The 57,671-nt window shown below is 47.3% G+C and carries 45 protein-coding genes, 2 rRNA genes and 1 riboswitch (1 of these 48 running past the window's edge); of the genes, 15 read left to right on the top strand and 32 right to left on the bottom strand.

Annotated features, from left to right (window positions below):
- The 4 genes from CXK86_RS23325 to CXK86_RS23310 form a co-directional block, all read right to left on the bottom strand.
- Positions 1 to 647 carry the 5' portion of a LysR family transcriptional regulator gene (locus tag CXK86_RS23325; protein ID WP_101314722.1) on the bottom strand. It extends 232 nt beyond the left edge of the window, so only the first 647 of its 879 coding nucleotides appear in the window; the start codon lies at positions 645 to 647; its stop codon lies off the left edge, out of view.
- Positions 648 to 678: 31 nt separating this feature from the next.
- Positions 679 to 1,149, bottom strand: a complete 471-nt coding sequence (locus tag CXK86_RS23320) for an SMI1/KNR4 family protein (RefSeq protein ID WP_101314614.1) — start codon at positions 1,147 to 1,149, stop codon at positions 679 to 681.
- 113 nt (positions 1,150 to 1,262) lie between these two features.
- Positions 1,263 to 2,363 carry a threonine aldolase family protein gene (locus CXK86_RS23315; RefSeq protein ID WP_101314613.1) on the bottom strand — a complete coding sequence of 367 codons (1,101 nt, stop codon included), beginning with the start codon at positions 2,361 to 2,363 and terminating at the stop codon, positions 1,263 to 1,265.
- 53 nt (positions 2,364 to 2,416) lie between these two features.
- On the bottom strand, positions 2,417 to 3,277 hold the full coding sequence (locus CXK86_RS23310; protein ID WP_101314612.1) for a LysR family transcriptional regulator: 861 nt from the start codon (positions 3,275 to 3,277) through the stop codon (positions 2,417 to 2,419).
- A gap of 181 nt (positions 3,278 to 3,458) precedes the next feature.
- Here CXK86_RS23310 and CXK86_RS23305 point away from each other — a divergent pair, with 181 nt between their 5' ends.
- The 4 genes from CXK86_RS23305 to CXK86_RS23290 all read left to right on the top strand — a co-directional run bounded on the left by CXK86_RS23305 (position 3,459) and on the right by CXK86_RS23290 (position 6,392).
- Positions 3,459 to 4,448, top strand: a complete 990-nt coding sequence (locus tag CXK86_RS23305; RefSeq protein WP_101314611.1) for a quinone oxidoreductase family protein — start codon at positions 3,459 to 3,461, stop codon at positions 4,446 to 4,448.
- A gap of 394 nt (positions 4,449 to 4,842) precedes the next feature.
- Positions 4,843 to 5,061 carry a bacteriocin immunity protein gene (locus CXK86_RS23300; protein ID WP_101314610.1) on the top strand — a complete coding sequence of 73 codons (219 nt, stop codon included), beginning with the start codon at positions 4,843 to 4,845 and terminating at the stop codon, positions 5,059 to 5,061.
- 113 nt (positions 5,062 to 5,174) lie between these two features.
- Positions 5,175 to 5,528, top strand: coding sequence for a hydrogenase expression/formation protein (locus tag CXK86_RS23295; protein ID WP_144029830.1), 354 nt, complete (start codon positions 5,175 to 5,177; stop codon positions 5,526 to 5,528).
- Between the two features lie 75 nt (positions 5,529 to 5,603).
- The gene (locus tag CXK86_RS23290) at positions 5,604 to 6,392 is read left to right on the top strand and encodes a formate/nitrite transporter family protein (RefSeq protein ID WP_036606169.1); all 789 of its coding nucleotides are present in this window, start codon (positions 5,604 to 5,606) and stop codon (positions 6,390 to 6,392) included.
- Between the two features lie 264 nt (positions 6,393 to 6,656).
- Here CXK86_RS23290 and CXK86_RS23285 read toward each other — a convergent pair whose 3' ends face one another.
- From CXK86_RS23285 to nirB, 8 genes are all read right to left on the bottom strand, one after another.
- Positions 6,657 to 7,643, bottom strand: a complete 987-nt coding sequence (locus CXK86_RS23285) for a WXG100 family type VII secretion target (RefSeq protein WP_036606168.1) — start codon at positions 7,641 to 7,643, stop codon at positions 6,657 to 6,659.
- Entirely contained in the window at positions 7,640 to 7,765 is a 126-nt protein-coding gene (locus CXK86_RS32755; RefSeq protein ID WP_257468092.1) for a hypothetical protein, read from the bottom strand. Before CXK86_RS32755 ends, CXK86_RS23285 begins: the two co-directional genes overlap by 4 nt.
- 154 nt (positions 7,766 to 7,919) lie before the next feature.
- A complete protein-coding gene (locus CXK86_RS23280) occupies positions 7,920 to 9,491 on the bottom strand; it encodes a glycoside hydrolase family 30 protein (RefSeq protein ID WP_101314608.1) in 1,572 nt (523 codons plus the stop codon).
- Between the two features lie 142 nt (positions 9,492 to 9,633).
- Positions 9,634 to 12,345, bottom strand: coding sequence for a beta-glucosidase (locus tag CXK86_RS23275; protein WP_101314607.1), 2,712 nt, complete (start codon positions 12,343 to 12,345; stop codon positions 9,634 to 9,636).
- A gap of 662 nt (positions 12,346 to 13,007) precedes the next feature.
- Positions 13,008 to 17,978, bottom strand: a complete 4,971-nt coding sequence (locus CXK86_RS23270; protein WP_101314606.1) for a DUF4132 domain-containing protein — start codon at positions 17,976 to 17,978, stop codon at positions 13,008 to 13,010.
- Positions 17,979 to 18,002: 24 nt separating this feature from the next.
- A complete protein-coding gene (locus CXK86_RS23265) occupies positions 18,003 to 18,422 on the bottom strand; it encodes a hypothetical protein (protein WP_101314605.1) in 420 nt (139 codons plus the stop codon).
- A gap of 342 nt (positions 18,423 to 18,764) precedes the next feature.
- Entirely contained in the window at positions 18,765 to 20,897 is a 2,133-nt protein-coding gene (gene nasC, locus CXK86_RS23260; protein WP_101314721.1) for an assimilatory nitrate reductase catalytic subunit NasC, read from the bottom strand.
- A 21-nt stretch (positions 20,898 to 20,918) separates the two neighbouring features.
- Positions 20,919 to 23,033, bottom strand: coding sequence for a nitrite reductase large subunit NirB (gene nirB, locus CXK86_RS23255; RefSeq protein WP_101314604.1), 2,115 nt, complete (start codon positions 23,031 to 23,033; stop codon positions 20,919 to 20,921).
- A gap of 426 nt (positions 23,034 to 23,459) precedes the next feature.
- On the opposite strand from nirB, the gene CXK86_RS23250 reads away from it, so the two are divergent.
- A complete protein-coding gene (locus CXK86_RS23250; RefSeq protein WP_047844097.1) occupies positions 23,460 to 24,689 on the top strand; it encodes a nitrate/nitrite transporter in 1,230 nt (409 codons plus the stop codon).
- A 123-nt stretch (positions 24,690 to 24,812) separates the two neighbouring features.
- Here CXK86_RS23250 and fabF read toward each other — a convergent pair whose 3' ends face one another.
- Positions 24,813 to 26,051: a beta-ketoacyl-ACP synthase II gene (fabF, locus tag CXK86_RS23245; RefSeq protein WP_047841710.1), complete on the bottom strand. Its 1,239-nt coding sequence runs from the start codon at positions 26,049 to 26,051 to the stop codon at positions 24,813 to 24,815.
- 138 nt (positions 26,052 to 26,189) lie between these two features.
- Here fabF and CXK86_RS23240 point away from each other — a divergent pair, with 138 nt between their 5' ends.
- Together CXK86_RS23240 and CXK86_RS23235 are read left to right on the top strand one after the other, a co-directional pair.
- Positions 26,190 to 27,053: a helix-turn-helix transcriptional regulator gene (locus CXK86_RS23240; RefSeq protein ID WP_101314720.1), complete on the top strand. Its 864-nt coding sequence runs from the start codon at positions 26,190 to 26,192 to the stop codon at positions 27,051 to 27,053.
- 134 nt (positions 27,054 to 27,187) lie between these two features.
- Entirely contained in the window at positions 27,188 to 27,862 is a 675-nt protein-coding gene (locus tag CXK86_RS23235; protein WP_047841709.1) for a response regulator transcription factor, read from the top strand.
- Between the two features lie 21 nt (positions 27,863 to 27,883).
- On the opposite strand, the gene CXK86_RS23230 is transcribed toward CXK86_RS23235, so the two are convergent.
- From CXK86_RS23230 to CXK86_RS23185, 10 genes are all read right to left on the bottom strand, one after another.
- The gene (locus tag CXK86_RS23230; protein ID WP_180361852.1) at positions 27,884 to 31,045 is read right to left on the bottom strand and encodes a hybrid sensor histidine kinase/response regulator; all 3,162 of its coding nucleotides are present in this window, start codon (positions 31,043 to 31,045) and stop codon (positions 27,884 to 27,886) included.
- Positions 31,046 to 31,304: 259 nt separating this feature from the next.
- Positions 31,305 to 31,610 carry a PAS domain-containing protein gene (locus CXK86_RS23225; protein ID WP_036672654.1) on the bottom strand — a complete coding sequence of 102 codons (306 nt, stop codon included), beginning with the start codon at positions 31,608 to 31,610 and terminating at the stop codon, positions 31,305 to 31,307.
- A gap of 71 nt (positions 31,611 to 31,681) precedes the next feature.
- Entirely contained in the window at positions 31,682 to 33,679 is a 1,998-nt protein-coding gene (locus CXK86_RS23220) for a methyl-accepting chemotaxis protein (RefSeq protein WP_101314603.1), read from the bottom strand.
- Between the two features lie 423 nt (positions 33,680 to 34,102).
- Entirely contained in the window at positions 34,103 to 34,942 is an 840-nt protein-coding gene (locus tag CXK86_RS23215; RefSeq protein ID WP_047841708.1) for a MetQ/NlpA family ABC transporter substrate-binding protein, read from the bottom strand.
- 64 nt (positions 34,943 to 35,006) lie between these two features.
- Positions 35,007 to 35,678, bottom strand: coding sequence for a methionine ABC transporter permease (locus tag CXK86_RS23210; protein WP_047841707.1), 672 nt, complete (start codon positions 35,676 to 35,678; stop codon positions 35,007 to 35,009).
- Positions 35,675 to 36,484 (bottom strand): methionine ABC transporter ATP-binding protein, encoded by an 810-nt coding sequence (locus CXK86_RS23205; RefSeq protein WP_053061448.1) that lies wholly within the window; start codon positions 36,482 to 36,484, stop codon positions 35,675 to 35,677. The genes CXK86_RS23210 and CXK86_RS23205 overlap by 4 nt, the downstream gene beginning before the upstream one ends.
- A gap of 131 nt (positions 36,485 to 36,615) precedes the next feature.
- Positions 36,616 to 38,919, bottom strand: a complete 2,304-nt coding sequence (locus CXK86_RS23200) for an outer membrane protein assembly factor BamB family protein (RefSeq protein ID WP_101314602.1) — start codon at positions 38,917 to 38,919, stop codon at positions 36,616 to 36,618.
- 101 nt (positions 38,920 to 39,020) lie between these two features.
- On the bottom strand, positions 39,021 to 39,815 hold the full coding sequence (locus CXK86_RS23195; protein WP_101314601.1) for an energy-coupling factor transporter transmembrane component T family protein: 795 nt from the start codon (positions 39,813 to 39,815) through the stop codon (positions 39,021 to 39,023).
- Positions 39,790 to 41,361, bottom strand: coding sequence for an ABC transporter ATP-binding protein (locus tag CXK86_RS23190; protein ID WP_101314600.1), 1,572 nt, complete (start codon positions 41,359 to 41,361; stop codon positions 39,790 to 39,792). Before CXK86_RS23190 ends, CXK86_RS23195 begins: the two co-directional genes overlap by 26 nt.
- Positions 41,362 to 41,955: an ECF transporter S component gene (locus CXK86_RS23185; RefSeq protein ID WP_036672660.1), complete on the bottom strand. Its 594-nt coding sequence runs from the start codon at positions 41,953 to 41,955 to the stop codon at positions 41,362 to 41,364.
- A gap of 506 nt (positions 41,956 to 42,461) precedes the next feature.
- Between CXK86_RS23185 and CXK86_RS23180 the strand changes: the two genes are divergently transcribed.
- Positions 42,462 to 43,415 carry a copper amine oxidase N-terminal domain-containing protein gene (locus CXK86_RS23180; RefSeq protein ID WP_101314599.1) on the top strand — a complete coding sequence of 318 codons (954 nt, stop codon included), beginning with the start codon at positions 42,462 to 42,464 and terminating at the stop codon, positions 43,413 to 43,415.
- 175 nt (positions 43,416 to 43,590) lie between these two features.
- On the opposite strand, the gene CXK86_RS23175 is transcribed toward CXK86_RS23180, so the two are convergent.
- Together CXK86_RS23175 and CXK86_RS23170 are read right to left on the bottom strand one after the other, a co-directional pair.
- Positions 43,591 to 44,259 carry a pectate lyase gene (locus CXK86_RS23175; RefSeq protein ID WP_036606151.1) on the bottom strand — a complete coding sequence of 223 codons (669 nt, stop codon included), beginning with the start codon at positions 44,257 to 44,259 and terminating at the stop codon, positions 43,591 to 43,593.
- 348 nt (positions 44,260 to 44,607) lie between these two features.
- Positions 44,608 to 45,483 carry a radical SAM/SPASM domain-containing protein gene (locus CXK86_RS23170; RefSeq protein ID WP_101314598.1) on the bottom strand — a complete coding sequence of 292 codons (876 nt, stop codon included), beginning with the start codon at positions 45,481 to 45,483 and terminating at the stop codon, positions 44,608 to 44,610.
- Between the two features lie 217 nt (positions 45,484 to 45,700).
- A riboswitch (TPP riboswitch) is annotated at positions 45,701 to 45,803 on the top strand.
- Positions 45,804 to 45,960: 157 nt separating this feature from the next.
- Between CXK86_RS23170 and CXK86_RS23165 the strand changes: the two genes are divergently transcribed.
- From CXK86_RS23165 to CXK86_RS23155, 3 genes are all read left to right on the top strand, one after another.
- Positions 45,961 to 46,728, top strand: a complete 768-nt coding sequence (locus CXK86_RS23165; RefSeq protein ID WP_101314597.1) for an ABC transporter ATP-binding protein — start codon at positions 45,961 to 45,963, stop codon at positions 46,726 to 46,728.
- The gene (locus tag CXK86_RS23160; protein WP_101314596.1) at positions 46,715 to 47,545 is read left to right on the top strand and encodes an ABC transporter permease; all 831 of its coding nucleotides are present in this window, start codon (positions 46,715 to 46,717) and stop codon (positions 47,543 to 47,545) included. The genes CXK86_RS23165 and CXK86_RS23160 overlap by 14 nt, the downstream gene beginning before the upstream one ends.
- 167 nt (positions 47,546 to 47,712) lie before the next feature.
- On the top strand, positions 47,713 to 48,786 hold the full coding sequence (locus tag CXK86_RS23155) for an ABC transporter substrate-binding protein (protein WP_101314595.1): 1,074 nt from the start codon (positions 47,713 to 47,715) through the stop codon (positions 48,784 to 48,786).
- A gap of 391 nt (positions 48,787 to 49,177) precedes the next feature.
- Here the strand turns inward: CXK86_RS23155 and CXK86_RS23150 are convergent, their stop codons facing one another.
- A complete protein-coding gene (locus CXK86_RS23150; RefSeq protein WP_144029829.1) occupies positions 49,178 to 50,041 on the bottom strand; it encodes an IS3 family transposase in 864 nt (287 codons plus the stop codon).
- Positions 50,042 to 50,052: 11 nt separating this feature from the next.
- Positions 50,053 to 50,370 carry a transposase gene (locus CXK86_RS23145; protein ID WP_036673079.1) on the bottom strand — a complete coding sequence of 106 codons (318 nt, stop codon included), beginning with the start codon at positions 50,368 to 50,370 and terminating at the stop codon, positions 50,053 to 50,055.
- 629 nt (positions 50,371 to 50,999) lie between these two features.
- On the opposite strand from CXK86_RS23145, the gene thiM reads away from it, so the two are divergent.
- From thiM to CXK86_RS23125, 4 genes are all read left to right on the top strand, one after another.
- Positions 51,000 to 51,812 carry a hydroxyethylthiazole kinase gene (gene thiM / locus CXK86_RS23140; RefSeq protein ID WP_036672665.1) on the top strand — a complete coding sequence of 271 codons (813 nt, stop codon included), beginning with the start codon at positions 51,000 to 51,002 and terminating at the stop codon, positions 51,810 to 51,812.
- The gene (gene thiD / locus CXK86_RS23135; RefSeq protein ID WP_101314593.1) at positions 51,809 to 52,621 is read left to right on the top strand and encodes a bifunctional hydroxymethylpyrimidine kinase/phosphomethylpyrimidine kinase; all 813 of its coding nucleotides are present in this window, start codon (positions 51,809 to 51,811) and stop codon (positions 52,619 to 52,621) included. Before thiM ends, thiD begins: the two co-directional genes overlap by 4 nt.
- Positions 52,621 to 53,286, top strand: coding sequence for a thiamine phosphate synthase (gene thiE / locus CXK86_RS23130; protein ID WP_101314592.1), 666 nt, complete (start codon positions 52,621 to 52,623; stop codon positions 53,284 to 53,286). Before thiD ends, thiE begins: the two co-directional genes overlap by 1 nt.
- Before the next feature lie 504 nt (positions 53,287 to 53,790).
- Positions 53,791 to 54,534 (top strand): MerR family transcriptional regulator, encoded by a 744-nt coding sequence (locus tag CXK86_RS23125; RefSeq protein WP_101314591.1) that lies wholly within the window; start codon positions 53,791 to 53,793, stop codon positions 54,532 to 54,534.
- 561 nt (positions 54,535 to 55,095) lie between these two features.
- Here CXK86_RS23125 and CXK86_RS23120 read toward each other — a convergent pair.
- The 5 genes from CXK86_RS23120 to CXK86_RS23100 all read right to left on the bottom strand — a co-directional run.
- Complete coding sequence (locus CXK86_RS23120; protein WP_053061447.1) at positions 55,096 to 55,578, bottom strand: hypothetical protein; 483 nt, start codon at positions 55,576 to 55,578, stop codon at positions 55,096 to 55,098.
- Between the two features lie 325 nt (positions 55,579 to 55,903).
- A complete protein-coding gene (locus CXK86_RS23115) occupies positions 55,904 to 56,560 on the bottom strand; it encodes a deoxynucleoside kinase (RefSeq protein WP_101314590.1) in 657 nt (218 codons plus the stop codon).
- Positions 56,557 to 57,180, bottom strand: coding sequence for a deoxynucleoside kinase (locus CXK86_RS23110; RefSeq protein WP_076253494.1), 624 nt, complete (start codon positions 57,178 to 57,180; stop codon positions 56,557 to 56,559). Before CXK86_RS23110 ends, CXK86_RS23115 begins: the two co-directional genes overlap by 4 nt.
- 185 nt (positions 57,181 to 57,365) lie before the next feature.
- Positions 57,366 to 57,482, bottom strand: a 5S ribosomal RNA gene (gene rrf, locus CXK86_RS23105).
- Positions 57,483 to 57,561: 79 nt separating this feature from the next.
- Positions 57,562 to 57,671: ribosomal RNA gene (locus tag CXK86_RS23100) — 23S ribosomal RNA — on the bottom strand; the annotation flags it as partial.

Raw genomic sequence — 57,671 nt, 5'->3', positions numbered from 1 at the left:
TCTACGCCATGCTCCCTGCAATAATCCAGAACGAGACGATGGAACGGAGAACCCAGATGCCTTGGGAATAAAATAAAATCTTCATCCGCCAGTTCTCGAATTGAAACTTGAGTCTGAGAAGCCAACGGGTGATGATCTGGCAATACGGCAATCAACGTTTCCATCTGACAGGGGCGGAACGAGACATGACGAGTATCTTCCTGATATCGCAAAAATCCAATATGGATCTGTCCGTCTTCCAGTGCCTGCAATTGTTGGGATGAGGTCATCTCACGCAGCGTCAATTCAATCTGAGGATACGCAGCGCGAAATTTCCTAAGAACATCCACCATAATGCTCCCCGAAGCCGAATCCACAAAGGCTATGGTTATATGCCCGATGATGCCCTGATCTGCTTTTTGCGTAAGCTGAATGGATCGTTCGAGCTGGGCCATGATTAGCCTGGCCTGTTCCAGAAATACCGCACCTGCCGGGGTGAGACGAACCATTTTTCTGGTGCGCTCCAACAGCTTCACGCCAAGCTCATCCTCTAAATTCTGAATCTGCTGGCTCAGCGGTGGTTGCGTCATATTTAATTTTTCCGCTGCACGGTGAAAATGAAGTTCTTCTGCCACCGTGATAAAGTATCTTAACTTTCGAATATCCATAAGCCGATTGCGCATCCTTCCGTCTACCTTGTTAATTCATCTGTTCCTGAACCCAGATTGCCGACTCAGCCAGCATCATCATCAATTCATTAAAGTCCACAGCAATCTCCCGCAGAGGAGTTTCCCCTGCATCGTGGATCAACATCAGCACCTTGCCTGAATTTTGATCCAGTATAGCCATACTTCCTTCACCAAATCCACCAATCGGGAAAGGCTGGAGGTCAGCTGGCAGCTCGTATTCTTTCTCATATTCACGGTATACTTCCAAAAAATCTGGATAAGCCCAGCTCAGTTCTTTCACCGAATACAAGGCAGGGTCGCCGAAGTTACATGCACCGAACTCAAGTAAAAGTGCGCGATACGCTGCGGGCAGTTTTACATTATGCTTTTGCTCAAAATCCTCAATGCTCTGTTGTTTCTCAGGAGTACACCCATCTCCCATTGTTGTATCGTAAGCCTTCACCAAAAGATCACGAATCGGTTCCAATTCTATTGACGTCATTTAAACTCCCCCTTAAGGTACCTTTCCCCACTGATCAGCCGTTGTGAATTCAATAGTTCTCCTTGAAGCGCAACACCTTACCCAAACAAGAGTCGAGCATTAAAATCAACTTCTTATCTCACCTGTTTACGCAACTCTTGATCCAGCCATTCCAGTGCTGCACGCAGCTTGTCCTGAGGAACTTTCTCATAACGATCACCCGTAGACAATTCAAAGGCACAGCTGTTCCCACTTGTTTTGTTCAGATATGAAGTCATTCCTATGCCATACTGCTGAGCCATTTGCACAAGAATTGGTTCAACTTCGGCAGCAGCGAGCGCAAAGTGCACATGGAACATATTGGATACCGGCACCTCGGGTAAGGTTTGTATTCCGTGACACGCATTCAGTAAGAAGGCTAGTTCTTGAGCCTGCTCGTAATACAACTCCATTTTGCCAATCCGTTCATTGAAATAATACTGAGAACTCAGAATATACGGATACAGGCCGATCAGATCTCCGCCGTGCCGACGTTTCCATACTTTCGATTCTTGCATCACATCCGGATCACCCGCCAATATAGCCCCCGCAATACCTCCAATGCCTTTATAAAAGGATACATACACCGTATCAAACAAACTGCAAATCTCCGCAGACGTTTTCTGATAATAGGGAGTAATCTCAAACAGGCGTGCCCCGTCCAGATGCAGCTTAATCCCGCGTTCACGGCAATAGGCCGAGATCGCTTCCAGTTCTTCATACGCCGGTAATTGCCCACCAATCTCGCGTTGCGGAAGTTCCAACAGCAGACAGGCAATGTCCTGATCAAGCGCTTGTACATCTTGCAAACGAATCAAACGATCCTTGTCCGCCAGCAAAATCGATTCAATCTGGTGTAACTCTTTCAATCCGTCTTCCTCATGGATTTCCAGATGACACAGAGGGTGGTAAGCTACTCGCTTTATCCCTTTACGATCACACCAGATCCGTAATGCAATCTGCTGTGCCATCGTTCCACTTGGGAAAAACACTGCCGATTCCTTGCCGAGAACGTCAGCCATCTGTTGCTGAAATTCTTCAATAAGGGGGCCGTTGCCGTAGTGGTCACTGAACACCTCGCCATCGATCTGGTCCAGTACGTTCTGAAGTACCTTCACTTGGCGACTGCCATGACCACCTACAATAAAGTCTGCCTGATTAAATGCATCACCCAACGTTAACGCAGTTTCTTTCAAGATCACTCACTCCTTTATAGTGCATGTTCATAAACGGACTTTTGAACAACCTCTTATAGGTCTGGTTCTGTAATAATCTCAACCAAAGCGCTGAGTGCACTAGATATATGTTCACCACGGGAATACACAAATCCTACTTCCAACCGACAATAGGGATCAGGCAAAGACATCACCGCGATCTCACCTCTTAATTCTGCTTTGGTAACCGAAGAACGTGGCAGCAATGATACGCCGAGCCCGGCAGATACACCATTCAGAATCGTGTCCAGTGTTCCATATTCCATGATGTTAAGCGTGTGGATACCCTGATCGTTCAAAAAGGATTCCGCCTGAGTGCGATGAGTGCATCCGATCTCAAAAAACAACATCGGCCTGGACAATAACGTGTACATCTCATGTACTCCAGGTTCAGCGATCAACACCAATTCCTCGTCATACATCTTCATATAATTCAGCTCAGGATGATCAATCGGGCCATATATTAAGGCTCCATGCAATTCATGTTGGATGACCTTCTGGTTCAGTTCATGGGTCCCACCCGTGACAAGCGAATGCTGTACTTCCGGGTAGCATGAAGTATATTCAGCCAAGAGCGGCGTCAGAAAAGTAGAAGCTGCTGTCTCTATGGCACCTAGACGAAGCATGCCAGCTGGTGGGTTACCCACTTGCGTGGCCTGCTCTGCTTCATATAATAATTCTAATATTCTATCCGCATACCCAAGCAGGTTCTCGCCTGCTGGTGTAAGCGACATCCCCCGATTGGAACGATGAAATAGCGGTACTTGCAGTTGGGTCTCCAACTGTTTAATCCGTGCTGTTACATTGGACTGCACATAATTAAGTGAGAGCGCAGCTTTACTGATACTACCTTCGCGGGCAACCGCCTGAAATATTTTCAAATCACCTGCATCCATACCCTGATCACCTGCTCGTCGTTATATCAGCATTCTGCATCATCCGATTCATGCAAAGTGCTTATCTATTATTTTTAATGATACTGACAATCATTTTTGTTCATTTTACGTGAATCTGCTCCGTCTGTACAATGAGGCTCAGTAGTGAAATCTAGCTACACAGACAGGAGGAATATTGAACATGAAAGCTATTGTCCATTCGGCCCAGAGCAGCCTTGCAGGTCTTCAATATACAGAGTCAATCTCTCGGGCACCAGAAGCCGGGGAAGTGCAGATTCAATTAAAATCCGCTGGAATCAACCATCGGGATCTATTCATCATGGCAGGACGCGGCCCTCAGGACATCCCACTCGTTCCTGGTTCCGATGGAGCAGGTATTGTCGTAGCGATTGGCGAAAGCGTAAGAGGGTTCGCGATAGGAGATGAAGTCATTATCCATCCTACACTCGGTTGGGAACATGCATCTGAAGTGCCGACCGTACCCAATATTGTTGGTGGCCCTACGGATGGAACACTGGCTCAATATATAACGTTGCCTGCTGAAAATGCCCTGCCTAAGCCAGCCCACCTATCCTGGGAGGAAGCAGGCGTATTGCCCCTTTCAGCGCTGACGGCCTATCGCGCCTTATTCACTCGCGTTGTATTGAAGAAAGGTGAACATGTGCTCATTCCCGGTATTGGCGGTGGTGTTGCAACCTATGCCCTGCTCATGGCAGTAGCGGCTGGTGCCACGGTGACCGTCACCTCCAGAAGTGAAGCCAAAAGAAATGAGGCACTGCGCTTGGGTGCTACCCATGCATTGGATAGTCATGCCGATTGGAGTACGCAGAACGATCTGGAACCTGTGGACATCATCTTGGATAGCATCGGACAAGCCATGTTCCCAAAATATTTTGATATAATCAGACCAGGTGGACGTATCGTGATGTATGGTGCAAGCTCGGGGGATGATCTGACCCTACCGATTCGCTCTATCTTCTTCCCGCAGATCAGTCTGATCGGCACCTCTATGGGCAGCCGTGAGGAGTTTATCCAGATGCTGCAATTCGTGGAGCAACATGACATACATCCTGTAATTGATGGCGTATATCCGTTACAGGACGCAGCGAAAGCGTTCGAACGTATGGAAAAAGGCGAGCAATTTGGTAATCTGGCTATCCTTATGGAGTGATATCTATTTTGAGATGGGCCTTCATGAATTGTTGAAAATTGATTTACGATAATGGGGTGAATCCATCTGACCCGTCTCGCTAAACGTATACTAATTGTTCTTATTACTATTATCATTGTGGCCCAAATTCCTATGTTAAAAGAAACCTTAGCCCGAGGAGTTACTACGTTATATGTAAAGATAAAGTATCCCGAACATTCCTTTCAATTCCAAGACTTCATCTACGAGTCTCATTTCGGAAACTATATCATTTCTTATACTGATCAAGACGAACAACGCATTAGTCTGATGCTTGAGCCCAATTTTTTTCCGGCGCTCATTACGTATGATCCATTGAATCAACCCATGAAATGACTAGTTTGTTCACACTATGAATCATTCAGGAGGTATCGATATGGACAATAGATTACATTTGGTAGAATTGGTTCGCAAACTGATGGACTCTGAAGGAACGGAAGCCGAGTTGGATGACATGTTAACGGAGCTACAGCAGCAGATTCCACATGCGGAGATCAGTAATCTGATTTTCTGGGATGATCGAGACCTGAAACCTGAACAGATTGTGGAAGAAGCCTTGGCTGCCCGTCCCATCATTCTCCCGCCCAAGCCATAATATTCTTCAGGAGGTGAACGGTAGGATATGTCTGACATGTCTGATATGAATCATAATACGAACTACCGATAATCACCTGACTCAGCAAGTTCTCGCTATTGGCATGGATACACATGAAGAGGATCTCATCCGTATCGAAGCATGGCGGGCTCCTCTGCTCTTTGGGCGAAATCCTTCATGCTGCCGCGCAACTTGTTCGTGACTCAGAAGAAGATGAGGATGTACAGAATTACGTCTTGCAAACTCTCACTCTACTGCCCATCACAGAAGCCGAGATCCAATTGGCTCAGGAAGTTCTGGAGGGAAATGCCTACATATTAGTCAGAGGAGCGGCCTTTGCTATTCTTGTTGCACATCAACAAGTTAATGGTGCAGCATCCGCGTTAGAATCGCTTCAATCCGATCCTGATTTTGGCTCTTCTGCAATACGGGTACTGCAATCGAAACAAGGAAGTAATAATCAATAAACCAAGTTTACCCTCCCCAATTTCCATAATTTCGTTATAATGGTAAGCAAGACACCATGCTATTGGAGGAAAATTATGGAAACGGAAGCTTTACGCAACGTGGAACAACTAGCTCTGAAGAAACACAAGATTTACAAACAAAGTTTAATCAGGTACCTCGCACGCTCCATGCTGGCCAGTATGTTTATCGGATTCGGCGTCATCGTGGCGTTTAAGACAGGTAACTTCTTTTATATGGAGCAGTCCCCGTTTACCTATCCGATGGCGGCAATTACGTTTGGCGCGGCCATCATTCTGATCGCCTATGGCGGGGGTGACCTGTTCACGGGCAATACGTTTTATTACACGTATGCGGCGTTGCGCAAGAAACTGCGCTGGTTCGAAGTGATCAAGCTGTGGATTGCGAGTTATAGCGGTAACCTGATGGGCGCAGCTGTGTTTGCCCTGTTAATCTACCTGACCGGATTGTTCGACTCGTCTCAGGTGAATGGTTTTCTGTTAAGCGTGGTAGAACACAAAATGGAAGTTCCAACCATGCAACTCTTTTTCCGCGGAATTCTGTGTAACTGGCTTGTATGTATGGCGTTCTTTGTCCCGATGTTCATGAAGGAGAATGGAGCCAAAATGTTTGCCATGATGCTCTTTGTGTTCTGCTTCTTCATCTCGGGATACGAGCACAGCATCGCCAATATGTGTACGTTCGCGATTGCACTCGTGCTGAACCATCCGGGGACGATCTCAATTGAAGGTGTGATTCACAACCTGGTTCCCGTGACATTGGGTAATCTGGTGGGTGGTGTGCTGCTGATGGGCTTTATGTATTATGCGGTGAACAAACCGTTTCTGGATGAAGAGACACATTAATCTCTGGCAAAAAAATCCATCCTTCCGGCCCGGTCCTTCGACCGTGGCGAATCGGTAAGAAGAATCCAAAACACCCCGGCATCCTTTCCATCTCAGGGAAAAGGTTGCCGGGGTGTCTCTCTATAGGCAGGCTCACGGATAAGCCGCCTGCCCTCCACACGCATAGCCATGTGATACACAATCACATGGCTCCATGCAGTGGGTTGGCAAGCAGGCAGCAATCAGGTTGCCGTGTGTTGCCCGCTTGCCAACCCCATCCGTGGCTTAGAAGTACTCCCGCCACGGAGTATATTCAATATCGTTGTCGCCGCGCGTGACCACGATCATATTCTCTATTTTGCCCGTGTCCTTATTGGTACGGTAGATCATCGTACGTGTCTCGCCTTCTTCCGGCACAGAGAACAGGAACTTGTCCGCAACGAAGGAAGAACCAAGTCCAGTGGCATGTTCTGTAAAGGCAGAGCCCGTCTTGCTTGTGAGCAGCAGACCAATCCCGTAGGCTGTAGCGGTTTGTGCTGCTTTGCCAAAGAGATGCTCGCCTTGACTGGTCGTGTGCGTTTGCTCCGAATACCTATACTTTTCCGTATCCTTGCTATAGTCCACCACATTGCCCTGTTTATCCAGACTGATGGTAGTCGTTTCGCCCTTGTCGCTTTTCACCTGATACGTACCTACGATGGAATCCTCGGTTATTTTTACCGTCTTGCCAGTATTGGGGTCAGTCTGATAGATTACATCTTCATACTGAAGCCGAATGATGTTCATGCTGGCCTGAATCTGCTGCGCCAGTTCTTCGTCACCCATCTCTTTGGCTTTCTTCAGCATTTCCTCATAGTTCTGGTATTTCTCGGCATCCTTCTCATCCCATTCATCCATGTTCTTTGGTGGACCTGGCGTTTTGTCCAGATCATCGCCTTTATTTTTGCCCATGGTTGATAGCGCCCGCGCTGCGGTCAGCGCCGTCATGATTGCCTGGCTCACCGCCTCTTCATCTGTCGTGCGGAAACGCTCGGCAATCTTCTTAAGCTCCGACTGAATGGACAGAACCAGTTCCAGAACAGATTTCATCGTGCCTTGAGCCGTTGAATAATCGTTATAAAAACGCTCACGCTCCATGCCATCCCAGTTGCTGCGCATGACACTCATCTTGCCGTCCAATGTGGACATGAAGCCCGATAATTGCTGATGTGCCTGAGCGAACTGCCCACTGACCGTCTCCAGTTGTTCCGGTGTCACCTTGATCTGTGTCATCCTGCACACTCCTCTTCGTGGTCATTATATCCCGTGGTTAACCAATGTGTTGCCCGAACAGCACTCTCCCAGATCTCGACCAACTTGTCATGATCCTGTTCCCGATATGCAGCGACTAACATGTCCGACGTATGCTCCTTTTCTATTAAAAGTAAAAGGTTATGTAAAAGCCCGATCCTGGGATCGGACTTGTTTAATACATCAAATTTGAAATAACTCTACGTTTATTTTACCATGTCCATCATTCAATCTGTACCCATAATTTCCAATCTTGAGTCAACGTTCTACCTCCGTTTTTGGCTTCCAACGGAAGGTTGCTGCCGATTGGGAAGGCAGTATATATCGAAACGAATCTCCATCTATGACTACATCAAAGGAAACTTCTTCCTCACCCGTGTTAGCTGCAACGAGCACCATCGTTCCATCCGGATTGCGGAAGGTTACGTTCTCGATCTTGCCCTGTTCTTGCGTGGAATCAACTCTCACAGCTCCTGGACGTACATAACGGCTGATGTGGCCTAACGCATAATACTCCACATTTCTAGTGATTTCATCACTGTCGGGGTCAATCGTCACAACCCCACGACAGTTCTCACAGCCACCGTTCGTGGGTCCACCTTGCAGATCGAGTGCGATGTTCCAGAGCAGTACATTTTTCGCCCAGTTGCGAGGTACACCAATAATGAGATTGGACATCTGCCAGCTCAGATTCTCGCCAAAATCAGGACTCCACTCCCCACCACTACATTCGGTAAAATAAATATTTTTGTCCGGGAAGCGCTCATGCACTTCCGACATGGCAGATGGATCACCTGCATAACAGTGGAAAGCAGATCCATCGATATAAGCAGCAGCCTGCTCATCACCAAGCACCTTGTCGGTATATTCAACCGCCTGATCCCAGTTATGATCATACGCGATGATTCGCGTGTCCAGTCCCGCATCCTGTAGAGCCGGGCCGAGATAATCCTGAATGAACATCGCTTGTTCTTCAGCTCCCATACTCATACTCGGATATTTGTCCGAGGTGAACTCCGGTTCATTTTGCAACGTGATCCCGTAGATGGGAATGCCCTTTGTCTGATAAGCTTTGATATATTTCACAAAATATCTTGCGTACGCTTCGTACACCTGAGGATCGTTGTAATCCAGATACCAACCGTTAGTGGTCTTCTCCCCATACTTCATCCAGCCCGGGGCCGTCCACGGTGTGCCCAGTACGTTAAGATCCGGTTTCAAACCAGCTACACGCTCCAGCATATTCACGACTTCCTGATCCTTTTCGATTGAAAAGTGTTCCATATCATAATCCGTGCCGGACTCGATATCATCATAGGTATAACTCGAAGCCACACCTGTTTCATCTACCGAATAATCGGAGGCACCAATCGTATGACGCACCATATCCATGTTCAGCCCTTCTGTTGTAAACAGTTCCTTCAGCAGTTGCTCTTGTTGTTCCTCTGGCAGCTCGTTAATCAGATGTGCCGATGAACCCGTCATCGCTGCGCCAAAACCATCCATGGTCTGATACGTCTTGTCCGGGTCAATCTGTATGGTGAACGCCGACGAAGAAATGTCTGGCCCCTGCGTTGAAGAAACTGAAGAACTTGTGTCTGCATCATGGTGATCGGTAATTGGAATGGGCTTCTGTCGTGCAAGCAGATTTTGCTGATCTCCCGTGGTTAACCAGACTTCGGCCGTTCTCTGTTTGTCCACAACCGGTGGCGGAGCGGGTTGTTCACTTCGGTTGAAGATAAGCCAGATTCCTACACCGACAAAACAAACAGCAGCGATCAACAGGATCATCCATCGTTTGAGATATTCTCGCCAACCTATGTTTATCATGCTTCACTCTCCTTCCATTGTGGAAAAAGCCGCGGCCACTAGGCCACGACTCATTTTCCTAATCTATATGAAGTAGAAAAAACTGCATTTAACGAAATAACTTCACTGGGAGAACAACCTTCCAATCTCCCTTATTGCACTTTTATTTACCGGACTTGCTTCCGATATTCACACTGCCTGTTAGACGGATATCATCCGATGCACTGCCGACATACACCTGGACTTTACCCTTAGGCATTACCCATTCATGCGATGTTTCATCCCAGTAGGACAATGCGCTGCGATCCAGTTGAATGTTGACCCGCTGCTGCTTGCCTGCCTTCAGATCTATCTTCGCCCAACCAGCAAGCTGCTTCTCTGGCGTTTCAACTTTAGTTGGCAGATTGCCAACATAGACCTGTACAACTTCTGCACCGGCAACTTTACCGGTATTGCGCAGATTCAGGGATACTTCTACAGTTTCCTTACCGCCTTTACCTGTGTTTTTCACATGCAGATTACGATAATTAAAATCGGTATACGACAGTCCGTGTCCAAAAGCAAACGCCGGTGTCATGCCTTCTTTGTCATATCCTTTATACCCTACAAAAATACCCTCGGAATAGTTGCCCACCCCGTTCACACCCGGGAATTGTTCCGCAGTGGATACCGGGGTCTGGGAATCATCTGATGGGAACGTCACCGGCAACTTACCGGATGGATTCACATCACCAAACAGCACACGTGCCAACGCATTACCTTGTTCCTGACCTGCATACCAAGCCTGAACGATGGATGGCACTTCTTTTTGCCAGGAATCCATTTCAACAGCGCGACCACTCATTTGCACCACGATCGTTTTGGGGTTGGCTGCTGCTACCTTGCGGATCAGCTGCTCCTGGTTATTCGGCAACTCCAGGTCGGAACGGTCGACGTAACCTTCACTGTCATACGTACGAGTTACCACGACGGCAACATCGGATTTTTTCGCCAGCTCAACTGCTTTTTGCATTTTAATATCCACAGCGTCGTCTGGAGCTTCCCAGCCAAAACGAACCTGTGCACCCATATCATGATTAGTCTGTACCGGGAAATCCGTACGATACTCAATTCGAATATTGTGGGACTCACCTTCTTTGAATGTGATTTCTTTCTTCGTTGTACTCAATGTTTCACCTTGATTGTCTACGAGTAATTTATCATCCACATACAGTTTCGCAGAACCTAGACTGGTCAGGGACAGTTTATATTCACCCGTTTGAGGTGCTGTGATCGCCCCTGTCCAACGAGCAGACATTTTGGCATTGAATTTCGTAGGTGTCACTGGAAGCTTGGAAGACTGTGCGTTAAAACCTTCATAGTTGTAGAATCCAAGATTCATGTTGACCTGATGATCTGTACGGACCAAAGAAGGATTACCCTCCATATCTTTATTCGTCCAGTATTCAGCACGCAGACCGTATTCCGCACGATCTGTACCATAGTCTCTTTCACTTTCCTGAGCATCCGCTGGTGATAAAAGAGTAGAAGGTACGGCGGATGGTCCATTAAATGCATCTCCTGCGGAGATAGGATCGGTTCCGGCAGCATATTTTACATCCACACCGTTACCGGCACGGTTACGAATGCCTTGAAGTGGACTTACGGTATACGTCGGATTAACCAGACTGCTACCTCCACCAGCAGCCGATGCGTTATCTGCATCCGGACCGATGACAGCGATGGATTTCACGTTTTTCTTGGACAGCGGCAGCACATTATCGTTGTTTTGCAAAAGAACCATGCTCTCTTCTGCAATTTTACGTGCCTGTTTGCCGTCTTTCTTGGCATTGATTTGTGTATTCGTTACAGGGTTATCGAACAGTCCTTTATCGAACATTTGAAGCAAAATGCGTCTAACCTTCTCATCAACGGTTTGCTCGCTGACTTCGCCATTGTTCACGGCTTCCAGCAATTTGTCTCCCCATTTGCCGTAAGGCTCTCCCGGTGTCTCCAGATCCAGACCCGCATTGGCGGATTTGGCTGTGCTGAAGTTTGCACCGTAGTCACTCATGACAAAACCTTCGAAGCCAAACTGATCCCGAAGGACATTGGTCAGCATCTCCTTGTTCTCACAAGCATATGTACCGTTCACCTGGTTAAATGAACACATCGCTGAACCAAGATCCGCTTTTTCGACCATCGCCTGGAACGGACGTGCATAGACTTCCTGAATCGCACGTTCACTGGCTATTGCATTGGTCGTGAAACGTTCCGTCTCCTGGTTGTTCAGGATATAGTGCTTCGCAGTAGCGATTACCGGATTGCTTTGAATCCCGTTCACATATGCTGCACCCATGCCGGAAGCCAGTAGCGGATCTTCCCCGAGAGATTCGAAGTTCCGGGAACCCCATGGTGTACGTGCAATATCCAGCCCAGGGCCGAGCACTACATTATGTGTTGTATCATGTGCTTCCTTACCGATCAGATCGCCATATTTCTTGGCCAGATTGGTGTCCCAGGAAGCGGCAAGTGCGATGGGTGCAGGCAATGCCGTGGACTTTTTGTCCTGCACATCCGGGTTAGCCACACGTACTCCTGCGGGTCCATCTGCCATCTGTAATGCCGGAATGCCGAGGCGCTCCAATCCATCATTATAGAAACCATAATAGTTATTTACTTTACCGGTTACGAATCCAACTTTCTCCTCCAGCGTCATCTCCTTGAGCAGCAGCTCGGTGCGTTCTTCCGCTGATAGAGATTTGTTCATCCAAGGCCGATTGGCCCCAGATTCCGCCTCCGCGGCGAAGGCGTGCAGCGGCATAGCCGCAACCGCCACGATGATTAATAACATAAACCATCGTTTGAGGAAAATCAGATTGAGTCTTCTGTTCATGTTGTAAGTTCTCCTTCTCTCTTGATCATTTTTCTTGTGCACATATTGAATACATGTATACAAGGGAATGCGAACTGGCTTGATCCCAGTCTTTCAAGCATTCAGGTCGTCCTGCACATGGCTTCTGAAACTGCAGCCTGCAAGCAAGTCAGCAGATTTCGCTTCCTAACGATAGCCGACATGATCATGAATTACATCCCCTTAAATTTGGTAAATGACTGATTAGAACAAGCCTAGTTCTTTGGAATCACCATGTTAACAATTCAGATAACAAAACAAGAAAACGAATTATTTACATTTCCGTAACTACTTTCGAACAAATTCTTTACTTTTAAAAACAGTCGGTTCGACCCACTCCCGATCAACCAATTAATGCAATTAATTATCAGATTAAGGAATATATCGACACACCCTGGGTCCTAAGTCTATTTGTAAACGGAACCAATCCGGTCCATTGAAATATCCAAAAATATAAAAGTAGCTGAGGTCCCTTTTAACAGGTTCTTCAGCTGCCTTTATGTTGGAATTGCTCCATATTGTTCACTTTCCATCCATGATTCTTGTTCTACACTCGTTATATTGAGATTCGAAGTTACATTGAAATCGGAGTAACAAATAAAAAAACCGCCCCACGGGGCGGTTCAATCCTAGTTCATTCACTTCTAGTTCTGTAACTGCGCAAGAATCTGCGGGTCCTTGATCTTTTTATCCTCGGCGAGCAACATCACCTTGGACAGAATCTCAGCTGTTCTCGGATCTTCATCGAGGAATGGCAGGAAGATTCGACCCCGATGCTGACTGTGCACCGGTACGATATGAAGTGCACCTGTGGCTTGTTTGAACACATTACCACTCCCCAGATGAACAGCATACTCACCTAATTCACCATCAATTCGTGCGTAATTCCCGTCCAAACGTACATTGTCGATCTTCAGCAGACGCAACGATTCGTTCACAATGACGTGGCGCATCTCGATTGTTGTCAGGCTAGCTTCCGGATCTACGCCTCCCACATGTGCAACGCTGACCACCAGATCGATATCACGCATAACTTCGGAGAAGAACGTCATCGGCACATCTTGCAGCGCTACAGGTTTGTAGCTCTTGCGATCGTAGAACTGCACCGTCTCCAAGGTAGGTGCCTCGGTATCTGCTGGTGAGAACCAATCTGCCATAGCATAGAGATTCGCAATCAGATTATGCTCATAACTTACCTTCTGCAGACCTTCTTCATAACTGACAGTCCATTGGCGTCCTTTAAGCAGAGCTACTGCTTTTTTCGGTTGAATCTGATACCCGGCATATCGGCGAGACACCGTACCATTAGCCAATTCGTCCTCGTTAGGAAGATATAGCTCACGGAATACCTGCTTGAACGGCTGACGCTCCTGACGGGTGAACAGATCCCGCTGGAATTCACTCCAGCTTCCGCTCTGATACAGATGAAGCGGATGAGCAATCAACAGTTGATCCTGTTCCGATAGTGCCTGGATCGTACCCTCCGGCCCTGGAGCAACCAAATCACTGGACGATACATCGAATCTTCCAGTCTTGTCACCTGACTGGAAGACAAGTGTTCTTACCAGCGGTTGTATAACCGGATTTTGCATCAGACTGGCAATTTCCTCACGTGTAAATGACGTTCCAGCAATCATCGAACGTTCCAGCTCCTGCCGTGCCCGGCGATACTGATCCACCAGATCCGATTTCAGCTCTTTCAGTTCAGCGATATATCCATCTTTTTTGAACCGGGCAGGTACAGATTTGAGTGTCTTGCTTTTGCTAACGATAACCATCTCGGGTTGGCCTTCCTCATCAATGACCAATTGTGCCGTCGTGTCAGCATCCAATGCATGAGGTTCAAAGAAGGATTTCATCTCATCCAACTTACGTGCTTCCATGTCCCACATCAGCCGCGTAACATCGGCATAACCTGCATTACGAGCAAGATTGCCCAGTGCAATCTGCGATGCCACACCTTCACTGGCACGGCGTTGTGCACCGAATTGTTTGCTCTGCATCAGGAACTTTTGAATGAAGTCGTATCGCTCACGCAGATCCTGTTCGCGATTTACAGCGAATGGAATCAAACTGTAGGTTAACAAATGATCCTTGTTTCGCTTGTCTGACACGGACTCACGCATATCGTCCAATCGAAGCTTGCCCAGTGCAGCATCTGCGAACAATTGGGATCTGCGGTGGTTAGATCCCCCGGAAATGTACTTGGCACAATCGTATAACAGATTGAACCGTTCCTCCCCGACAGCAGCATAGGCTTCTTCAAACCAAGCGATATCAAACGCACCTTCATTAAAGTCCTGTGGTGAGATTGGAGAATAGTGGGCCACGATGGTTTCTTTCTCGGCAGTAAAGCGTTCATTAATATGGGCATGGAAGTACCAGGCTGCACTGCGTAGACCTTCCCATCCCAGATGTTTCGCTACAATCTCCATCCACTGCGGGGCGTACATGGCTGCTTCCAGCAATTTTTTCTCATTCACCGGATACTTATGGAGCAACTCCCCAAGACGCTTATCATCTTCTCCATCCCGTGGATGACAATTCTGAATTAAATAGCTAAACGTCTCTTTACGTGTTGTGTTGTCTCCATAACTATAGATATATCCACGGACAAATGTATCCTGATCCATCGCCGAGACCAGATGTACCCAGTGTTCCATGCCTTCAATTCGATCCAGTTTCATGGCAAGTGTGCTTACTTCTGTAGAGAGTTCTCCCCGGGTCAGCTCAATCTCCAGAATGCGATCGACCACCGCATCTCGCAATTGAACAAGCTTCGGATCACTCGCGATCATTTCTGTACGAGTGGATGTTAAGTCCCGAATAAACAACAGACGATTCTCACCGACCAGCACCTGTCGATATATCTCTTGATCATCAATCAGGTTCAACTGGTACGCACGCAGGAAATCTTCAAGTGACAGTAAAGACAGCGGTTGACTACTCTCTACAAGACTGGTGAACTGGTAAGCTGTCTGGAAGAAACGTTTGAAGCTGTTATCGTCATGGATTTTGCCACGAACTACATAATTCCAAGGTCCAGTCAGAATATGAAGCATGCCTGACTCTTTTTCGAGTCGATCAGCAGGCATACTTGCGATGATGGAGGCCCAGGTTTTCTCAGCTATTTCAAACGTGTCGATCGGATCGCTATCCTGAAATGCCGCCGATATCAGTGCCACTACCTGATCCTTATACGTTAACGAATCCAGCATCTGCTGCAGCTTTTCGATGTCATCCAGAGGATAGATCCGTTCGGCAAACGACTTGCGCCAGCCTTCCAATAACGGAATCTTCTGCAATTCGTCATAGTCATACTGCTCACGGAAATAGCTGTAATGGTCGCTCAAATTGCCATTGAACTCCCGGAGCTGTATAGCCATGTATAGCTGCATCAGTTCCACACTGCTGAACCCGGCATGTTGAATATAGTTCTCCCATACGTCATGAAGTGGGAACTGTTCCATCTGCTTCATTTCATTCCGCTCTCCATATGGAACCTTGGAGCGAAGACTCGCTCCGACTAACAATGTGTCTTTATAGCCAGCGTAGTATTCCACTTGATACTCATAATCCCTGTGTTCATGCACTAATTCACTAAGTCCCTCCAGAAATGGTCTGGTCTTATCCAGAGAGAGTGTAAAGATATCCTTCGGATTATGGCCCTTGAGATCACGCTTCTCATCCAGCAATGGCTCACGTCGCTTCGAATCAAATAAACCAAATCCATTAGAAACTGTGTAACGACTCCCCTGATCAGTCAGTTTATCCAGTAGTTTCTGTTCCTTGGCAGTGGGTGTCTCAATCAGCTGCGCCAATGGCTGCAATTGCTCCTGCTGATCTATCCGCTCTGGATCTGCCGCAATCTCGGTCAATAATTCTAGCGCACCCAAGCGCTGCAGTTCACTCTTGGCCTGCAAAAGTCGCTTCAGCGAGATCGCCAATTGGTCCACGGGTTGCAGTAACAATACATGAATGACCTTCTGACGAAGTGAGCCTGTTTTGAGCTTCATCAACGCCTCCATCTGTTTCATCTCATCAACCGTCAACGTGAGCAGCTTCGCTTTGGCGAGTGCACTCTCCCGATTACTGATGCTTTTATCAGACAAACTCTCAAACACAAACTGTCTTTGCACCTCATTATCGGGATGCTGAACAAACTGGGACAACAGTTCTCCGCGCAGTTCCGGGCTTAAACGGTCCTTGATTGCGATGACCTCCCCGATCCATTCCGGGTCCATATCATAAGCGGCCAAATATAACATTTTCTTGACTACATCATCCGTACCAATCCGGTAGTGAACATACTCAAGTACACCCGATGGTCCACCTGACCCTCCTTTTGGAATGGCAGCCAGCATCTGTTTGAACCGATCAAAGTCCTGACGCCGCAAGCCCTTATCTCCAAGAGCAGGCAATGGCCACACGTAGACGCTACGCTGATTCTCTCCATTCTCGAAACTCCAGTTGTACATATACATCGCATCATAGTTGGTCACAATCCAGTGCATCAACTCGGTATCCTGCGCCTCCAGATAACGACGTGCAATGTCCAAACGAAGCTCCCTGTTCTGGCTGTTAGCCAGTACATATTGAGCAACAATCTTCTGATATAACTGACCTTGATCCATAATCTCGATTATCTTGCTCTTCAATTCATTCTCTTCAATGACCGCTGTCGCCCAAAGACTGATAAAGAGTTTGTTGGCGTTAGCTTCCTGCTGCCAGGCCTCGCGTACTTCTGGTTGCACAAGCGCCTGATAGGCCTGTTCAATCAACTGTGCCGCAACACGTTGGTTGGCTGCTTCTATACCGATCCCCGTCCATACGGCAAGCGCTCTTACCACGGAACTGAAACGAATCAGGTTGTTGTCGATAATGATTTTTAATATGTAAATATAGGCTTCCAGTGTCCCTTCATCCATCCGCTCCACAATGCTTTGGCGCAGCCCTTCTTGCAACCTTGCTGCAACGAGCAGCTCACCCACCATCTGATAGGCATCCGCCTGATCGCTCATGAATATACCTTTGATCATTTCATGGGTTAACAGCGCCGTCTGATTGTCACCATAGATAATATCATGCAGCGCCTGCTTCATATCTCCGCCCTGATGATCCAGTTCATAAGCGATACAATCCGCCAGGACCCAACGGATCTCATGCAAATAATCCAGCTTGTACTCACGAAGTGACACATATTCTTCCAGCGAGAAATTTTTCATTTCCATACGGAACAATCCCATCAGTTTACGGATGACTTGTTCTACATGCTGCTCCGGATCGGATGTGCGGAAAGGGCGGCGTTCATAGTTGTTACTGTATGGGAAACGAGTCGCACGCTCTGCGATATAACGGAATCGTGCAACCAATGACTCGCTCGCCAGATGCTGGAGCACATCCAGTAGTGGCTCGAATAATGGTTTCTGCGTTTCTGCAGCCAACCTTCCAAGCAACTTATCAGTATTCAAAAACATCTTTTCGTCTCCACGTAAATACGTAGACCCGGCGATCTCCACAACATAGCCTGCCAGCTCAAGCTGTACCCCTGTTAACGACTTGGCTCTTTCCTGCAATCCATCCATATACACCTGTACTTGCTCTTCCTGATTCATCCTGTTCTCCTCCTTCATCGTTCTCTACCACAGACGTCCGGCTAGCATTGTAAAACGAATAAACACCACGTTATCTCCGTCTTTTACAACAAGTGACTCATCCAGTTCCTGCAATTCTTCATCGTTGAGAAACACTTTGTACAACCCATCCTCATATGCGGTTATAGCTGTCTCCATCGCAACTTCCAGATCAGGAACACCCTCATTGTATACTGCGCCAAACCCGACTTTCCCCACCGCTCCTTGCGCGTCAATATCATCCGGCATCAGGTAGGCGAACAATTCTGCCTGTTGTTTCTTGTCCTGAAGCGCTTTTACTTGTACAGCCACCATGTTCTCAATGAGCTGCCTTAACGTATGAGTTGTTTCCGGAAGTTCGGCAGCTTGCTTGGCAAGTACCGGCTTGCGCTTGCCCAGACTTTTTACCGTTATCCATACGTTCACCGCATTCCCTCCCTTGTCCTGCTCTATTTGAAGAAGCTTCCATAAGCCCCGATATCTATACCACGATGCGGAATAACCTAAACTCGAAATGATTATCTGTCTCTAAATAAAATATAAAATACGTACATATGTACCCCTAATGAACATCATAACTAAAATTCAATCCATATTCATGAGCCAATCCTCATGTTTACGTGGAACCACGGAACTAGGGCCTACTTGCGTACATATACGCAAAAAAAGCCGCACAGTGTCATATAAATATGGACTGTGCAGCTGCTAAGCTACCATTAGAACAGCTTATGATGCCTGAGAACCTTTATAAACTGAAACCTGTATGAATCATCTCGCCAGACGCAACGGTCGAATGGTTACAGCTGCTGTCTTGAACCCAGGCATCCGGCAGAACGGATCCAGCTCTGGTCTGGTGGCCCGATTCACATTCTGAATGCCGCCCCAATGCATCGGCACGAACAAGGTATCCTCCCGAATCGAATCTTTGATACGCGAACGAACCGTGAAGCTTCCGTACGTCGATTGAATCTCTACCCACTCTCCATCGTGAATACGATAACGGGCAGCGGTAGCCGGGTGAAGTTCAACAAAGTTCTCCAATTCACGAGCTGCCAGTGCCGGACTGCGATGTGTCTGCACCCCTGTAAGATAATGAGGCAGCACACGCCCATTGGTGAGAATTAAGGGGAACTCCGAAGATATATCATTCCAGCCCGGGCTGGATTCAAATGTGAATGCCGCTTTGCCGTCCGGGTGAGCGAATCGTTCACCGAACAGCAGTCCTTCTCCCTGATCCTCCAGGGCAGAACACGGCCAGTATACCCCTTTCTCGTTACGCAAACGCTCATAGGTAATGCCATAGTAATCAGCCACTCCGCCACGACTCGCCACCCGAAGCTCATTAAAGATATCCTCAGCAGTGTCATATTCAAAATAAAAAGCTTTACCCAATTGCGCGGCAATCCGGCATAATATCTCCCAATCATCGAGCGTTTCTCCCGGCGCAGGCCGCCCCTGTTCACGGAGCAGAACACGCCCCTCCAGATTGGTCAGTGTACCTTCATTCTCCATATAAGATGTAACCGGGAGAACCAGATCAGCCATGCGTGCTGTCTCGGACAGGAACATATCTGCCACGATCAGAAAGTCCAGCTTGCGCAGACCTTCTTCCACCAAACGCACATTGGGATTGGATACGACCGGGTTGGAGCCCATTACAAGCAACGCCCGAATCTCCTGATCATGAACCTTCTCCATCATCTCGTAGGCGGATACCCCTTTGCCTGGCAAACTTGCAGGGTCCACACCCCAGACGGATGCCACATAGGCACGATCTGCTTCATTTTCAATGGATCGATAGCCCGGCAGCTGGTCAGCCTTCTGCCCATGCTCCCGTCCGCCCTGCCCATTGCCTTGACCTGTGATGGCACCATATCCGCAGCCTTCTCTACCAATTTTGCCAGTCGCGAGCACCAGGTTCAGAAAGTGTCTCACTGCCATATGTCCATCCGTCTGCTGCTCCACACCACGTGCTGTCATGATCATGCCTGTCTCTGCCTCACCGTAAGCCATCGCCGCCTGACGAATCAGCGCCAGATCAACCCCGCACGCTTGTGCCGCCTTTTCGAGTTGCAGATCAGCCAACCCTTGTATCAATTGCTCGTACCCATGCGTTCGTTTGCCTATAAAATGAGGGTCCACCAATCCGGCATCCATAATCACCTTCAACATGGTATCCGCCAGCAGAGCATCCATGCCAGGCTTCACCTGCAAATGAAGGTCGGCAATGGCAGCGGTTGTCGTCTTGCGTGGATCAATAACGATAATGAACGCCCCGTTCTCCTTCGCCTGATTGAAGTATGGCAGAAGGGTAGGTTGGCATTCGGCAATATTGGTACCTGCGAGTACTATACAACCTGCCTTGGGAATATCGGACAGACGGAACGTCAATCCACGATCCATCCCAAACACTTTACTGCCAGCTGAAGCCGCAGCTGACATGCAGAACCGTCCATTATAGTCGATATACTTTGTCCGCAATGCAACCCGGGCAAATTTTCCGAGCAGGTAGGCTGTCTCATTTGTTAAAGATCCTCCTCCGTATACTCCGACCGTATCTGCTCCGTATGAATCTTTCAAGTCCTGAAATCGCTCTGCAATGGTCTGAATGGCCTCTTCCCAGGAACAGGGTTCAAGCTCGCCATTACGACGAATGAGTGGATGCATTAATCGTTGACCACTGAGCGCATGTTGATGCGCATTCATGCCCTTCACACACAACCTGCCCTGAGAGGCTTCATTCGGAACACCCTGAACCGTATACTCACCACGTCGCTGGCCTGCAACAGGTGCAGCCAGTTCTTCAACAGTCATCTTGCACTGCACACTGCAATAAGGACACTGGGTCTCCTTTACATACAGCTTAGAGGCTGTTGGTTCTGAACTCACGGATAATCCCATCTTTCCATCCCCGCCTTTCATCTATATATCAGCTTGAAGTGTAGCTGCCAGTTCCTTCTGCAACTGGTCATCCAGCAACGTTTCCCGAATCGACATGAATCCCAATCGTTCCGTCCATGCCCATAACGGCTCATCATACCAAGCGGTTTGGCGATACCATTGAAGGCAGGCTGATGCGAGTGTGGCCGCTTGCACCTCTGTTTCAGCCACCCCAATCAAGCCACCTTGTTTGACTGGATGCTCTGCATGACCGCCTGCGTAGATCTCCCACCCAGCTGGTGAAGCCAACAAGCCGATATCCTGCACCAGTGCGCTCACCAATGATCCCGGCCCTGGTGCGACTCCTACATTCACGGGCGACGGCATTGCTGCGCCGATCCAACTCGCACGAAGCTGTGCAGCCAGCCCCCTGGCATCTCTTGCATAGGATGAAAGGGGGATCTGATCATCCCAGCGTACCTGAATCTCTGAGTGACCTTCCAGCTCTCGAACAACCATCGTTCCACCGGATACCTGTAAGTAATAATGAATTACGGGGCGACACACCGTGCAACCAAGCTCCGAACCCCAACCCAGCTTCTGCAAGATCAAAGATATCTCTGGTAGCCCTGTCTCCAGAACATCGATGTCAGCCAGTATTTCCTTCAGTTCTGCATGCCCAAGCGCCGTACAACTGCACACAGGCATTGGAGCAGGTTTATCCGGTGTAGCTACCACGCCAGTACCCCCGTTATTTTTCAGGTTATGCGTATGTTTCAACAGAGCAGCCATCATCGGGCGACAGCCACCGCATGAACCTGACGCCTTGGTCTGCTCCTTCACCTGATCTGCTGTCTCGAGACCCTGTTCCTGAATAGCTTTCATAATGGCAGCCTTGGTCACATTGTTGCAGGCACATACGGTCTCCTGAGCCGGTAATGCCGCAGCAGCCATCTCAGCCGGGTCCCGAGCCCCTTCACGCGGAGCCAATTCCGCCACATCCGCACCTCGTTGCACAAGTCCAAGCAACGCCGTTCCTTCGGTTGTATTTCCAAATAAAATAGCTCCACGCACTTTGCCAGCCTGCATCAGTACTTTTTTATATGTGCCTTGAATGCCATCCAGATGTTGAATTGCGGTCTGCATGCCTTCACCACTGATCTCGCCGGCCGAGAAAACATCAACCCCCGATACCTTCAACTGTGAGTAGGGAATAGATCCTTTGTATTCAGGCGTTTCCTGTCCACAGAGTGTACGTGCGAGTACCTTCCCCTGTTCGTATAAGGGGGCCACCAGACCATAACTAATTCCCCGATGTTCAGCACATTCCCCAACTGCGTAAATACCCGGTACACTGGTGCGCATATAGTCATCTACCATAATTGCCCGATTGGTGGCGATTCCACTTCGTCTGGCCAGGTCCACATTTGGCCGAATTCCTACAGCCACAATGACAACCTGTGCTTCAAGCTTGGAACCATCTGTGAACTGAAGGCCCTGAGCCTGTGATCGTCCGGTAATTTTCTGCGTATTTTTAGCCAAAAGAAAGGACATACCCTGCCCTTCAAGTTCCTGTTGAAGCATCGCGGCAGCCTTCTGATCCAACTGCCGGTTCATAATGTAATGTGCGTTATGGACCACCACAGCTTCCATGCCCAGATGCAGCAACCCGCGTGCAGCCTCCAACCCAAGCAATCCACCACCAATGACGGCGGCCTTGCGATATGTTTTGGAATAATCAGACATGCGCGCACAATCGTCAATCGTTCGGAAGGACATGACCCGCTCTTTATCAATTCCCGGAATCGGTGGGATAAAAGGTGAAGACCCTGTCGCCAGAATCAGGACATCATAGGTTTCTTTTAGTCCGGATTCCGTCTCTATATATTTTCCACGGGTATCAATACGGTGTACCGTTTCACCTGTACATAGCCGTATATGATGCTCGGCGTACCAAGTCCAATCATTGATAATGATATCCTGTAACGAATGCTCACCCTGCAACACTTTTGATAACATGATCCGATTGTAGTTGGGACGGGGTTCATTGCCGTAGATTACAATCTCATACGTATCAGGCTCCAGTGCGATAATCTCTTCGACACACTTCACTCCAGCCATGCCATTCCCGATAATCACCAGTTTGCTTCTGCTCATGGGCTGCCCCCCTATCTCTCTCACCTGAAAATAAACAGAAAAATCCCTTCTCCATGATTCGGAAAAGGGCACCGTTGCCTCCGGAATCCACACGCCTTTGTGTGGATTCATATTAGATTCAGATTAAGGGAATCTCAATATAATGTCAACTAAATTAACATTAAAATTGCGACTAACGCTTAAAAAATGAATTATTTAAAATTCCATGTAATTTTTATTGACATATACATTTTCGCTTGATTATAATTTGAATCAAAATCACAGTGCTGTGATCAACTCAGATGCGGGAACACAATGACGTGTACCGCCTGTCGGCAACGGGGCCGCAAATCGTTCAGATCTGGACGAATTGCGGCCTTTTTCTGCCTCAACACGCACATAGACAAATCACGAAGATCTCAATTGGATGAGGAGCGATGATGGATGATGGAGAGCAAAAGTTTTTGGAAAAGCGGGCATAAGCCCACCCTCTTCGGGGCGTTTATGTATTTTGACATCAGTTTTATGATATGGGGGATGCTTGGTCCACTCGCAGTTGTCATTGCATTGGACTATCCGATGACTCCACTGGAAAAGGCCAATCTGGTCGCATTGCCTATTCTCGGCGGTTCCATCCTGCGCCTTGTGCTTGGCTTCATGTCTGATTATATTGGTCCGAAACTGACCGCACAGATCGGGATGCTCGTCACCTTAGTTCCTTTGTTACTCGGCTGGTTATGGGTCGACTCTTTAAGCCAACTGTACGTGGTGGCACTCTTGCTTGGTGTTGCAGGCGCCTCCTTTGCTGCTGCGCTACCTCTGGCAGGCCAATGGTATGGCAAGGAGCATCAGGGTCTGGCCATGGGTATTGCCGGGGCGGGTAACAGCGGAACCGTACTCGCGACGTTGTTTGCCAATCGCTTGGCTACGCATTTTGGCAGCTGGGAAGTTGTGTTCGGACTTGCTATTATACCGATCGTTATTGTATTCATCCTCTTTTCTATCTTTGCCAAGAATAGCCCTAACCGGCCTGAACCCAAGAAATTGTCCCAATATGGAAGTCTGCTTAAACAAAAAGATGCTTGGGTATTCTGTGCCTTCTATTGTGTGACCTTTGGTGGCTTCGTTGGATTATGTAACTATCTCACCATCTTCTTCAACACCCAGTATGGGCTCTCTCCAGTTCGTGCCGCTGACATTACCACCTTCTGTGTAATCGCAGGCAGTTTCTTCCGGCCTGTAGGGGGTTATCTGGCGGACAAAATTGGCGGAACCCGCATGCTGACTTTCCTGTACACTGGAGCCTGCATCATGTTGATCGGAGTATCCTTCATGCCACCGCTTCCTGTGGTAGTAGTCATGCTGTTCCTCGGTATGATGTGTCTGGGAGCCGGAAATGGCTCTGTGTTCCAACTGGTTCCCCAACGTTTCGGCAATGAGATTGGCCTGATGACAGGTATTGTGGGTGCCGCTGGCGGATTGGGCGGGTATGCACTGCCGCTGATTCTCGGTCAACTGTATAGCAGCTATCAATCCTATACACCAGGTTTTGTCATTCTTAGCCTGATTGCAGCAGCTTCCCTGTTCCTGGTTCTCTTCATGCAATCCCGCTGGCGTGTGAGCTGGTTGAGCCGAGGTAACAAAGGCATGGCGGAATCGACATCCCTTTCTTCCTGAGCAACCACTCGGCCGTTAACCAATGGTACGGTGTATGTGGATGATCCCGAAGTCAAAGTAAGCAAAGAACAGCGCAGCCCGATGGGGCTACGCTGTTTTTTCTGCTTAAAGCTGCTTTTTTGCTTAAGATGAATACTTTTGAAGAACAATAACCGCATTATGACCGCCAAAACCAAAGGAATTAGACATCCCAATCCGCAACTCTGCTTTTCTTGCCTCGTTTGGTACATAATCCAGATCACATTCAGGGTCCCTCTGCTCCTGATTGATGGTTGGAGGAATGATGCCATGCCGCAGACTTTGAATAAGTGAGATCGCCTCTGCTCCACCTGCTGCACCAAGCATATGTCCCGTCATGGACTTATTCGCTGTGACCGGAATATCATAGGCACCTGTCCCGAAAAGTTGCTTAATCGCTCTTGTCTCAGACAGATCACCTGCTTCCGTACTGGTGGCATGAGCGTTAATCACATCAATGTCCTCAGGTCCAATCTGAGCTTCTTTCAGTGATGCTTTCATCGCCAGATATGCACCCCGCCCTTCCGGGTGGGTAGCTACCATATGATACGCATCTGAACTGGCACCATATCCAATCACTTCGGCAAGAATATTCGCCCCTCTTCCCAGTGCATGAGACAGTGATTCCACGACCAGAATTCCGGCGCCCTCCGCCATGACAAAACCGTCTCTCCCTGCATCAAATGGACGGCTGGCTGCTTGGAACGCTTCATTTCGTGTAGACAACGCTGTCGCATTACCGAAGCTTGCCAGTGACACTTCGGTTACAGCCGCTTCTGTCCCTCCAGCAATAATGACATCGGCTCCGCCATGACGAATTAACCGGAAAGCTTCTCCAATGGCTGTATTTCCAATGGAACAAGCTGTTACTGGCGATAATGTCGGTCCCCAGCAACCAAACCTCATACTGACCATAGCTGCCGCCATATTGGAGATCATCATCGGTACCAGTGTTGGGCTGACTCGCGCAGGTCCCCGATCTGACAGGACCTTGCCTTGTTCCATCAATGTCTGGATGCCGCCTATGCCTGAACCAATATATACACCTACCCGTTCACGGTCCATTTCATCCATCACAAGACCCGATTGTGATACAGCCTGATCCGCAGCAGCAACAGCAAATTGAACGAATCGATCCATACGTCTTGCTTCCTTGCGTCCAAAACGCTCTTCACCATCAAAATCACGGACCACTCCTGCCATTCTGGTTTTGTACGAAGCTGTATCAAAATGTTCTATAGGTGATACACCTGATCTACCCTCAATTAATCCATTCCAGAATGTATCTACATCATTTCCCAAAGGAGAGATAACTCCCATTCCTGTAATCACGACTCGTTCCATGTCCATCCTCCTTCAGCGCTGTTGTCTACCTTACTCTTACGCTCTGCCACTAATAGTGCACTTTTGAATATCCTATTACAAGTTGTCAATTATAATAGTATAATGACTACCATGATAACGATGATTGAAGGTGATGGATTGAACTACGATGTCAGGTTGCAGGCATTGTCCACTTTTCTGAAAACACAGCGTTCCAAAATTTCTCCCGAATCGGTCGGTTTACCCACTGGAAGTCGGAGAAGAACGCCTGGGCTGAGGAGAGAAGAGGTTTCCCAACTGGCAGGAGTGAGTACAACATGGTATACCTGGCTTGAACAAGGTCGGGATATTCAGGTATCCCATTCCGTGTTGGATAACATTGCTTCGGCACTGAGGCTTACTGCCGATGAACGAAAGTATCTGTTTTCGCTCGCCATGGAGCATCATACGGAGCTGCCCACACTGGAAGAAGAACCGGTTCAACTTCACCCTTCCTTACAGAAAATTTTGCAAGAACTTCATCACTGCCCTACCGTGATCTCGGATCGGCGTTGTTACATTGTCGGCTGGAATGATGCAGCCCGGCATGTTTTTATCGATTTTGAACAGATTGCCCCCGAACAGCGGAATATGATCAGTCTGTTATTTGATCGAAAGGAGTTTCGCAGGCTCGCGGTAAACTGGGAGGATTTTGTTAGCGGATTTCTGGCGATTTTTCGTGCTTACTATGGCCAGTATGTTGATGATGAATGGTATAATTTATTTTTGGATGACATGATGAACAGACATCCCGATTTTCATACCCTTTGGAAACAAAGCAGCGTCAGCAGTGCCCCGGACGTATTAATCGAGTTCAGGCATTCCAAAGCAGGCAAAATGTTGTTTGATCTGACTTCGTTGCAGGTTCAGGGTAGTTCCGATCTGCGATGCAGTGTCTACACCCCTGCGCCAGAGAGCGCTACCGAGCGCAAACTGATGCGCCTGATCGAGCGTGAAACCGATTCACATCTTGGCAAACATTAAATCGGAGTCTCTCACCTTCTTGGAGTCATGTTAGAGTCTTGACATCCTCATGTTGCATGTTTTAAATATCAGGTATATTAAGTAATCCATGGATCTTAGTCCTTCTACAAGAAGGGGGTTCAGAAAGGAATATCATGACGAAAGTGCTTATCATAGAGGACGACAACATGTTAGGCGATACATTATCCTTGTATTTGCAAGGTGAAGGGTATGATGTTATCCGTGTCGATAACGCAAGAGATGGTCTTCTACAGCTTCAAGCGCGGCCTGATATCCTGCTTCTTGACTTGATGCTCCCTGATTCGGGTAATAAGAATCCTAGTTCTCTCATGCGCCAACATACGGCAATCCCCATCATTGTCATCTCTTCCTTAACCGAGGTTTCTGAGCGGATTCGATCATTAACAGACGGGGCTGATGACTATGTATGTAAGCCTTTCAGTATGCAGGAGCTGAAGGCACGTATTGAGGCCGTATTGCGTCGTTACTCTATATTGAACAGCTCTGTTGTCACTGAACAGGAATCCGGAATATCTCTCGATCTGGCCCGAAGAACTGTTCTGTTAAATAACCAGCGCGTGGAGATGACGTTCTCCGAATTTGAGATCATGAAGCTGTTTATTCTCAATCCTGGCAAAGTCTACAGTCGGTATGCCCTAATTGAAGCCATTCGTGGTATTGATGCCTACATTAATGATCGCACCATCGATGTGCACATTACCAAACTTCGCAAAAAAATTGAGGTCAATCCAAAAAACCCCCAATACATTCAAACCATTTGGGGGGTCGGATATAAGTTCACACCTTAAAACAACACAGCTTCATTCCGATCACCATGGAAGAGACTCGGTAATTTTATCAATTTCCTGTTGTACCTTCTCCAATACTGAACGCTGTTCCTCTTCTTTGAACAACGGACGGAACAAGAGCGATTCCAATTGGAGAACTGCACACATCAGGTCCACTGCATGCAGATTCGCAGCTACGCCTCGAAGAGAATGAACACTACGAATGACATCAGCAATCTGCTGTTGCTGAAGCTGAATCGCCAGTTTTTTTTGAAACGAGCCATACTCCATTCTGAATTTCGTGAGCGCATATTGCAGAATATGTGGCTTGCCGTCCATCTGTCTAATCGCCTTATCTGCATCAATTCCATTGATTTCTCTTATGCCTTTTAGATCAATCCATATCTCCAAAATGTCTGCGAGCTGCTGTTCATGTATGGGCTTAGTCAGTATGGCATTCATGCCTGCTTCAAGATATAATTCATGGTCGCTTTTTAAACTATTCGCTGTAAGCGCAATAATAGGTGTACGATCATATTTCCTCATCTTGCGAATGTGTCGCGCTGCATCAATTCCGTTCATATCTGGCATATAGAGATCCATCAGAATCAGTTCCCATGTTTGTTCGTCCAATTTCTTCAAAACCTCTGTGCCACTGTCTGCCAGTGTCACCTTGAATCCGGTATGTTCCAGCATGGCCCGAATGACCAGTTGATTGATTTCATGATCTTCAGCGATCAGAATGTGCCCTTTGGATTTAAGCAAGTAGGATTCATCGCCTTCTATCATCCGCTTTTTCTCCAATGGCCCTTCACCCTGAAGTGCAAGTAATACTTCGAACAATCCCAGACGTGTAATCGGTTTGATCATCATGAGATCCGGGCGAAAGGATCTCTCCTCACTCCACAGGGCATTTTCACTAAAAGCATGGGTATAACCCACCATTTGAAATTTGGTTTGATTCATTCGCTTCATGAAACTGTCCCATGACGATCCGTTGACGGTCTCCTCTGCATCCATATCCAACATGATCAACATCGAACTTGCCCCATCTACATGATGGACATACCAATCACTTTCCATCATATGGTTCAAGGAAGTATACAGCGTCGGATTCATCCCGAATGAATAGAGCAGCTGCTTCAGATTTGCGCCCATCCGTTCATCATCTTCAATGATAACCACATCATTCGCACCATATAGGAGAGGGTGTGTCTGCAGGGAGAAACTCTCTTCTTCTTCTGAATCTGCAAGTTCAAATATCAAGTCGAATGAAAACAGACTGTACTCTCCCAGCACACTATCCACCCGCAAGCTTCCTCCCAAAGAGGTGACCAGAAGATAACAGATGACCAGCCCAAGACCAGAGCCACCATATGTTCGATACGTCGAGGGTTCCGCTTGAGTAAACGGGACAAAGAGCCGTTCCAATTGTTCGGGTGACATTCCGATTCCCGTGTCCTGTACCTCAAAACGGACATGAACTCGCTCCGCCTCCAATGAAAGAACCTCTACCTGCAACGTTACATATCCATGCTCCGTAAATTTAATCGCGTTACTGAGCAGATTCAATAACACCTGTTCAAGTCGGAACGGATCACCAATCACCGTTAATGGCAGATCGGGATCGGTTGTAAAGATCACTTCGATATCTTTGTGCCCGATGGCCACACCGATCTGATCTGCCACACGTTTGATCACATCCTCTGGTGAAAAAGAGACCTTCTCCAACATCAGCTTGCCTGCCTCAATTTTCGAAAAATCAAGAATATCATTTACGAGGGTAAGCAAGGTTTGGGAGGACGCATTGATTTTACTCAAATAATCCTTTTGTTGTGGAGATAGATCTGTTCGTTGAAGCAACAACGAAAAGTTGATAATACCGCTCAGTGGGGTACGAATCTCGTGGCTCATGAATGCGAGAAACTCACTCTTCGCCTGGCTTGCTTTGTCAGCCTTAACACGTCTATAGTGATCCGAAATGTCTTGAATGACTGCCTTGATTTTCTCACTCGAGTTTAATACTTTAACAGGGGATAGGTGAACCCGAACATGCTGCTCACGACCTTCTCCAACAATGAAACTCAGTTCCGTATCCAGTGCTATATTGTGATGTAAGGCTTTTTGGAAAACGAACAACCAGTTCTCCAGCTGCTCAATGAACAACAATTCTTCAAGCTGACGCCCAATCACATCCTGCCTGCCGAGACCGAGAACATCGAGAAATTTCTGATTCACTGAAACAATACATCTGTTGTTATCCAAACCGACAAACCAGTCTGCCGACACTCGCTCAAGTGTTCGATATCGCTCTTCACTTTCTTGAATCCTTCGTTTAACCGCTCTGTGTTCCGTAATATCAAGTCCATATCCCACGACATATTTCACCACACCCTCTTCTCGCAGAGGGCGAACGTTCACCAGCGAATAGTAACCTCCATGCTCAATCTCGTAAAAAAAAGATTCCCCTTCCCATGCCCGGTTAAACTGCTTTCGCAGAAATTCTACCTTTTCCTGAGGTAAAATATCCAATGTGCCCAGTTTGTAATCTTGCTTCAGACTACTCATATCCAAGCCCAGTCGGGAGAGCATCTCTCCCTCAAGCACAAGATACTCGAATTTTCCGTTCTGTTTTCGGATTTTAAAAGTAAAACCCGGCTGCATACGAAGCATCTCCAGCATTTCCTGATCCCTCTGAATGACCAATCTCCTATATCGATGATTTTGGTTCAGATAATACAGGAATAATATGACGGACAGCAGGCAGATACATTGAAAAAAGAGAATCTGCCCCATCATTAGCAGAGAAGGGGAATTTGTCTTTAGTGCAGAAAACTCATACACAGTAATCAACAGCAACGCTCCGGACAACCACTTCTGTATAAATCCCCTGATATACTTAAAGATCAGACATATGGCTACGACAAATAACAACTCTGTCAACGCATACTGCCAGTTCTCCAACAAGGGATTACGCCCCATATTAATCCGAAACATCCACATGAATGCAAAAGTAACGAAAGCAGAGCCACTCCCACCAAAATAAGCAGCAAGCAGATACACAATGGCCCGGAAATTCAACAATGTACCATCCTCAAGCACAATAGAGAAATAATAGAGCGCCGTGCCCAACATGCTCAGCGTAATACCAATAATGATTCGAGTCGTGATGGATGTTGAACGGGTAGCATTTGTATGGTTCAAATAGTGATGAATTAGGAAAACAAAGATCAAAATTAGCGTGAAATTTAATACAAGATCGCGTAGCAAATGGTCACCGTCCACATTACGACTTCAGGATTTCATGCATTCAATGAATGTTGTCAGATTCATGGTCGCAGTTCCTCAGTACACAAATCATAGTATGCCGTGCTCCCTTATTCAATTGACGATATTGACCATTTTTTCGAAAATAATTACTGCTTTCAGCTAACATCCCCTTATCACCAAACAACGTTTTTTTTCATGAAAATTCATCATTAAATATGCTGATATAAAAAAGAGAATCATCCAAATGAACCGATGTAATCGTAACTTGGGCTTCCCACACTTCCTGATCAGCCTTCATCAGTTTGGCAACGCCGGACCAGGTCTGATTGCCTCTCCAGTGGGTATCCATTAGCAATCGGGCAGGCTGACCTATAGTGCTCTCCCGTGAGAATCCTGTTTTGGTTACATAAACGGAATTCACATCCAGAATCACACCCTCCTCATCTGTAATCATGACCGCATCCGTTAGCAGTAAGAAGGCTTTGAGTTCCAGTTGCATGGTTGTCCACTCCCTCTAATGAAACATGATGTGATGCTGTCCCTGTGTGATATCTCTCTTCTACGATCCCGTTAATACTTAAACTGTCTAATCAGGCGCTGCAGTTCTTCAGCCAGGGTAGACAAGCCACGAGCCGAGGAAGAAATCTGCTCCATCGCTGCCAGTTGCTCCTCTGAGGAAGCGGCCACTTCTTCGGAAGTTGCGGCGTTGCCTGACGCAATACCTGCCAACTCATTGGATACAGCAGATACTTCCTGCACACCTGCTGTGATCTCTTGCGACGTGGCAGCAATCTCTTCAATCTGAGGTGTCGTTTCCCGCATGCTATCCAGAATACGTTCAAACTTCCGAATCGCTTCTGTAGAGATGTCCATGCCCTCTCCAACCTCTGAAGTCACCTTCTCCATCATGCGAACGGAAGCAGCCATATCTTCCTGTACCGCCGTAGTCAGCACGGTGATTTCATTGACGGACTGCCCGGATTGCTCTGCCAACTTGCGAACCTCTGCTGCTACAACGGCGAATCCATTGCCATGTGTACCTGCACGAGCAGCTTCAATGGATGCGTTCAGCGCGAGCAAGTTTGTCTGTTTGGCTATATTTCCGATTAACTCCGTGATCGCTGAAATTTGGTGTGATCGTTCATATAACGCCTGAATCAATTGGTTTGTCTGTTCTACCGTCTCTTGAATCGATTGCATCTGACTCACCGTCTGTTTGACGGTTTTGCCGCCTTCTTCTGCTTGTACGGTTGTATGTTTCGCCAAATCAGCGACATGTATGGAACGTTCGGCGATTCTTGTAATACCAATCGTAATTTCATTCATGGCCTGATGGTTATGTTCAATACCTTCGGTCTGTTTCTCCGCACCACTCGCAATTTCCTGAATGGCTCGCGCTACCTGCTCACTGGCTACACTGGTTGACTCCGCACTCTGAGTCATTTCATCCGATGAGATGACTACCTGACTGGCGCTGTTCTCCACATTTTGAATCAACACACGCAGATTGCTCTGCATTTTGCCAAAAGCCTCACTCAGTTCACCTATTTCATCATTACTTGTGCTTGTAATGGTCTGGGTTAGATCTCCTTCGCTCACCTGAATCGCCTGATCCTTCAATTGACGAATCGGTTTAACAATCGATCGCATCACGAGCCAGATGATCAAAATTCCGATGACAAGACAGGAAACGATGACCATAATCGTTCGATTCAGAATAGGCGCAGCGGCATCCTCTACTTCAGAAGAAAACATGGTGCCTGCGACCTTCCATCCCGTGGATGCATTCGTGGCGTAATACATGACCTTATCAACCTGATCAAAGGTATAGTTGAAGTTACCGGATTCATTCGTATACACTTGTGTCCAAAAATCTTCTGTTGCATCTGTTCCAGGTTCCATCGTCGGATGATAGATATACTTTTCGCTGGCATCCAGCAGAATCAGATGTCCCTTTTCTCCTACTTTAATTCCGCTAACCAATTGACTAATGTCCGACAGATTAAGATCCAATTGGACCACACCAGATTGGTCTGCCAGTGCCTTCGCAATCGTAATGGTAATCTCTTTTGTCTCGGCAGAAACATAAGGGTCTGTAACAATGACCTGCTGTGGAGTACTCATCGCTTCTGTGTACCATGGTCTTGTTCGCGGATCGTAATCTTCAGGCATCTCCGCATCAGAGGACATCAGATACACACCTGCCTCTGTGCCTACACCTATGGTGATGATATCTTTGTTCTGTGCGGCATACCCCTTCAATTCGTTCACAACCCGAACCTCGGCATCTTCTTGTCGTAATTGCTCTGCAAGTGTATTCGCATAATATTCGATGTGATTCCGCTTGGCATTGACTGAAAGATCTATCGTTGCACTGGCAAGGTTCACATTTTCCATCGCACTATGTAAAATTTGCTTCTCCACTTCATCTTTTGCACTGTTATACGATAAAACTCCAATACTGAACGAAGGAATGGCCAGGAAAGCAATAAAGGACACCACCAGCTTGGTCTTAAAGTTCTTATGCATCTTGTTGAACCAGGTCGATTTGCTATTTTTTCGGGACAAATTTCTCTACCTCTTCCAGATTAATTTTAGTTTTACTTGATCTACTTATAAGTTGAACTAGTGATTATTTACACTTGCCACTCCGATGACAGAACAACCTTCCAATCGCTGAATGATTCATACAACTTATATAACTCTTGTATAGCTCTCATAGATTGTAAACCATCTTTTCAAAAAACTAGGTCTCACTTCTTGTGAAAAACACTCTTTACACTACAAAACTCGAACAAATCTCTTAATTTATAATCCAAAAGAACTATTTTCAAACAAATTATACGAAAAAACTATTAAATAAAGTGTTCCGGGGATATGACCAAATTGTTAACTTTCTAAATACTTGTTAATAAGCACGCGGACGACAAAAAAAGATCCAAGCGTTATCGCTCAGATCTAAAGGTTATTTACATTGGACCAACGTATTCTCTATTTAAATGCCGGGATCGCGATATCTGCATATTTCTCTTCGAAGAAGGCTTTGACCTCTGGACCCGCCATGCGTTTAGCCAGCTTCTGGATCGCTTCGGAGTCCTTATTATCCTCACGAGCAACCATGGTGATTGCAAAATGGGAATCATCCTTCTCGGTTAACAATGCATCCTTTTTCGGTGTAAGACCGAGCGGACTGGCATATGCCGGAGTCATGGCTACCAGATCAGCATCATCCATCATGCGAGCCAGCATCAACAAGTCCACTTCCTCAAACTTGAAGTTCTTTGTATTCTCGGTGATGTCTGCCTGTGTGGCGTTAAAACCTACACCCTCTTTCAGCTTAATCAATCCGTTCTGCTCCAGCATCACAAGAGAGCGACCAATGTTGGAAGGATCGTTTGCAATTGCAATCGTTGCACCTTCTGGCAATTCCTCAATCGTTTTGTACTTTTTGGAGTAGCCGCCATAAATGGCATTATAGATAGGCTGTACAGCCACCAGATTGGCATTGTTCGCTTCATTATACTGGGTCATGTAAGGCACGTGTTGGAAGAAATTTGCATCCACTTCCTTGTTCGCCAGTGCCGTATTCGGCTGTACGTTATCTGATAACACAACAACTTCCAGGTTAACGCCATCTTCCTTCAATAGCGGTTTAACAATATCGAGCACATCTGTCATCGGTGGAATCAACGTGGCTACCTTCAGCGTAACTTCTTGTGCAGCTTGTGTATCTTCTTTTGTTCCTTCAGCCGCAGGTGTTTCTTCTTTTTTGCCACAAGCAGCTACAACCAGCATTACTGCAAGCAACATAAGCATCATTTTCATTTTCATTTCATGTCTACCCCTCATCGTATAATCTGTATTGGTTATTCGTAATAATGCACGGTCCAACCGTTCAGGATCTGCGATCCAGCCAGTGGGACAGTCTGCTGCCTGTGAATTGGATCATCTGTACCAGGATAATCATAATGATGATCGTAAATACCATAATCTCCGTTTCGAAGCGCTGATAACCGTAGCGAATGGCAAAATCGCCAACCCCGCCGCCACCTACAATGCCCATCACCGTCGAGTAGGAGATGAAGCTAATCGTAGCTGTCGTGAGTCCCAGTACAAGACCAGATCGTGCCTCCACGTACAAGAATTTCACCACAAGTTGCATCGTCGATGCCCCCATGGAAGCAGCCGCTTCAACCACTCCCCTCGGTACATCCAACAACGCTTGTTCCACCAGTCTGGCGTAGTAGGCAATTGCAATGACCGAGAGTGGCACGGTTGCCGCCAGCGTACCTATGGACGTTCCCACAACAATCCGTGTGAATGGAATCATGAATACAACCAGCAGTAAGAACGGAAACGAACGAACGATGTTAACGACACTGCCAAGTACAAAGGACAGCGTTTGATTCTGATACCGTTGTCCTCTCCGGAATAAGTACAGCAGTGTACCCAGAGGTAACCCGATCAGAACAGCTGCCGCAATGGAGATACCCACCATGACAAAAGTCTCTCCGATCGCCTGCCATATCTCATGCTGATATTTCAGCACAGACTCAGGTAACCTCATGACTTGTCCTCCTGTTCTGCCTGACGGAACAGAGACGAACCTGTCATCCCGTATTCGTCACCCGCAAGCAAGGAGGTCAGCAGATCAGGCTGCGGAGCAGGGATACTGCTCACTTCCGCTTTAGACAACGTACGAACGAGTCGCCCATCCTTCATGACGGATATCCTGTGACATAGTCTGCGAGCCACTTCCATCTCATGCGTTACTACAACAATGGTCACGCCCAGCGTTTCATTGATATGACGCAGCACATCCAGGATACCGTTCGTGGTCTGTGGATCAAGCGAAGAGGTCGGTTCATCACAGAGCAGCACATCCGGACGACTGGCCAGCGCTCGTGCAATCGCCACACGCTGCTTCTGTCCTCCGCTAAGCTGAGCAGGATATTGACCCGCCTTGTCTTCCAGTCCAACAAACCGCAGCACCTCAAGTCCACGTTCAACTCGCTGCGCACGGGGCATACCCGCAAGCTCCAATGGCATGCAGACATTGCCACTCACCGTTCGGTTACTGACAAGATTGAAGTGTTGAAAGATCATGCCAATGGATCTTCGTGCCTGACGCAGACTCTGTTCATTCATCTGGGTCAAGTGCTGCCCATTCACAACAACTTCACCATCATCCGGCTTTTCCAATCCGTTGAGCATCCGCAGAAGTGTGGATTTGCCTGCACCACTTGATCCGATGATGCCATGTATTTCTCCTTGTCCCACTTCGAGGGACACCGAGCTTAATGCTTCGAATCCCTGATCTGCACGGGAACCGCGCTCGTTATAACGTTTGCTTACACCATATAATGAGATCATGGAGAGTCCTCCCGTGAATGATCATGCATGGTTCTTCAAGAACACATGAAGAAAGCCCGCACAGCCGATAACCGGAGCGCGAGCAAGCCTGTTCATTTATAATAAATCAACATCCCTTACGAGACAAGCTTTTAAGGTGAGATTGCCTCCTGCAGGCGGCTGGCTTCATATACACGAAAACGTCCGTTCGACGAACCCACATACACTTCATTACCGATCCGGTTAATCATTCCGTTCTTCGCATCCCGGTCCCGGTGCTCCGGGTTTCCCATCACAACGTCATGTATACGACCTAACAGTGCTCCATTCTTTTTATTCATCACGAGAAGATTTTCGTCCATGGGCAACAGCAACTGATCATCAATGACCAGATAACTTCCCTGATTCGTCGGATGCCTTAGTGTTGCAATCGTATCTTTGGCATTCCAACGCGTCTCCCCCGTTTTATAATCCAAAGCCGCTGGATAACCGTTCTTAATCACATACAACTGATCCTCTTCCACCAGTCCTCGTTCAATCTTGCCCTTGATCGTCCAGCGTGTTTTGCCTGTCTTGGCATCATACAGGGTAGTTGTAAAATCTGCATATTCTCCGTAATGATCGCCGTTTTTATTCTCACGGATCAACAACATGCCATCATTCAGCTCCTCAAATCTCTGTCCTACCCGAGCAGGGAATTGGGCAAGCTTTTTCCCCGTGTTCAGATCAAGCAGAAGCCACTGATTATCTAGTGATAGCCATCTTTCAGCATTCGTGGTTGCAAAGGGATCAAGACGTTCAATTCCACCAGTATATGGATCATTCCAAAATTGTTCTATAGTGGATCGTTTGCCCTTTAAGCTCCATACGGTTCGCCCTGATTGCGGATCGACTGCAACCAGCTTATTCTTTTCCCAATACAACACATAGGGGTCATCTGCACTCTTATTCAATAATTCATAACCCGTAGCCAGTTTTCGCGTCCACAATGTTTTTCCGTTTGAACTGTCCAGAACCGTTAACCAACTGTTGCTTGAGCTCTCAACAACCGGCTTATCCACAACCACAACGTTCTTCGCAGCGGTGATGCCATTTAGTCTAAAATTTTGCTTAGGAGTGTACGTCCACATGACCTTTCCGTTCTTCAAGTTCAGATGACGAATAAGATCCACGTATTTTTTCTTATCAGGGTCATAATCGGTGTAGATTGTAACGTATTTGCGCTCTGCATCCACCTCTGCCTGCTGTCTTCCAAAGCCCCCATTAATCCCCCATAATTTCTGGCCCGAATGTCGGTCAAGAGCATATATGGAACCTTCGTAGTAATCCCCGCTGAATCCACCGTCATCCCCTTTCATCAGAAGCACATCATCCGTGGCTGCTTGTAAAAAAGTGTAGTTAATATCCCCCTGGTTGGTCCATACCGGTTTCCAAGGGATTGTCGTTGGCAGTGTTGTGCCATAGATTTTTGTTGTGAACCCATATTCATCCGCCCGACTGATGTTCCAATCGGAAACAACAGCATTTCGATTATCCTGTGCTAAATTCCAGCGTGTTCTGGCCAGTCTGCCATTCTTGTTTAATGTGACCAGAAATTGCGCATCTTCCCGCTCATATCTCCAGGTCTGTCCAATACTCATTGAATAACCCGTGAAATTTAGATTGCTTGAACTCTCTTTCCAATCCGGCTCGCCTAACCACCCAGCCACTTGTTTGGAGGTGGTTGCCTTGTTCAGCTTAATATCTGTCAGATGGCGTATAACCGAAGTTGGCAGCGATGCCTCCTGATTGAACCAGCCATCAGCCACATTCATCCGCTGTTCTATAGCCTGTGCCTTGATCCAGAAGAGTCCTGGCCGATACGTGGAGGATTCTTTATTCCAGACTCGTGGAGCAATGGATACCCCATACCAGCCTTTCCACTTTGCAACAATAACAGCCTTATCTGTTAGCACTTTCTCAAAAGACCAGGTTGTAGAACTATCTGGTGCCAGATACAGCTTGCTGCCTGATTGGAGTGTGAAGCTTTGGGGAGCTGTTTCCGTCATACTTCTGCTCTCCTTCAGTGCATACCAACTTGGCAGCCAAAAGTTTCCATGATCGGTTGACTTAAGCTGCACCCACTCACCTCGAACCGAGGCCAACGTATACTTTTCGTTTTTTGTTGTATAGTATTCAATCCCCAGCTTGTCAGCAGCCACACTGCCGTCCCTTCTGTTTTTGAACAGAGGGATGTCATTAATAAGCGTAACGGTGTCTCCTTGTTTGTAAGCTAACTTTGCAGTTAAGACTTGGGAACTTTCCCCCAATGCTTGTGGCGTTGTAGCCAAAGCTTGTCCTTCAAGGGCGACCATTTTGGAATCCAGCAGCATCCAGCCCGTCAACAGCACAGCTGATAATCCAGTCATGGTAATCCATTTGTACCCCGTTCTCTGCCAGTCAGGACCCGTCTTCACTCTCGTTCATCCCCATTCATTAGAAGTTATTTCCAATAGAGACGCAGTAAAAAGGAAAAGGTTACCGTTTACCTCAATATATTTCTATCTATCTGCCTGTATTACCTTACATCCACCATCGTAGCATGATAAGGAAAGGTAACCCCGATGTAATAAGCAGCCGTTAAGGTGAGCATATAATAAAATACAAACCACAGATCAGCTCGCGAATAGCCAATCTGAATGTAATACGTGCGGCTCGCGCCATCTGTGAACCCTTTCGCTTCCATTGCTACCGCCATTCGCTGTGCACGGCGAATGCTCTGTGCCAGCAGCGGAATAGCGTAACGCTTGAGTGTACCATACACATTCCAGCGAGAGCCGCGTTGCTGTGTTCCACGAATACGAATCGCATAACGGAGCGTCTGGAATTCATCCAGCAAAATGGGGATCATGCGCATCGCGGCCAGAAAGCTATAGGCATATTTTGCGGGAAGCCGCCACTGCTGCATCAGTGAATAAAACAGTCTCACAGGCTTGGTCGTAAGACCAAAGAGTAACCCTGCCGCGGCCATAGTCAGCGAGCGAAAACCCAAGTGTAGACCGCGATAGAAACTCTCTTCGGTTATGTGGATCAGTCCCCACTTATACCATGTGGTCTCGCCCTTACCAAACATCATCATACCTGTAGACGTGGAGATAAACACCAGAATGAATGGTGATGCGTACAGCATCAATCTGTACCACGGATGACCTGTCCAGCACAGTAATAACATCATCGCCACCGCAACGTTGGCCATTACATTCAGATTGTGAATGAGGATAACGATGACAAACATCATCGTCAGAATGATCATCTTTAATCCCGGGTTGACGTTATGAAGCCAGGTTTCACGGTGAGGAAACGACAGTTGCATCAGTTAACCTCCCCTCATCCACCATCCAGATTCGGGTGCAATATCTTTTTACAATTTCACGATCATGGGTAACCATAACAATGGCTGTTCCCTCTCTCCGCAATTGCTCCAGCTGTGCTAACATGGCAAACGTATTGCGGGCATCCTGTCCAAAAGTAGGTTCATCCAACAGCAGTATTCGCTGCTCTCTCACCAGTGCAGAGGCAACGCTCAAGCGTCGTTTCTGCCCCATCGATAATTGGTAGGGATGACGCTCGGAGAGGTCGATTAGCCCAAATTGATTCAACATATGATTTGTCCTGACAAGTCTTTCTTCCGTTGTCAGCCTGCCCCCCAGCAATGAGAATTCCACTTCTTCCGCGACGGTGTTGGTCACAAATTGAAACTCCGGGTTCTGAAATACAAACGCGATTCGATCTGCAAGCTGCTCCGTTTTGCCAGAAGGCTGACCTTCCACCTCATAATGACCTGTTGTTTTCAGGATATTCATCAGAGATAACAACAACGAACTCTTGCCTGCACCGTTGGCTCCGACAATACCAATCCAGTCTCCATGCCATACCTTGGCCTGCTCCACCTGAATGAAAGGTGTTTTCCCACGCCATCCGGTGAACTGCTGCAAGTCCAGTGCAGGCAGATAGGCGGGAGATACAGGCGAAAAGGATGAGTCGTGAGATATGGGGGATATACCCGGTGTATCGGATAAGCCAGACGATCGCTGTGCTTCCAAATTTGAGATGCCGTGATCCACACACACTTGAATCTCTCCAGAAGCACTTCCCTCTTCTTGCTTAGCTGCCTGCTCTTGCTCCTCCCATATGCCTGGATACCAGATTCCATAAGCCTTCAGCTTTTCCCGTTCATGCGTAAATACCTGCTGTGCTGGCCCATCCGCCACAATCTTTCCTTCAGGTGATAACACAATGATGCGGTCGACCATATCCACAATCTTGTTTATTTTGTGTTCAACGATGATGATTGTTTTGTCACTGGCGATCCGTCTGACCGTATCCCACACCTGGGAAGTCCCCTCATCATCCAGCAGTGCAGTGGGTTCATCCAAAAACAATACCTCCGGGTCCATGGCAAGCATCGAAGCAATCGCAAGACGCTGCTTCATCCCCTGAGACATGGACTGGATCAATACACGATTCTGTTCAAAGGATAACCCCACTTGTTTCAGATAATATTCAATCAGAGCAGGCATCTCTTCACGCGGAATATTTCGGTTTTCCAGAACAAATGCGATCTCTTCATCTGTAAATGACATACAGAACTGGGTATCCGGATCTTGAAAGACCACTCCTGCTTTGGCGGGAACCTGAATATCATCACATTTCATCGGAATCTCAACCGAACGTGGTATCAAACCGCTCAGAATTTGCAATAACGTTGATTTACCGGAGCCACTCGGGCCAAGCAACAGCACTTTCTCTCCTTGACGCACAGAAAGAGACAAGCCTTGAAATACCAAGGCTTTCTCTCCCGGGAACTTGCATCTTAGATTAGTCACACTTACCGCTTGCGAATTCTCTTCCCCGTTCATCTAATCCAGCGCCTCATAATCTTGTTTGGATACCGGTCTGAGTGAACGCGTTACACCGGTTAGTTCCAATGCTTTGGCAAGATAATAAGCAAACACTCCAGCAATCAGAATACTTCCAATGAAGCGGAATCCGATAAATAGCGTATAATTCCACGCCGAGAGTGAATCAATATACCCGTATTGGTAATCCAGCAAAAGCGAAGCCGCTGCAGCTCCTATGGCTGCAAGACAGGTGACAAACAGATTGGTTTTGCGATACAAAAATGCGGCGAAGAATATCTCAGCTCCCAATCCTTGCAACAGGCCATACACCAGTGTCGACATGCCCCATTCACTACCCAAGAAAGCACTTACCGTTGAAGCCGCAACTTCGGCAAGAATAGCCACGCCTGGTTTACGAATGATAACAAAAGCAAACGTGCCCGCCATAAACCACATGCCGTAGATCATCTGCTCCGCATGAACGCCAAATGGTTTCATCAAGTCATATGTAGGTCCCCATATCTTGTAAATCACCCCAAACACTACTGCGATCACGATGGTTACCAGAATATCCGTTAGTTTCAATCGCTTGTTGCCTGCTGTTGTTGCCATGTTCTCTACGTCCTTCCTTTGTTCCCTGTGGGGTTTATCATAATAAACGAAAAAGCCTCCCCGGTTCCGGGAAGGCCTTACGTACAGTGTACAATCCTCACAATGATGTATGGGATGGATGTCGAAAATACGGAATATCAACCAGCCCCCCCTCCGCCCTGGCAGATACATCACCACAGTTCAAAGAGGTCTGTTGTTCATCCACGTTCATTCCCACAATTCACCCTTACATATCGCAAATCCATGTTCTCTACGCTGGCATTACCCAGATCAGATGTACGGTCAGCGGCACAAGGCCACTCTCTCAGCCCAACTTCATTGAGCTCCCGGTTCACTTATTTCATTGCTTCTAATGTACATCAGATGGGTATTTGTGGCAATCCCTAGAAAAATCATCATGCTTCATTTGGGGTAACAGGGGAAAGAATCTGATGGTTCACTTTCCATAATATGAAACATTCAGGTTATGTGATCCGTCTTAAACATTAGAAGGGAGATTGATAGTGATGAAAGATTACAATTCTATTTGGCAGCTTAAAACATGGCAAATGGTCCTTGCCGCTTCGATACTCACCGCAGGCACGGCACCTGCCTTACTCTCATCCACTGTGGCGGAAGCCGCAGCAACTAAACCTAAACCGACAGCTTATATTAACAATGTTCAAGCTCAATATGATGTTGTAATACGGCAGGGTATTACGTACGTGGCATTGACGGAGCTTCAATTCCTCGGCAACTATACGTTTGGTTACAATAACAAAACAAAAGAGATCAGCATTAGCACAGGCAGCGATAAGTATGTCCTTACACCTAACAGCAAAACAATGAAGAAAAACGGTCAGAATGCGACATTATCCTCAGCGCCGATTCTGGTGAATGGTAAAGCGATGCTTCCGCTCCGTGCCATCGGTGAAGCTTTTGGTGCCAAGGTGCAGTGGAACCAGAAGGCCAAGGAAGCCTACATTTACACTACCGATGCTACGATTGTAAAAGAATATAACAGTTCCGATCTGACTGTGGCGCGTGAAGCCGCACTGCATCTGCCACGTTTCTCTGAACTGGGACAAGCACGTCTGGACATTCGCAATCCTTTGGGTCCGGTGGATTCATCCATTGAATACATCTTTGAGCAAGGTAAAAAAGATCGTTTCTTCGTTGTTGAGGATAACGATCTGATCAGTTATTATATCCTTAAAAATGGAAGTGCACTGTTACAATGGCAGGCTAACATCAGCAAAAATGCCGGAACCATCGGTGACCTGTTCTTTATTAAAAACAAAGCCGTTGCTGAAGCAGGGACTCGTCCTTCCGTAACAGGTCAAACACTCGTATCATTCAAGTACTCTCGCATGCTTGAAGAAACCTCTTACGAGATCATGAACAAATTGGGCTCTATCGATACCGGTTCTGTTGTCCCCGAGAAAGGCAAAGTCATCGTTGAAGTTCCGGGAGAGAAATAGTCTGAGCATCCTCTATAAGACATTGCTCAGCAGAAATTATCACATCTGCATTACAAAGAGCGCCCTCAAAGTCATTGTGGCAATGACCTTGGGACGCTCTTTTTGGCGTTATATTTTAACTTCAAATCACAAGTGGAGCTTAACTTTTACCAACTCCAGCGATTCAATCTCCTGTTTAATATTGCGTATTGCCGGATTGACTGGTCTTACCTGAAGCAAATCCCTTGAATAGGGTTGGCACTTTGGAATAGCGGGTATTCGTAATTTTCCCTTGTGATGTGCTGCTGTCTGTACGCATAATCGAATCTTTCACATTGGAAATGTTGGAGTTATCCAGCGTCATGTTAACTGCAAAGGAAGTTCCACCATTTTGGCGAACCAGTTTGCCAATATCATCTGCACGGAAATTTTTGATGTTAATTGTTCCAGCTGCATTCATCTGGAACACTTTATCATAAGCCTTATACGCTGCTCCACCGGTAATGTTAACCGTTCCGGCAGACTTCAATGTCAGTGCATCCTCGCCCACGTCCTGCCAGACCACATTCGATATATTACAGTTGCCATAACAGTGAACACCATCAGCAGCTGGTGATCCAATGTTTACGTTTTTGAGCGTGGCCCCTGCCTCCAGACGGAAGACTGGCTTCTGATTTTCTGCTTGAGATCCGTCGCCCAGTGTGGAAGGATTAGCTACAAATGTTTTGCCTTGACCATCATAGGTCGTGCCCTTTGGAACAACAATAGTTGAATTTACAACCGTAGGCGCAGCCGCAGCCGGAACTGCACCAAATATAGAAGCAACCAAACCAGCAGACAGTAACAACGTCAACATTTTTTTCATAACTTTATTCCTCCCTTATTCTCTTGTTTTTTAGTATTGTACAAGGCTGAGCTTGTCCTGAAAGATCGTCAGAGGTGCACCTCTGTTCGATCTACAACCTAATCCTACCAAATAAGGAAGGTAACTAGAATAATCATTAGATCAGATATATCATGACAACGCACAATCCCTGTCATATCGGCATTTTTTGCATATCAGGTCCCTCAAGCAATATGCTGATATCAACCTCAGGTATGCTCATTTGTAACGTATATACCCCTCACTTAATCCCCGATAACAAAGAAAGACCACTGCATTTGTCTCCAAATGTGTGATCTTGAATGGCTTCCGGTTTGCTGATATATGATATCAGGCTCCGAATCTCTGACGATAACCGCACTTTCTACACAACTCTTCCACAGCTTCCCGCTTGGAGAAGCCATATACCAGATTGTTCGCTCGCTCTCCCTCAATAATCTCCGAGAATGACTTCTCGTGCACATTACCGAGGTTAATGACACCCTCGCCATCGAGACAGCATGGAACCACCGTTCCATCTACAAGCACAGCTGCCTGACCACGCAATGCATGGCAGAAGCCTTTGCCGTCATCTTCAGGTGCATCCAGACTTGGCCACTGGAACTCATGGTCCTGATTCAGGTATACATTCGGGGCAATTTTGACCCCGCTGCCTGGAACTACTTTTTCCTCAATGCGGAAGTCCAGATTGAACTCACGTTCCAATACTTCAAGGGTCTCCCGATTTCGATTCATCTGAGCATTTGTGAAGTTATCCTGCGTCAGATTCCAAAGTCGGAATGAGATGATGACATTGTGCTTAACGGCCTCGTGTACAAAGGACAAAATATGACGCAGGTATCCGTCACGATCTGTTGAACCTTCATGCCCATCGAAGCTGTGCAGGGAGAAATTCATCTGCCGCAGCGCCGGTTTGCCAAGCAATTTATGCTGAGTCTTGGGCAGCAGTGTACCATTCGTTGTAATGTTCACCTTGAGTCCCTTTTCATGTGCGGAATCGAGCAACAGATCTATTTTGGGATGCAACAAGGGTTCGCCTTTGACATGTAGATAAATATGATTGGTGTGTGGTTTAACTTGATCCAGTATATTGTTGAAGACTTCAGGGTCAATGAATCCTTTGGCACGCTGTGTCTGCGGACAGAAGCTGCATGTCAGATTGCAGATACTCGTGATCTCAATATATACTTTTTTGAACGTTTTCAACTCGGGTCCCCATTCTGCTTCGGAGGGAGAACAATCCCGCCTGCATTTGTGATCCGGCCAATATGCGCCACCACTATTATATCGGGTTAGGGAGCCCAGGTAAATTGTTCAGTTGTTCCGGTCTGACTCCACGCTCATCTCAAGAAATCCATCATGCTGCCTCTTTACAGTTCATGTTCAAGTGATATATGCTGAACACACAACTGCATATCTTGAACTTTTGCACTAGGGGAGCCTTGCGGCTGAGACGAATATGACTATTCGGACCCTTTGAACCTGATCTGGATCATACCAGCGGAGGGAAGTGGAGCGGCCTTTTAGTAAGCGGATTTTTTTCATGTATGTGAAGATAAATTGCGGATTTAACTTACAGACCCACTCATTTCTCCGGAAATGGGTGGGTCTTTTTTGTTTCTTTTGCAGAGACAGGATGCCGTTGTTATTCCAGCAGTCTGACATCAAGGGGGGGAGGATCAGATGGATAACCATGTAACCATTCACAACGTAAGCTTTGCTTTTCCCGGAAAAAAGGATTCCCCTGTGCTCTCCAATGTGTCGCTTCAGGTTCAACAAGGAGAATTTGTCTCGCTCATCGGCTCCAGCGGATCAGGTAAAAGCACGCTCTTCAAGCTGCTCGCAGGCTTGCATGAGCCAACCGTTGGCATCATCGATATAGCTGATGTACCGCAAGGACAACGACTCGGACGAGTCGCCTATATGCCGCAGAAAGATCTGCTGTTATCCTGGCGTACCGTCATGGAGAACTGCATGGTGCCTGCCGAGCTGGCACCAGGCCGACAAGACAAGGACAAGTTACGGGCAAACATCCTAGCTGGGTTGGCAAGGTTCGGCCTGTCGGGTTATGAACAGGCCTACCCGGATGAGTTATCCGGCGGCATGCGGCAGCGGGTGGCATTTCTTCGTACCTTGCTTACAGGCGGGCAGCTCATGTTGCTGGATGAACCCTTCGGTGCACTCGACGCCTTAACCAAACGAGAAATGCATCGCTGGTTGCTGGAGCTTTGGGAGGGCATTGGCCAAACCGTGCTGTTCATTACACATGACATCGAAGAAGCCCTGCTGTTAAGTGACCGTATCATTCTGTTAACTCCAGGGGGGCAAGGTCAGCAGTTGCGTGAGATGACGGTTCCTTTACCACGCCCAAGGCATTCGAACATGATCTACGAACCGGCTCTCGTGCAGATGAGACAACAACTGGAGGAACAATTGCATGCAAAGCGATAGAGCTGAGGTCAGCGTCTGGGCGTGGTGTTCGAAGTGGCTCTCTAGGTCGTTTTCCCAATATGGTTTGTTTATTATGCTCATGTTCTTATTACTGGCGATCTGGGAAGTGATCGTGCGTATGGGATGGGTGCCCTCCTTCATCATTCCTGCACCCACGGCCATCATAGGCTCACTGGTTGAGCATCGTCGTCTGCTGTTGACCATCCATTTGCCTGCTACCTTTATGGAGGTTGTTGTTGGTTTTGTCTTGTCCATAGTGACTGGAATTACGCTAGCAACAGGCATGCATATGAACCGATCGATTGAAAAAGCCTTGTATCCCTTCATCGTGATCAGTCAGACCATCCCGCTGATTGCCTTGTCCCCCGTATTTATCCTGTGGTTTGGTTACACGTTGTGGAGCAAAGTCGCCGTGGTGTTCTTAATCGCATTCTTTCCCATTGTGGTCAGTACCTACGATGGACTCCGCCAAGGCGATCCAGAGCAGCGTGAACTGCTGCTCACCATGGGCGCCAGCAAGTGGGATATTTTTTGCAAACTCCAGGTTCCGCTGGCACTTCCTTCTTTTTTCTCCGGGCTAAAGATGTCTGTGGTGTACTGCGTGGTTGGGGCAACGATTGGCGAATGGCTCGGTGGCAGCAAAGGTCTCGGATACTTCAGCCGCCGCATGTCCAGCAACATGAACACGGATGCGATGTTTGCCGCTATTGTGCTGTTATCCCTGCTTGGGATCGTTTTGTTTGTACTGATTGCCTGGCTGGAGAAACGGTTTAGCATACGGCGTCATCGTCATGGAGGCAACAGAAAAGTTGGATAATACTTAGATAGAAATTTGATGTAAATACAAGAGTTACATTCTTCAAAACAAAACATATCTTATGCACAATTTCAGCAACATCTTCAATCAGTTCATTGTCACATTATCGTTAACATGCTGTTGCCCATTTTCTACAAATCAAAACGATGAAATGAGGAACTTCATTTATGAATAACAAAGGTATATACTCCCTGCTTCCCATCATACTCATTAGCCTTTTGCTGATCGTTAGCGGATGCAGCACCACAGACACTAGCCAAAATACGCCAACAACAGATTCGGCAACCAATACACAGCAAACAGATCCGTCTGCAACCGAACCAGCATCAGACACCAAAGATAAACTGTCTATCATGCTCGACTGGTACCCGAATGCAGTACACTCCTTCATCTATGTGGCTCAGGAAAAAGGATACTTTGCAGACCAAGATCTGGATGTCGATATTCAGATGCCTGCGGATACCAATGATTCGCTCAAACTTGTTGCTGCCGGAAAAATTGATCTGGCCTTAAGCTACCAGCCCCAAATCTTACTCGCGCGTGGCGAGAACATTCCTGTACGTTCCATTGCTGCTGTTGTTCGCCACCCCCTAGTGCATCTGTTGACCGAAGCGAATGGCAACGTAAGTTCACCCAAAGATCTTGAAGAAAAGACTGTTGGTTATTCCTCCATTCCTCTGTACGAAGCGATGGTACGCACGATGATCAGTAAGGATGGCGGCAATCCCGACAACATAAATCTGGTCGACGTTGGGTTCGATCTGATTCCTTCGCTGGCTTCCGGACAAGCGGATGCGATTATGGGTGGTTTTATTAACCATGAACAATTGATTTTGGAGAAAGAAGGACATGCCATGAAATCGATTAACCCCGTCGATTATGGTGTGCCTGATTATTATGAATTGGTCCTGACTGCAAGTGAAGCTGGCATTGAAGCAAAAAAAGACCAAGTTACCCGGTTCGTCAAAGCGGTCCAGGAAGGACAGAAATATGTGACTGAGCATCCAGAAGAAGCCTTGAGTATTCTGCTCGCTCATGAGAATGAAACATCACCGCTTGACCCGGAGATCGAAACCAAAAGCCTGGCAATTCTGCTACCACTCATGAATGAAGAAGGCCAACCATTTGGTCGGCAGGAAATGGAATCGTGGGAAAATGTACGTGCATGGCTCGTTGAACAGGATTTGATTCCTGAATCGGTGAAAGCCGAGGATGCTTTTATTACTCTGCAAGGAGAGTAAATAAAGGAGAGCAACGCGAATAAAGGAAAAGTTAGCAAGAACGTGAGGATCGGATGCATATAGGTTTGTGGAATGGAATTGGCCTGAAGCAAGCATCGGAGGATCAGAATTTATAATAATCCTAAGTGGCTTGATGTGCAATTGGGTAGATTGATATGCGTTTGACTGGCTTGATGTGCATCTGGGCAGATTGATATGCGTTTGGGTGGCTTGTTGATATGTATTTGGTAATGTAATTAGCGCTTATCTTCAAGCTTACTGGGAGCTGAAACGCTCCTTAACTTGATCGAAACAGAGCATGCTACGACCGCTAACGAATCTGAGGCGTCCTATTCAGGGATTTGGAGCGGTTGCAGAAATCTAAAGTGGACCTATGTCAAAAAAGTAGACACTACGCTGCGGATTTGTCCGTAAATTTCATCGCAAAACGAGCAGGGGAAAGATACCCTAGCGCGCCATGCATTCGCTTGCGGTTGTAATAGAACTCGATGTACTGGTAGATGGCAGTATAAGCCTCTTCCGGCGTCTTAAAACGAGGGTTGCAGTAAATGAGTTCCTTCTTTAAAATACTGTGCCATGACTCAATACAGGCGTTATCATAACAGTTTCCTCGGCGGCTCATGCTTGATTCCATTCCGTATGATTTTAGTTGCTCCACGTATTCTTTTGACGTGTATTGAGAGCCGCGATCCGAGTGATGGAGTAATCCCGGAGCGGGGCGTTTGGCCTTGTAAGCTTCCTCCAGTGCACCCATCACCAAACTGGTTTCCATATGGTTATATAGACGCCAACCTACAATTTCACGTGTGCACAAATCCAGAACACTGGCGAGATATAGACGACCTCCTCGGCAAGGAATGTAGGTGATGTCGGTAACCCATACCGTATTCGGTTTGGACGTTTTAAATTGCTGATTCAGCGTATTGGGCGCAAGGGGATGGTCGTGTTTGGAATCCGTCGTCTGAACGCGATATTTGGGCATGACTACAGAACGTAGATTCATTTGACGCATGTATATACTGACGGTACGGGAAGAGATTCGCAACCCTTCTAAATGGAGCAGATACGTAATTTTAGGGCTTCCACACCGCATCTGGTGGTCGTAAAAATGATACCGAATACGCTTCATGACCTCGTCTTTACGGTTCTGCCGCATGCCGGTTCGGTCCATCCGCCATTTGTAATATCCGCTCCGTGATACTTGAAAGGTACTGCACATCTTCTCCAAAGAAAACTCGGAGCGATGGTCTTCCACAAACTGAAATCTTAGCTCTTTGGTTTGCTGAAGATGTGCACTGCTTTTTTTACAATCGCCAGTTCTTCTTGTGTATCCGCAAGCGTGTGCTCTTTCTCTTGAAGCAACCGGCGCATCTCTTGAAGCTCTGCTTCCAGTTCCTTCACTCGATCTACGCTGGCAACAGGCTCATGTTTTAGTTCGCGGTACTTACTCATCCATTGGTGCAACGTACTTTTTGGAATGTTGAGTTCTTCTGCCAAATCTCCAAGTGTCTTCGTCTGCTCTTGAATGAATTTGACCGTTTGTTTCTTGAATTCTTCGTTATATCGTTGCCGCTGTTCTCCCATATGGACACCTCCGTTAGTCTTATTATCCTTCCGTCCGTTAACGGGTGTCCACTTTTTATTCTAGCTCCAAAGAACCTGAAACATGTTATATCAGAATAAATAGCTGTTTGCAGCGTTTTGGTCAGGAGATTCTGGGAATAACGTGTCTGATGTTCCTTACATTTCAAAAGGAGGACCTGACAGCCAAATAAGACGTCCTGTGTTCTTTAGAAACATCGTCTGACCAGTCGTGCCCCGATCGATCGTGCCCCAATCAGTTGGGTATCGACCAGCCTGGACTTCAAGACACTGGTTGGATGCTAACATCCATCACAGTATTGCTTGCCTGAGTTTGGAGAAATACCCTGGGTTCACTTTCTGTATTTTGTATCGTTTCGTTTTTTACTGTTTCGCTAGATATCGATCAGAATGATTCAATTTGTCTATATCCAGTTCCAAAAATCCATTTTAGTGAGTTATGAAATTGATTTAGATTTTACGTTTCTGCTTTTCCCGCATTAATGCATCTGGCTGTTGTTAGACTCTGCGCCCCAACTCAACAAGGGAACTCATATCCAATTATTCTGTTGAGTGACTCCAGATATCGGACTTCCGCCGATCGGGTTACTTCAAAACAAGGAGGAAATTATATGTCTTATCTGGAACGTGTTCGTACGCAAAATCCGCTGGTACACAATATCACTAACCTTGTCGTGGCTCCCTTCACAGCCAATGGTCTGCTTGCACTCGGTGCGTCCCCTTTTATGGCCTATGCTCATGAAGAGGTCGCTGATGTCGCCAAGATGTCAGGAGCCGTGGTACTCAACATCGGTACACTCGATGACAAAGTCGTTCAGGCAATCCGTCTGGCAGGCCAATCGGCTAATGCGCATCACGTGCCTGTGGTGCTTGATCCGGTTGGAGCTGGCGCAACCACCTATCGCACGGAAACCGTGCAGATGCTCATTCGTGAACTTCGTCTCACGGTACTGCGCGGCAATGTGGCAGAGGTCGCTAATGTCATCGGTGAGAGTTGGAGTATTAAAGGTGTGGACGCAGGATCAGGTGAGGGCGACCGAATCGGCATTGCGGAGCGGGCAGCGCATAAACTTGGCTGTGTCGTGGTCATTACCGGAAAAGAAGATATTATTACTGATGGACAATCCACATTCCTCACGAGTAATGGTCATGCCCTGCTCACTCAGGTCACAGGTGCTGGCTGTCTGCTCAGTTCAGTGATTGGCGCTTTTACAGCCATAGCGGAATCAGGAGCCGATCTTCTAGGCAGTGTTGTTGAAGCGCTAGCGTTTTATGGTGTAGCAGCTGAACTGGCGGCAGAGCGGACAGCTCATCAGGGGCCGGGTAGCTTCCAGATTGAATTGTTGAATCAACTGGCACAAGTAACACCAGACCTCTTGGCAGAACGCGCACAGATCCGTCAGATCCGTGGAGGTGCAGTATGAGTATTGCTCAAGCGCTAACCATTGCAGGCTCCGATAACGGGGGCGGCGCAGGCATTCAGGCCGATCTGAAAACATTCCAAGAACTTGGTGTATACGGCATGACCGTTATCACCGCTATTGCTGCCCAAAATACAACTGGTGTGCAGGGCGTTTTTCCCATCCCTTACGATGGCATTGCCCAGCAATTGGACTCGACCGGCGAAGACTTTCAACCAACCGCAACGAAGACCGGCATGTTATATAGTGCCGAGATTATTCGTCTAGTCGCTGAGAAATGGCAGCAATACCGTTGGGCTAATCTGGTCATCGACCCTGTGATGGTAGCCAAAGGTGGCGCCCCCCTTCTCCAGCAGGAAGCTGTACAGGCGTTGGTTACGGATCTGTTGCCCCATGCCCTGATCACAACACCCAATATTCCGGAAGCGGAACTGCTTACCGGGATGTCTATCACCAATCTGAGCCAGCGGGAAGAAGCCGCAAGACGGATTGTACAGATGGGCTCAACGTATGCTTTGGTCAAAGGTGGTCATGATGAAGGAAGTGGCATGATCGTGGATGTGCTCTACGATGGGCAGTCTTTTCATTATCTGGAGAATGTTCGTGTGGTAACCCGTCATACACACGGAACGGGGTGCACATACTCTGCTGCCATCACCGCAGAGTTAGCCAAGGGTTCACCTGTTCTGGCTGCCGTTACGACCGCGCGAGCATTCATTCAGGCAGCCATCGAAGATGAGCTGGGGATTGGGGCCGGACATGGGCCGACAAATCATTTTGCGTATCAGCGCAGACAGCGGGGTGAGCAGTGATGCGCCCTTGGGATGCAGAAGCGGTACGACGCGCGATGCAGGTATATTTAGTGATGGGCAGCGTCAATACAAAGCAAGACCCTGTGGAAGTGCTGCGCCAGGCCATTGCTGGCGGCATTACGCTGTTCCAGTTCCGTGAAAAGGGAACTGGCGCCCTGGTCGGCGAAGCTTGCATCACGCTTGCAATGCGGCTTCGCGAGGTGTGCAGCCAGCACGGGGTCCCGTTCATCGTGAACGATGATGTGGAGCTGGCTGTAGCGGTGGAGGCCGACGGCATGCATGTCGGCCAGGAAGATGCGGACGCGGTGCTAGTACGCGCCCGCATTGGAGATGGGCGGATGCTTGGCGTATCCGCCCACTCTGTGGAAGAGGCGCGCCGTGCCGTGCAGGCGGGCGCCGACTACCTTGGCGTCGGGCCCATGTATCCGACGCGCTCCAAAGCGGATGCCCACGCTGTGCTGGGCCCCGCAGGGGTGGCGGAACTGCGCGCCGCAGGCATCGCAGTTCCGATTGTGGGTATCGGCGGCATTACGCCCGATACCACGGCCGCCGTGATGGCGGCTGGAGCCGACGGCGTAGCCGTCATCTCCGCCATCGCGGGCGCGGCCGACGTGCGCGCAGCGGCTGCGCAGTTCGCTGCGGCAGTGCGCGGGATGCAGGCGTAGCCCTGCTCTCCCTGCACTGCTAACTCCGTGGACTGCACCGCATACATGGTGCAGCCCACAACTGCTCACGCTCCTCTCCATAACAGAGGAGCCTCAAAACACCCCCGCGGCGCGGCAGCAACCCATGTCTTCGACATAGAAGCGCATCCGCTCCCCCCTGCAGTGACTGGATGATACAATAATCTATATAAGTTGAACTAATCATTTACACGATAACGGAGAGGACAGAAAAAACCTGAAAAAGCGAAGCGTTCGCCTTTATCCCCGGATTTTCCCTTGAGAAAGGGGAAGCGAAAAAATCTGGGGATAACAGCGATTGGAAGATTATTCTGTCATCGTAGTGTCAGTATAAATAATCTTTAGTTCAAATTATATATTCACATCTATTCACCAATCCATGATCAAGATGCAGCTTCCATGCTCGCATCTTGTTTTTTCATTTTCAACGGTTGACTCTCACGTAACGTGACACTGTACAATCGGTGTTGTAAGGAGGTTTCACACATGGCCATGAAGGTAAAAGAAGTTGCCGAACTTGCCTCGATCAGTGTGCGCACACTGCATCACTATGATGAGATCGGATTGTTAACACCGGACGAAGTAACTTCTGCCGGATATCGATTATATTCAGATGCCAACCTGGAACGGTTGCAGCAAATATTGTTTTTCAAGGAACTCGACTTCTCTCTGAAGGAGATCAAAAACATTATAACCAACCCCTCCTTCAATCCGGAAGAAGCACTTAAAATGCATCGACTTATACTGCTGGAGAAGCGCCAACGCTTGGACCAGATGATTGCTACCATTGATAGAACGGTTTTACACGTGAGAGGAGAAATTAAAATGACAGCCAAAGAACAATTCGAAGGATTTGATTTTAGCCAGAATCCGTATGAACAAGAAGCGCGGGAACGTTGGGGAGACCATGCCGTCGATCACGCAAATCAGAAGCTGCACAGTAAATCAACCACAGATCAGAAGGCTCTATCCGATCAAATGAACGAAATCTACAAACATCTGGCTTCACTTCGTCACATAGAACCAGCATCTGAGGAGGCACAGGCAGGCATCAAAGAGTGGTTCACTTGGCTAAACCAAATGGGAAGCTACTCACCTGAAGCCTTTAGAGGACTTGGTCAGATGTACGTGGACGATGAACGCTTCACGCGTAATATTGATCAGTTTGGCGATGGTTTGGCAGTATTTATGAGAGATGCTATGGCTGTATTTGCTGACCAAAACAAATAATATAGCCCAGTCTTCAACCACATACAGTATTATTCAACTCTCATTGTCGTCAGATGTGTACTGTAAACGATAGTCTGGAAATTAAACCTCTGTCCGTAGTGATAAAAGTAATCTCTCGTTATCAGCTTTATCGCTGTACATGACATCAGGACATTTGAACCTTCCTCCTGTGGTGACCGTCCTTCTTGTAATTACCTTTTGAAAATGCTGAATATATACTAGGGTTACGTTGTAAATAAATTGGATCGATCCGAGTTACTACAGCCATTATGAGCGGATATCCCGCCTACTGCCCAGTGTACACACAAAAGGGACGTCCGCCCTCTCAGGCGTATCGTCCCTTTTATGTATGCAAGTAACTCAGCCGCAATGTGAACATGCCTAACTGCTGCTCACTCTGAGTACTTTATAAATATCTTTCAAAGTAGATTGCTCTTTACTACGTTTTTCTTCTGCTCCCAGTCCTTCGATATAACTTCATAAGTGCTTAGGATGATGAGCATTAAGTTTCTTCTGTCAAACGTTCTTCATTTTGCAACCAAGCGTCCACCGTCTATCCGATTAAGCTCTTGGCGCGTGATCCGATGAAGATGCATCCGTAGCTAGACTGGTTCTCGCCATCCGGCCAGGAATCTGCCATGCAGACACAATCGCAAGCACGATGAATAACAAATCAATCGGTTGACTGAAGTACTCCTGGAAGGTTTCCACAAACGCACTGATCATCTCGCTATCAAACACAAGTTCCATCACGCCTACATCACCAAACAGTTCGGAAGTAAAATAAACCACCGTCAGATATTTCCCCAACAAAATGCCGACAAGTGCAAACAGTACGGCAATAATCTTATGTACCGTCGCAATTTGTTTATTGGAGAACAACACAACTGCGTAACCAGTGAGCGCTCCAATCAGAATCGCAATTAATCCCACCTCATAATCGGTCATTGCAGCAATAGCTGCCCATACGATGCCTCCCAGAATGGCTGCAATTAAGCCACCAATGATCGGCATACCGATTTTAACTCCTTGTTTCTCTTCCACGTTGTCTTTCCCTCCTGAGTCATGCATATGCTTCTTTTCCAGAATTCACCTTTCCTATGAAACCACAAAAAGACTTATTATTCAACATTTTTCTACTTTTGGTGCCATGTATTTACATAATAGAAAAGATATATTAAGCATCTATTTCCTTATTCGCTCGAATATCATTTTAGTTTTGTCCACAAACCTCTCATAATTATTCCCTTGGCACATAAAAAAACACCCCTCCAACAGCATAATAGCCGTAGAAGGGATGTTGTCCATATCTGTATCATAGATATAACCAATGTAACCGAGAAAACTACATTGAAAACCTCTCTCTATCTTACCTTTGCACTTCCTTGGAAGGCTGAATGACAGCTGCAATCTGTGCCAAAATGGCATCCACCGATGCCGGATCATGCACATCATACTCATCAATGTTCAGACGCAGCACAGGGCAAGCTGTAAACTGATCAATCCACACGGAATAGCGCTCGTGCATGTGCTCCCAGTACGAACGGTCCGTTTGGATTTCCATCTCGCGTCCACGTTCAGTAATTCGGTTTAAAATCGAAGGCAGACTGCCTTCCAGATAGATCAGCACGTCTGGATGTGGGAAATATGGTGTCATTACCATCGCTTCAAACAAACTGCTGTATGTCTCGAAATCTGTAGCAGACATGGTTCCTTGATCTGCATGCATTTGTGCAAAAATGCCCGTATCTTCATAGATGGAACGATCCTGTACGAATCCCCCACCTAGTTCAAAAATCTTTTTCTGTTCCTTGAAGCGCTCTGCCAGGAAATAAATCTGCAGATGGAAGCTCCAACGCTCGAAGTCATGATAGAACTTCTCCAAATATGGATTATGATCAACTTGTTCCAGAGAAGTCTTGAAATCCAAACGCTGTGCAAGCGCAGCCGTTAACGTGGATTTACCCACTCCAACCGTACCTGCTACCGTAATTAATGCATTCGTTGGAATGCCATAGTTATTCATATGATATACTCCTTTACCTGATTAACAATTTGCCTGAAGTGTTCAGGATGTTCCACAAAGTCGAGTTGCTCTGCATTGACCTTAATGATTACTGGCGGATTTGAGCTATTTGCCAGATAGTCCATGCCTGTTTTGTAATCGGCGATCAGTTGTTCCATATATGCCGGGTCCATATCCTGCTCAAATGAGCGTCCACGCTTGTTAATGCGGTACATCAACGTATCGAGTTCAGCTTCAATATAGAGCACCAGGTTGGGCTTTGGCAGATCATCTGTTAACAGATGATAGATTTGACGATATTTATCCCGTTTCGTTCCCTTTAAGGTACGATCGGCAAAAATCATATTTTTATAGATATGATAGTCTGAAATGACTGGGGTATTCTGCTCTACATAATGAACGCCCGTGTCTTCCAGTTGTTTAAACCGATTACACAGAAAAAACATTTCCAATTGGAAACTCCACTCGTCGATATCCTGATAAAAGGAAGCCAGAAATGGATTCTCTTCTACGATTTCTTTAACTAACGGAAGATTCAATTCATGGGAAAGCATCGTTGCCAGCGTTGTTTTCCCCGCTCCGATTGGACCTTCCACGGCAATAAACGGGGCTGATTTCATCGTGTTCACTGTTCCTCCTCGTACTTATGCGTGTTTCCGTTTTCTATATAGACCTCACCTATTGTATCACAGCTTTAAGGATTGGAACGCCAGTATTTTATGTATATAACAAGTCAAATCACAACTATTGAATTACATTAAAATAAAAAAGACACACTCGATATCATCAAGTGTGTCTTCCTGTTGCTTGGCGGCGTCCTACTCTCCCAGGACCCTGCGGTCCAAGTACCATCGGCGCTAGAGGGCTTAACGGTCGTGTTCGGGATGGGTACGTGTGGAACCCCTCCGCCATCGCCACCAAACGCATAGCTTAGCTTACATTTCAGAGATCGTTCTCTGAAAACTAGATTCGAAACGAAACATACGAATTATCACTTGCTATTGGATAAGCCCTCGACCGATTAGTACTGGTCAGCTCCATGCATTGCTGCACTTCCACCCCCAGCCTATCTACCTCGTCGTCTTCAAGGGGTCTTACATACTGGGAAATC

Source organism: Paenibacillus sp. BGI2013, assembly GCF_002843485.1.
Classification (GTDB): Bacteria; Bacillota; Bacilli; order Paenibacillales; family Paenibacillaceae; genus Paenibacillus; species Paenibacillus amylolyticus.
This window is presented reverse-complemented; position numbering and strand designations above follow the sequence as displayed.

Bases quoted from the DNA above. Each gene is read 5' to 3' on its own strand.
- CXK86_RS23215 (WP_047841708.1), bottom strand. From the start codon at position 34,942: ATGAAAATGAAAATGATGCTTATGTTGCTTGCAGTAATGCTGGTTGTA.
- CXK86_RS23180 (WP_101314599.1), top strand. From the start codon at position 42,462: ATGAAAGATTACAATTCTATTTGGCAGCTTAAAACATGGCAAATGGTC.
- CXK86_RS23205 (WP_053061448.1), bottom strand. From the start codon at position 36,484: ATGATCTCATTATATGGTGTAAGCAAACGTTATAACGAGCGCGGTTCC.
- CXK86_RS23270 (WP_101314606.1), bottom strand. From the start codon at position 17,978: ATGAATCAGGAAGAGCAAGTACAGGTGTATATGGATGGATTGCAGGAA.
- CXK86_RS23280 (WP_101314608.1), bottom strand. From the start codon at position 9,491: ATGATAAACATAGGTTGGCGAGAATATCTCAAACGATGGATGATCCTG.
- CXK86_RS23115 (WP_101314590.1), bottom strand. From the start codon at position 56,560: ATGAATAACTATGGCATTCCAACGAATGCATTAATTACGGTAGCAGGT.
- CXK86_RS23125 (WP_101314591.1), top strand. From the start codon at position 53,791: ATGGCCATGAAGGTAAAAGAAGTTGCCGAACTTGCCTCGATCAGTGTG.
- CXK86_RS23155 (WP_101314595.1), top strand. From the start codon at position 47,713: ATGAATAACAAAGGTATATACTCCCTGCTTCCCATCATACTCATTAGC.
- thiM (WP_036672665.1), top strand. From the start codon at position 51,000: ATGTCTTATCTGGAACGTGTTCGTACGCAAAATCCGCTGGTACACAAT.
- CXK86_RS23295 (WP_144029830.1), top strand. From the start codon at position 5,175: ATGAAGAGGATCTCATCCGTATCGAAGCATGGCGGGCTCCTCTGCTCT.
- CXK86_RS23235 (WP_047841709.1), top strand. From the start codon at position 27,188: ATGACGAAAGTGCTTATCATAGAGGACGACAACATGTTAGGCGATACA.
- CXK86_RS23310 (WP_101314612.1), bottom strand. From the start codon at position 3,277: ATGGATGCAGGTGATTTGAAAATATTTCAGGCGGTTGCCCGCGAAGGT.
- CXK86_RS23160 (WP_101314596.1), top strand. From the start codon at position 46,715: ATGCAAAGCGATAGAGCTGAGGTCAGCGTCTGGGCGTGGTGTTCGAAG.
- nirB (WP_101314604.1), bottom strand. From the start codon at position 23,033: ATGAGCAGAAGCAAACTGGTGATTATCGGGAATGGCATGGCTGGAGTG.
- CXK86_RS23305 (WP_101314611.1), top strand. From the start codon at position 3,459: ATGAAAGCTATTGTCCATTCGGCCCAGAGCAGCCTTGCAGGTCTTCAA.
- CXK86_RS23195 (WP_101314601.1), bottom strand. From the start codon at position 39,815: ATGCAACTGTCGTTTCCTCACCGTGAAACCTGGCTTCATAACGTCAAC.
- fabF (WP_047841710.1), bottom strand. From the start codon at position 26,051: ATGGAACGAGTCGTGATTACAGGAATGGGAGTTATCTCTCCTTTGGGA.
- CXK86_RS23175 (WP_036606151.1), bottom strand. From the start codon at position 44,259: ATGAAAAAAATGTTGACGTTGTTACTGTCTGCTGGTTTGGTTGCTTCT.
- CXK86_RS23320 (WP_101314614.1), bottom strand. From the start codon at position 1,149: ATGACGTCAATAGAATTGGAACCGATTCGTGATCTTTTGGTGAAGGCT.
- CXK86_RS23285 (WP_036606168.1), bottom strand. From the start codon at position 7,643: ATGACACAGATCAAGGTGACACCGGAACAACTGGAGACGGTCAGTGGG.
- CXK86_RS32755 (WP_257468092.1), bottom strand. From the start codon at position 7,765: ATGTTAGTCGCTGCATATCGGGAACAGGATCATGACAAGTTGGTCGAG.
- CXK86_RS23110 (WP_076253494.1), bottom strand. From the start codon at position 57,180: ATGAAATCAGCCCCGTTTATTGCCGTGGAAGGTCCAATCGGAGCGGGG.
- CXK86_RS23290 (WP_036606169.1), top strand. From the start codon at position 5,604: ATGGAAACGGAAGCTTTACGCAACGTGGAACAACTAGCTCTGAAGAAA.
- CXK86_RS23275 (WP_101314607.1), bottom strand. From the start codon at position 12,345: ATGAACAGAAGACTCAATCTGATTTTCCTCAAACGATGGTTTATGTTA.
- CXK86_RS23165 (WP_101314597.1), top strand. From the start codon at position 45,961: ATGGATAACCATGTAACCATTCACAACGTAAGCTTTGCTTTTCCCGGA.
- CXK86_RS23185 (WP_036672660.1), bottom strand. From the start codon at position 41,955: ATGGCAACAACAGCAGGCAACAAGCGATTGAAACTAACGGATATTCTG.
- CXK86_RS23210 (WP_047841707.1), bottom strand. From the start codon at position 35,678: ATGAGGTTACCTGAGTCTGTGCTGAAATATCAGCATGAGATATGGCAG.
- nasC (WP_101314721.1), bottom strand. From the start codon at position 20,897: ATGGGATTATCCGTGAGTTCAGAACCAACAGCCTCTAAGCTGTATGTA.
- thiE (WP_101314592.1), top strand. From the start codon at position 52,621: ATGCGCCCTTGGGATGCAGAAGCGGTACGACGCGCGATGCAGGTATAT.
- CXK86_RS23225 (WP_036672654.1), bottom strand. From the start codon at position 31,610: ATGCAACTGGAACTCAAAGCCTTCTTACTGCTAACGGATGCGGTCATG.
- thiD (WP_101314593.1), top strand. From the start codon at position 51,809: ATGAGTATTGCTCAAGCGCTAACCATTGCAGGCTCCGATAACGGGGGC.
- CXK86_RS23190 (WP_101314600.1), bottom strand. From the start codon at position 41,361: ATGAACGGGGAAGAGAATTCGCAAGCGGTAAGTGTGACTAATCTAAGA.
- CXK86_RS23145 (WP_036673079.1), bottom strand. From the start codon at position 50,370: ATGGGAGAACAGCGGCAACGATATAACGAAGAATTCAAGAAACAAACG.
- CXK86_RS23250 (WP_047844097.1), top strand. From the start codon at position 23,460: ATGGAGAGCAAAAGTTTTTGGAAAAGCGGGCATAAGCCCACCCTCTTC.
- CXK86_RS23300 (WP_101314610.1), top strand. From the start codon at position 4,843: ATGGACAATAGATTACATTTGGTAGAATTGGTTCGCAAACTGATGGAC.